This is a genomic window from Streptomyces sp. NPDC008121 (assembly GCF_042957155.1).
Taxonomy (GTDB): Bacteria; Actinomycetota; Actinomycetes; order Streptomycetales; family Streptomycetaceae; genus Streptomyces.
In genome coordinates this window covers 204,590-261,441 of record NZ_JBIBHT010000001.1, presented here as the reverse complement: position 1 = coordinate 261,441, position 56,852 = coordinate 204,590, and the positions used below count along the sequence as shown (strand labels likewise).

Genomic DNA, 56,852 nt, shown 5'->3' with positions numbered 1-56,852 from the left:
AGCGGATTGCCGCAGGGGAGGTAGAGCGCGCGGTGGAAGTCCCGGTTGGCCAGGGAGCGTTCGGCCGGGTCCTGGGCGGTGGCCGCCCTGCGCAGCGCGTCCGCGGCCGCGTCGAGCGGTGCGCTCGCGGCGACGGTGCGGCGCACCGCCTCGGGCTCCAGGAGCAGCCGGACGTCGTAGACCTCGCGGGCCATGTCGGCGTCGACCATCCGGACGGTCACGCCCTTGTACTGGCTCATCACGACGAGTCCGCTGCCGGCGAGCGTCTTCAGGGCCTCGCGCACGGGGGTCTTCGACACCCCGAAACGTGCGGCGAGTTCGGTCTCCACCAGGGCCTGGCCGGGGCTCAGGCCGCCGGTGAGGATGTCGTGTTTGATCGCCTCCAGGACGAACTGGGTGCGGGACGGGATGGGGCTGGGGGCGAAGGCCATGACGCACTCTCAGATCTCATGTATCGCGTCTCATATATGACGTACGAAGTGCAATGCGTTGAAGCTAGGGGGCCGGTGAGGGTACGTCAATGCTTCGCGCAGGATCTTTAGAAAGCGCTTGCTGTGCGGGTGCCGCCCACCCCCCCGGGTGGAGGGGAGGGGGAGGGAGGGAGTGCTGGAGGGCCGGCCGGGCAGCCGGCTCAGCCGGCGAGACGCGCGGCCGCGATCCGCTGGACCGCCTCGGTGAGCTGTTCCGTGCTGGCGCAAACCGTCAGGCGGACGAATCCCTCTCCGCCCGGCCCGAACGCCGTACCGGGGATGGTGGACACGCCCGCGCGGTGGAGCAGTTCCTCGGAGAACCACTCGCTCGACGCGCCCCCGGGTGTGCGGACCAGGGCGTACACCGCCGCGCGGGGGCGCAGCACCTCCAGGCCGGCCGCCTCGAGACCGTCGCAGAGCAGGTTCATCCGCGCGCGGTAGACGTCTCGCAGCCGGTCCGGATAGCCCGTGGTGTCGGTGAGCGCGGTGACCGCGGCGTGCTGGACGGTGCCGAGCCTGCCGGCCTCGGCGTGCTTCTTCACCGCCCGCAGGGCCCCGACGGCGTGCGGGTTGCCGGCCACGAATCCCACCCTGCGGCCCGGCATCCGGTAGGCCGGGGACAGCGAGTGGAACTCGATCCCGCACTCCATGGCCCCGGGGGAGCCCAGGAACGACGGCGGGGGCGCGGTGTCGTAGTAGATCTCGCTGTACGCCGCGTCGGAGGCCACCAGGATGTCGTGACGGAGCGCGAAGCGGGCCAGCTCGTCGAAGAACGCCCGGGGCGCCACCGCTCCCGTGGGGTTGTTGGGATAGCAGATCCAGAACAGCTTGGCCCGGCGCGCCGTGTCCGCGGGGATGGCGTCCAAATCCGGCAGGAAGCCGTGCCCTTCCCGCAACGGCACCCGCACCACCTCCGCCCCGCAGAACCTCGCCCAGGTGGCGTACACGGGATAGGCGGGATCCGGAACGAGGACCACGTCGTCCCAGTCCAGATAAGCGAGCGCCAGATGGGCCATGGCCTCCCGGCTGCCGAGGGTCACCTGCACCTCGCTGTCCGGGTCGGCGGCGACACCGAAGCGCCGGGACAGGAAACCGCTCGCCGCCTCCCGCAGCAGACGCGCGCCCCGGCACGGCGGCTGGCGGTGCCGCGCCGGGTCCCGGGCCGCCCTGCGCATCGCCTCGACGATGTGGGGAGGGGTCGGCAGATCGCAGTCGCCGACACCGAGGGGGACCGGCGGATGTCCGGTCCGCTCGGCCAGCTCCCTCTCGCGGTCGACGAACGAGAACAGATAGTCGTCCGTGGACGCCGGACGACGGGCGGGCTCGGGCGGCACGTCCACACTCCTCAAGATCGGGAACGCCGAGGACGAACGTATCGACTTCCCCGTGGTGGAACGGCGACTCCGTGCACCCGGTGACGAGTTCTCGCCATTGCCTCCCGCATCCGGCCCGCGGCCCACTAAGGTGCTGCGCAAAATGGCCTCCGGCCCAGCCGCATCACCAGCCCCCACACGCGGCCGGCCGGACGCCGAGCCCCCCGGGCGCCAGGCCCTCCCGTCCTCAGGGCGCGGGAGCCGGCGGGACCACCGCCACCGGACAGTGCGCGTGATGCAGCACCGCATGCGCCACCGACCCCATCAGCAGCGACTCCACCCGGTGACCGCGATGCCGCCCCACCACCACCAGACCCGCGCTCCGCGACCCCTCGACGAGCCGCCCCGCGGCGTCCGCCGGCACGACCGAAGGCACCACCTGCACCTCCGGATACCGCCCGGTGAACGGCGACAACCGCTCCCGCTGCCGCTCGACCGTCTCCCGCACCAACTCCGGTGTGTCGTCCACCGGAAGCGGCGGCGGCACCTGCAAGGCCGGGGCCGGCGGCCCGATCAGCATCACCGGAGACGGCGGCAGGCGGTACGCCGTCACCACCTCCAGCCCCACACCCCGCTGCCGGGCCGCCTCGAAGGCGAAACCGATCACCTCGTCCGAGGTCTCCTCCGGGTGCACACCCACCAGGATCCGCCCCGCCTCCGCGCCGCTCTCCAACGACAGCGCACGCGCCTCGTGCGGCACCACCACCACCGGACAGGCCGACGCCGACGCCAACGCCCGGCTGGTCGACCCGAGCAGCAGAGTCGCGAAGCCACCCCGCCCCCGCGAACCGACCACCAACAGACGCGCGCCACGCGCCTCGGCCAGCAGCGCGTCCGTCACCGAACCGTCGAGCGACACGTACCGCACGGGCACACCCCCGCCCCCCGGCTCCCCCACCTGCTTCCCACCCGCCGCCCGGCCGCCGCCGGCCCACTCCTCGTCCTCGACCACACCGCCCCGCTCCTCGATCCACGCGTGGACGCCGTCGGTGACCGCGTCGCGGATCTCGGGAGACTCGCCCAGCGACGCGATCCGGGCGGCACCGAGCTGCAACGCGTCCGAGCGCACATGGGCGACCACGAGCGGCGCGCCGAACCCCCGGGCCGCGCTCAGCGCCCACTCGAGGGCCCGCAGACTGTGCTCGGAACCGTCGAAGCCGACGATGACAGACTTCTCACTCATACCGGGATCATTTCCCGCGCGTCGGATGCGGCGCCGGACCGCCACGCCGAGGTCCGCCCACGGACCCCCGGGTCAGGAGCCGCCTGGACGTGGGATCAGGAGCCCTCGATCCGCTCGGCGTTCAGCGCGTCCACCGCGGCCCGCGCCTCGCCGATCGTCACGTAGTCGACGGCCACGAAGGTGACGGGTCTGCCGCGCGCGCGTTCGCACGCGTGCGCCCGGTCCAGGACGCTGTCGCGCGCGTTCACCCGCGCCGCGTCAAGGCGGCTGCCCCCGTCGATCGTGACGAAGTGGTTCAGCAGGAAGAGCCGCTTGTCCGTGCCCCCGCGGTGCGGCACGCAGGACATCTCCGCCGGGTCGCGGAAGGCGTACGGCGTCTCCATGGCGTAGTCGTAGAAGTTGCGGTACCAGGGCGCCGGGCCGTCGCCGCGCTCGGCGAACACGACGAGTCTGCGCCCGGAGTCGATCATGTCGCCGAGCGTCGGCCAGCGCCGGTCCGGGTCCCGGTCGGGCGTGTGGAGCAGATCCTCGAGACCCGCCTCGCGGAAGGCCGCCTCGGTGTCCGCGCCGCCGACGGAGTCCTGCACGACGAGGGTGACGACCTCGGTCGGATGCGCGCGCAGCCAGTCCCCGATCCGCCGCAGGGCGGGCACCAGCTCCACCGCCCCCGCCCGGCAGACGGAGTGGCACAGCCACAGGCCCGGCCGCGGCGGATTGAACCGCGTGACGGCGTCGACGATCCGCTGCCGGGTCTCCGGCGGGAAGTCCGACTCGGCCAGCCGGGCCGTCACCTCCTCGGGCCGCTCCCAGCGGTACGTGTCGAGCTGCAGCGCCCGTACGCCCGCGTTGAGCTGGCCGGTGACGTCAGGGTCCTGGAGCGGGCCGATGAACCGGTCCGCGGTCGTCGACATGGCGTTGTGCGAGGTGAGCTGGGCGACCTCGTCGTACCGCAGGTCGCACAGCCGCGCGTCCCCCTGGCAGACCCGTGACCCGCCCCCGGCGAAGGCGAGCGGGACCAGCGCCACACCGCTGAGCGCCACCGCCGTCACCCCGGCCGCCGACCAGACCGACGCCCGGCGCGCCACCTCCAGCACCGGGCGGCGCTGGACCGCCAGCCCCAGGGCCAGGACCGTGGCTCCGGCGGCCAGCGCGACCAGCGCGGCCGTCACCGCTCCGGAGAGGACCCGGTCGAGCGCGGTGCTCTGGATGTCGTCGACGAGCCGGGAGAGCGAATCCGGCCAGGACGGCGGGGGAGTGACGACCCGTCCGCCGGCGGCCAGGCTCAGGACGGCCACCGCGAGCGCGGTCAGGATGCCGCCCGCCGCAAGCGTCCACCCCAGGTGGCGCAGGCGCCGCGCCAGGGAGTCGGGTCCGGTGAACCAGAGCGCGGCGAGCGCCGCGGCGCCCAGCAGCGCCGCCAGCGGCTCCATCACCCCGAGGGTGAGGTGGGTGGCGCCGCGGATCCGGTGCACGGTGTCGAGGGAACCGTCCCCGCGTTCGAGGTCGGCCGTGATGTTCCAGCTTCCGTTGTCGGCGGCCGTACGCACCCGCTCGACGGCCTCGCGCGTCCGGTCGGAGAAGACCGCGGGCCCTACGGACGCCAGGGCCGTCGCCACGTCACCGTCGCGCAGGGCGAGCTCGACCTCGGGACGCAGGGCCTCGCGCCGCCCCTCGGGGACGAACCGGAGCAGGGCGTCGGAGGCGGTCGCCGCCTGAGCGGAGGTCAGCGACAGCTTCGGCAGCCCGGCCGGCGGCTCCCCGGCCGCCACCTGCGCGAGGGAGGCGTCGAGTTCGCGCAGGAAGGCGGGGAAGTCCGGAGCGGGCCTCTCCTGGAGGGAGGCGACGAGATCGCCGAAGTACGTCTGGGTGAGATGGCCGAGGTTGTCCACGACGGGCCTCAGATCGGCGGAGAGCGTCAGGGCGTCCCGGTCGCCCCGCAGATACTCGATCAGATGCGCGATCTGCTCGTCGGTCAGCGCCCGGAGGGTCTCGGGCGGCAGGACCGTCTTCAGGTTGGACGTCAGCACGGCCTCGTTGACCGGGAGCCGCCCCAGCAGCTCACGGGTGACGGGCGTCAGGTCGGGGTCGACGAGCACCTCGTCGTACAACCGGTCGTACGCCCGCTCCCTGGCCAGGACGTCCCGGTGGAAGCCCGCGTTCAGGACGGTGCCGCGGGCCGTCGCCGTGGCGGCGACGATCACCACGCACAACACCGCGCAGACGCAGGCCACACCGCGAAGGACCGGCATCCACGGAGGCGCACGCATCCCCTCATCCTGAGCCATTCGGGCCGCCGACGCGAGGGGGAGCGGGACCCGGGCGCGTCGGAGCAGGAGGGGGCGCGGCCCGGCGGCGCCCCTCGGCGGGTGCGCCTTCGCAATCGGCGGAGGTGGAGCGGGGCGGCGCGCGGCTCGGAATCGGTGGGCGTGTGACGGGGTGGGGTGCGGCTCGGCGATGCGGGGCCCGGGGGCCGGCGGCCGTCGAGCCGCCGGGCCCCGCCGTGTGGGCTCAGTAGCGCAGGACGCTCGCGATGCGCCCCGCCGCCGAGAGCGTGCCGTCGGGGACGAACCGCACCCGGGCGCCGGAGGCCAGCGCCCGCTCGACGATCTCGTCCACGATGTCCTCCCGGGCGTCCGCCTCGCCCACCGCGGCGGGTTCGAGATGGCCGGCGTGGTCCCGTACCGTCGCCCGGAAGGTGTCCTCCACGGCCAGCAGCCCCACCCGGCTCCCGGACACGCCCCGCCAGACCTCGTCGAGACCGCCCGCGAAGGTCTTCTGGCTGCGCCCCCGGTCCAGTTGGCCCAAAACCGACTCCACCTCGTGCCGCGACTGCTCCTCGACCGCCGGCGCGACCGCGTCGCGTACGGCGGCGGCCGGGCCCGCCGCGAGGCCGCCGTGCGTGACCGTGGCAAGCGCGTGCTTGGCGACGGTGCCGACCTCGGCGAGGAGCGAGAGGGCGGCGACGTCCCCGACCACGTACAGCGGCCGGGGGTCGGCGTCCAGCGCCATCACCGTCGCGGAATCCGCCTCGCGCAGGAACTGACGTGTCCGCTCGTCCTGGTAGGTGCCGGGGACGTCGCCGACGCGCTCCTCGCGCTGCACGTCCGCGTCGCCGGGGCTCCGGGTCGCGGGGAAGGTGTCGTCGGACCGCTCGGTGAGCCGCTCACCCGCACCGCTCCACAGGGACACCCGGTCGGCCGCGACCACCAGGACCCAGTACGGCCGGTCGAGTGTGCGCGCGGCGACGAGGTTGCGGGTCAGGAACGTGTCCGAGAGGACGACCCGCTCCGGCACGGCGCGCGGCAGGGTCCACACATGGTGCTCGCCGGGGGCGGCGAAGAGGACCAGGGCGTCCTCGGCGTGTGCGGGGTCGACCTCGGCGAGGGCCGCGTCCAGCTGCGCCTCCACGTCCAGGCGCCGTTCACGGGTGACGTCCGGGTCCGCGCGCAGGCGCTCCCGGGCCTCGGCGACGAGATTGCGCAGCCGGACCGGATCCTGGGCGGCGTCGGGCTCGCGGCGGTGCGTGGGCATGACGATCGACAGCGCCGGGTACGGTCGCGGCTCGCGCAGCCGGGCCAGGACGGGGGTACTGAGGTGGGGGTGCATCGAGTCCCTTCCGACATGAGGGGGCGGCCGCCTCGGGCTGCCCGCCCCGGGGTGTCCGGTGGGGCGGCGGCACGTCGCCGAAAAGCACCCTATGTCCGATTCTCGCGGAAGGCAGAACTTCCCCGTGCGCGCGGCGAACCCCGGCAGGGCTCGGCCGCCGGGCGCCATACTGGGCGGCGGCGGGAGCAGAGAGGCAGACGCATGTGATGCGACGGAACGCGGCGTACGACGTGCTCGTGGTCGGTGGCGGCGGCGTGGACACCCTCGTCCGTGTCGACTCCCTGCCGGTCCCCCTCGCCGACTCGGTCCACGTCGGACCGATCGAGGAGTGGGCCGGACACACGGGAGGGAACGTGGCCCTCGGTGCCCGGGCGCTCGGCCTGCGCGTGGCGATGCTCGACTGCGTCGGCGACGACTGGATCGGCACGCTGGTGCGGGAGCGACTGACCAAGGGCGGGGTGGAGTTCCATCCGCTGATCTCGCCCGCCGGAACCCGACGGGCCGTGAACCTGGTCGACGCGACGGGTCGCCGGATGTCGTTCTACGACGCGCGCGACCCCGACGACCTGCGGATGCCGAGGGACTTCTACCTCCCCCGGCTGCGCGGCACGCGCCACGTCCACCTCTCCATCATGAACTTCACACGGTTCCTCTACGACGACATCGAGGACCTCGGTGTCCCGGTCTCCACGGACCTCCACGACTGGGACGGACTGGCCGAGCACCACCGGGAGTTCGCGCTGCGCTCCGATCTCGTCTTCCTCAGCGCGGCGGGGGCCGGCGACGGCGTCGACGCGCTGATGCGGGACATCCTCCGCGAGGGCCGGGCCGGGACGGTGATCGCCACGGCCGGCGCCGACGGCTCCCACGTCCTCACCCGGGACGGCGGCTCCACCCCCCCGTCACATCCCGGCGGTGGCACCGTCGGCGCCGGTGGTGGACTCCAACGGCGCGGGCGACGCGTTCGTCGCCGGCTTCCTCTACGGCAGGCTCGCCGGCCGCGACGTCCTGGACTGCGCCCGCCTGGGTGCGGTGGCGGGCGCCCACGCGTGCACCGGCCCGGGCTCCACGGCCCTCATCGACGAGGAGTCCCTGCTCGCGAGCGACCGGACGGGGGACGGCGCTCCGTAAGGGGCGCGAGGACGCCGGGCCTCCCGCGGCTCATCCGGCCGTGGCGCCTGGCGACGGCTGGCAGGAGACCGGTGCCGGCTCCGGCCGGTCGGGGCCTCGGACACGGCCCGGGAAGCCGAGACCCGTCGGCCCGCCCGGACCTGCTCAGGCGCCGGGCGCGTGTCGGAGGCACGCGCCCGGCGTCCGGGCCGCAGGATGTGCGGACCGGCCGTGTCGAGAGGGAACCGAGGAGGCCATGCCGTCATGGGCGATCTACTGCTGGTGCGCCACGGCGAGACCGAGTGGAGCGCCACCGGTCGTCACACCGGGCGCACGGACATCCCCCTCACCCCGAAGGGCGAACACCAGGCCACCACGCTCGCCCCGTACTTCGCCGGCCGCGCCGTCGCCGTCGTCCTGACCAGCACCCTGCGCCGGGCCGCGCACACGGCCGAACTCGCCGGGCTGACCCCGGCCGTCGCCGACCCCGACCTCTGCGAGTGGGACTACGGCGCCTACGAAGGGCTCACCACCCCCGACATCCGGCGGACCCGGCCGGAGTGGTCGCTGTGGACCGACGGCGTACCCGACGGCCCTCCCGACCACCCCGGCGAGAACGCCGCGCAGGTGGGCGCGCGCGCCGACCGCGTCCTGGCCCGGGCGGCCGCGGCGACCCACGCCTCGGGCGGCGACGCCGTGCTGGTCGCCCACGCCCACGTGCTGCGCGTCCTCACCGCCCGCTACCTTGGCCTGCCGCCCGAGGAAGGACGGCTGTTCCTCTTGGAGACCGGCACGGTCAGCCGCCTGTCCACCGAACACTCCCTCCCCGTCGTCGCCGGCTGGAACACCCGCCCCTGAAGCCTTTCCCTGCCCGGGCGGGGCGCCGGGCGTTGGGTCAGCGCTGAGGCGTGGCCCCGCCGCGCAGGTGCTGCCAGGCGAGCGGGCCGTCGACCAGCGGGAGGTGCCGAGGTGCCCGCACCTGTTCGCGCTGTGGCGACGCGGCGGCTCCGGCGGGCGTGGGCGGGGTCGCGAGGGCACCGTCGACGTACGCGTACAGCGCGTCGCCGACGGGGTCGGGCAACGGGCGGCCCTCGGCGTCGAAGCGCTGGTGCTTCATCAGGTTGTAGCCGATGGAGACCTGTCGGCGGCCGTCCTCCGTGGACAGGGCCCAGGTCCCGGCGCCGAAGACGCCGCCGTCGTGGCCCCAGAACCATCCGCCGTTCGGCAGCCGCATCGTGTAGATGCCCAGGCCGTAGCGCAGCAGGGCCTCCTGCCCCGGTTCCGGTTCGTAGCCGGGGACGGTCGTCTTCATCGCGCGCAGCTCGGCCGGGCCGAGCAGCTTGCCGCCGAGCAGCTTGCGGTAGAAGTCGTTCAGATCGCTCGTCGTCGAGACCATGGCGCCTGCGGCGCCGGCCCACGACATGTCGTACACGCTGTAGTCGCGGGCGGGTTCGATGAGGCCGAACATCGACTCGTACATCCTGGAGTGCGGCCCGCGGATGTACGGCGAGCGCGGGAAGTACGTGTGGCGCAGGCCCGCCTTGCGTATGACGTGGCGGGTGATGTACGCCTCGGGCTCCTGGCCCGTGACCCGCTTCAGGAGCAGTCCGGCCAGGATGTAGTTGGTGTTGGCGTACGCGTGCGTCCCCCGCTCCGCGACGGGCTGCGCCGCGAGCCCCAGGCGGGCGAGCTCCTCCGGGGCGACGTGCCGGAAGCGGTTCGCGTCGAGGGTCCTGCCCGGGTCCTCGAGGATGCCGGGGAAGGCCGGCAGGACGTAGTCGGCGATGCCGCTGGTGTGGTTCAGGAGCATCCGTACGGTGACCAGCCGTCCGCGCTCTCCCGGAACGACATCGGGGAGATAGCGGCCGATCGGGGCGTCCAGGTCGACGCGCCCGGCGGCGACCTGCTGGAGGACCGCGACGGCGGTGAAGGTCTTGGTGACGCTGCCGATCCGGTGCTCGTAACCGGGCCGCGTCGGCCGTCCGGTGGCCACGTCGGCGACACCGGTGGCGCCGTCCCACCGCGCGGATCCGTCACGGACCGACGAGTAGGCGCCGTACATCCCGGCCGTGTGGAACGCGTCCAACGACGCGCGCAGCGCCTTCCGGTCCAGCGCGGGACGCTGAGCGGAGGCGGCCGCGCCGAAGGCCGTGAGGCCCGGGGCGGTCGTGCCGACGGAGGCGCGGGCGTCCGCCGACGCGTGCGCGGGCAGCACACCCAGGGAGAGGGCCAGGGCGGCGAGGGGCGCCACGGTGGCCAGACGGGTGCGGGACCGGCGCGTTAAGGGCCGGGCGTGAGGGGTCGAGGTCATGAACGTTCCCCGTTCGGTCGGTGCGGTGTGGTCGATGCGGCGCACGAGCCTGTGCGCGCCGCTCACCATCCTCACGTCGGCGACGGACGCCCGGCCTCCTCCTTCGGCAGGATCTTGTGCGGGGAAACCACATGACATTTGTCAGTGCCGCGGGGCGGGCGCGCGGACGTCAGCTTCCGTGCGGGCAGGGCGTCTTGGGGCGGGGACGCGTGCGTCTGGGCGTCGCACCCCGCACCCCGCACCCCGGCCCTGGGTCAGCCGAGTGGAGGCGCGACCAATGTGTCGGACTGCCCGGCCCGACGGAGGGCGTCGGCCACGAAGCCGTCGCGCCGCAGCTCCTCCACCAGCTCCCGCAGGAACAGGACCGACTCCGGGCGGCGACCGGCGGTCGTGCCCACCGCCTGCCGGATCCGCATGAAACGCCCCTCGATCAGCCGCAGATCAGGACGCGCCGCGACGAACTCCGTCATCGGCTGCCGGATCCCGGCCGCGACTTCCAGGGGGTGTCTTGTCGATCTTGCCGGGGTCGCGGCGCCCGGCACCGTGCCTCGCCGCGTTGTCGTCGGTCGTCGATGCTCCGCATCGACTCCCTCCTCCGCCTTGCGATCCACGGCACCGGACACCGCTCCCTGATCCGGCCTGATCGACAAGACACCCCCTAGACCCTCGGCACGGAACGCGTCCACCCCGTCCTCCCCGCGGACGACGCTCGCGTGCCGCAGTGTACGGCTGAGATGGAGGTCGTAGGCGGACCCGCGCTTCACCCCGACGCGCACCCCGGGACGGTCGACGTCGTCGACCGTGACGAGGGGGGAGTCCTGGGGGACGGCGTACACGCCCTCGATCACGACGTACGGCGCGGTGAAGGCGACCTCGGCCTCCCGCGCCGGATCCACGGCGAGGAAGCAGAGGTCGGCGCGGCCCGACACCATCGCCTCGTACGACCGGCGGGCCGCGTCGAAGCAGAGAAGCTCTACCGGCACCCCCAGCCGGGCCGCGACCTCACGGGCGAGGTCCACCGTGACGCCGCCCGGCGCCTCGGGCGTGCCGTGGGCCAGCACGGGATTGCCCAGATTGATCGAGGCCCGCAGCACCCCGGTGGGCGCCAGGTCCTCGACGACGGTGGCGGACGCGATCTCCATGGGCGGGAGTCTAGGCCGAGGTCGCGAGCCGAGGGGCGGCGCCTCGCGCGCGGCCACGCGATCCGGGCGGCCGTGGTGTCGTGTGGGGGAAGGACGGGCAGGTGGGAGGCTGCCGATCGATGGCACACTGGCCGCCGATCGTTCCGAGGAGTCCACCGTGCCGCTCATCCGCAACCTCCGGCGTACCGTCCGTCGGGCCTACCGGCGGACCGTCGACCTGAGCCACCCCGCGCGCTCGCCGCTGGGCAGCGCCGTGGTCAACTGCGTGCTGTACGAGGACGGCGCGCGCCAGAAGGGTGCCTGCGCCGCCCCCGAGGCGGTGCGCCGCGTCCGCAGCTCGGGTGACGGATTCGTCTGGATCGGCCTGCACGAGCCGTCCGTGGAGGAACTCGCCGGCCTCGCAGAGCTGTTCGGACTGCATCCGCTCGCCGTCGAGGACGCCGTCCACGCCCACCAGCGGCCCAAACTCGAACGGTACGACGACACGCTGTTCGCCGTGTTCAAGACCGTCCGCTACGTCGAGCACGAGGAGCTGACCGCCACCAGCGAGGTCGTGGACACCGGCGAGCTGATGGTCTTCGCGGGCGCCGACTTCGTCATCACCGTCCGGCACGGCCGGCACGGCTCCCTCGGCCCGCTCCGGGAGGCGCTGGAAGCCGACCCCGAACAGCTCGCCAAGGGCCCCGCGGCGGTGCTGTACGCCATAGCCGACCACGTCGTGGACGACTATCTGGCGGTGGCCGACGCCGTGCAGGACGACATCGACGCCGTCGAGACCGCCGTCTTCAGCGAGCAGGCGTCCCGAGGCGACGCCGGCCGCGTCTACCAGCTCAAGCGCGAGCTCCTGGAGCTCAAGCGGGCCGTGACCCCGCTGGACCGCCCGCTGCAGATGCTGGCCGCCCGCCCGCTGCCGCTCGTGGGCCCGGACATCCAGCCGTACTTCCGCGACGTCGCCGACCACCTGTCCCGGATCACCGAGCAGATCACCTCCTTCGACGCGCTCCTCGACTCGATCCTCCAGGCCCACCTCGCGCAGGTGACCGTCGCGCAGAACGAGGACATGCGGAAGATCACGGCGTGGGCGGCCATCATCGCCGTACCCACCATGGTGTGCGGCGTGTACGGCATGAACTTCGATCACATGCCCGAACTGCGCTGGACCTACGGCTACCCCCTCGTCGTCGGGGCGATGGCCGTGGCGTGTTTCCTGCTCCACCGCAGCTTCCGGCGCAACGGCTGGCTCTGAGGGAGGTGGCCGCCGCGGGCCCCGGTCCGGCGGCGGGACGGCCGGGCGCGTTCGGACGCGCGGAGATGGCGGCCCGTCCGAGGCGGTGGAAGAGTCGCAGGGACTGTACGCCCACCGTGGCCACGGGCGGCCCACCCTCCGGTCCCGGCGGACGCCTGTGGCGCGACGAGACGAGGTGTCCATGCCGCCCTCCACGGAACCGCTGTTCGTCATGGACGACCGTGGCCTGGTGCTGCGCTGGAGCGCCGACGCCCGACGCCTGTTCGGGCACACGGCGGAACAGGCCCTCGGGACGGCCGGCGTGGAGGCGCTGGCCGGAGCCGCGCCGCCGCGGAGCTGGCGCGTCGCACCCCTTCCGGAGCGGTCCGGCGGCGCGCCGGAGTGGGGGGTCTGGGTCGCCGACGAAGGCGCGTCCGCGGTCGGGGACGGCGTGTCCGTCGGCGCGGGCGACCCGGTAGGCCGGGGCGACCTTCCCAGCGGGCTGGACGAGGCCGTCCTGGAAGCCGTCTTCACCCAGTCGTCGGTGGGGCTGCACGTCCTCGGCCCTGATCTGCGCATCCTGCGCGTGAACGCCGTGGCCGTCGGCATGCGCGGCATCCCCGAGGAGGAGATCCTGGGCCGCCCCGTCGGCGAGGCGTACGCGCCGTACCACTTCGACGTCCCCGAGGACACCCTCCGTGACGTGCTGGCCACCGGACGCCCGCGTCAGGAGGTGCTCATCCACGGCCACCCGCCCGCCGACCCGGACAGGCTCCACGTGTTCTCGACCTCCGCCTACCGGATCCACGACCGGTCGGGCCTGCCGCTCGGGGTGGTGGCGACCGCGGTCGACGTCACCCGCCGGGAGCGCGCCCAGGCGCGGCTGCGCCTCCTGCACTCCGTCCACGAGCGGATCGGGAACAGCCTGGACGTGCTGCGCACCGCACAGGAGCTGGTCGACGTGATGGTCCCGGGGTTCGCGGACTCGGCGATCGTCGCGCTCGCGGACCCCGTCCTGCGCGGCCAGGAACCGGAACTGCTGCCGGAGGAGGGCCTGCCGCTGCTGCGCTGTGCGGCGACGGCGGGGGAGCACGCCGACTGCGGGCCGCCGGCGGCCGGCGCGGTCCTGCTCCCCGGCCTCTTCGGCTCCCCGCTCCCGGACAGGTCGGTCCTGCTGGCCGACACCGGGACCGGCCCGGGGGCCGACACCGGGACCGGCCCGGAGAACGGCACCGGGGCGGGGACCGATGCCGGGACTGCGTCCGGGACCGGGTCGGACACCGATTCCGGAACCCGGCCCGGCCCGGAGGCCGAAGCCGTCACTCGGTCCGGCCCGGAGGCCGAAGCCGTCACTCGGTCCGGCCCGGAGGCCGAAGCCGTCACTCGGTCCGGCCCGGAGGCCGAAGCCGCGCCCGCCCCCGCCCCCGCGCCCGCCCCCGCCCCCGGCCCGTCCTGGGCCGCAGGGCGGCAGACGCTGGTGGCGCCGCTCACGGTACGCGGCCAGGTCTTCGGCGTCGCCGCCTTCGAACGGCCGGCCCGCGCCGAGGCGTTCGAGCGGGACGACCTGGCGCTCGTCGACCAGATCGCCGCCCACACCGCGACCTGCATGGAGAACGCCCTCCGCTTCACCCGGGAGCACGTCGTCATGACCGCTCTCCAGGGGTGGCCGCTGCGGCAGGAGAAGGCGACGCAGCGCGCCTTCGAGGTCGCCCAGCGGCACCGGCCGGGCGGCACCGGAGCCGGCTCCTGGTTCGACGTCATCCCCCTGCCGGGCGCGCGGGCGGGCCTCGTGGTGGGGCAGGTCGAACAGCCGGGCATGAGCGCCGTCGCGACGATGAGCCAGCTGAGGACCGCCGTCCACAGCCTCAGCACGCTCGACCTCGACCCCCACGAACTCCTCGCGCGGCTGCACGCCACCACGCTCCGTCTCGCCCGCGAACAGGGCAAGCTGCCCGGCGTCGAAGAGCCCACCGCGAGCTGCACCTTCGTGGTCCACGATCCGGTCAGCGGGCGGATCGAGGTCGCCCGGGCGGGCACGTCGCTCTTCGCCGTCGTCCGGCCGAACGGCACGGTCGACCCCGTCCCCCTGCCCAGCGGCCCCCTCCTCGGCGCCGACGGACCGCCCTTCGCCAACGCCGAGTTCACCCTCCCGGAGGGCAGCACGCTCTGTCTGGCCTCCGCCGACGCCGCGGCCGGGTCCGGCCCTTCCCTGGAGCTGTTGGTCCAGGCGCTCTCGCACCCGGACCGCGGCCCCGAGCGGATGGCCGACGAGGTCGAGAAGCTGCTCGCCCCCGACGCGGTCCTGCTCGTCGCCCGCACACGGCACCTGCCGGATGGGGAACTGGCGCGCTGGGACGTCCCGGCCGACGCCTCCGCGATCGGCCGCACCCGCCGGGACGTCGGGCGGCGCGTGCGCGAATGGGGGACGGACGTCGACCCGTACGCCGTGGAACTCGTGGTCAGCGAGCTGCTCACCAATGCCCTCCGTTACGGCGCCGAGCCCATCACCCTGCGTCTCATCAAGGGCGAGCACACGCTCACCTGCGAAGTCAGCGACGGCGCCCTCACCGCCCCGCACCTGCGCCACGCCAAGGCGAACGACGAGGGCGGACGCGGCCTGCACATCTCCGCCAGCCTGACCGACGGCTGGGGCGTCCGGTTCTCGGGGCGCGACAAGACGGTCTGGGCGGAGATCTCCGACGACGCCACCCTCTGACGGGGCTGCTGCTCAAGGGCGCGAGCGGAGTCGACCCCTGTGACGGACGGGCCCCAGCGGCTACGGTGGTCGGAAGATCGTTCCGGACGGAAGAGACGGGAACATGCGAGCCTTCGACGCCCACCGCCCGGTGGAGCCCCCGCGATGACGGCGACCGACGAGCCGCAGGTGCTGCTCCGCACCGAAGGCCGCGCCGCTTTCGTCACGCTGAACCGGCCGCGCGCCCTCAACGCCCTCACCCATCCCATGGTGCTCCGCATCGACGAGGCCCTGACCGCCTGGGAGGACGACCCGGCCGTCGAGACCGTCGTCATCGAAGGCGCGGGGGAGCGGGGGTTGTGCGCCGGCGGGGACATCCGGGCCATCCACGACGACGCCCGCCGGGGCGGCTCCGCGTCGGTCGGGTTCTGGCGCGACGAATACCGCCTCAACGCCCACATCGCAAGGTTCCGCAAGCCGTACGTGGCGTTCATGGACGGCATCGTGATGGGCGGCGGAGTCGGCGTCTCGGCGCACGGCTCCGTCCGCGTCGTCACCGAACGCTCCCGCGTGGCGATGCCGGAGACGGGCATCGGCTTCGTGCCCGACGTCGGCGGTACGTATCTCCTGAGCCGGGCGCCGGGCGAACTGGGCACCCACCTCGCGCTGACCGGCGCCCCGGTGGGCGCCGCGGACGCGCTGCTGACCGGTCTCGCGGACCATGTCGTACACTCCCGTGACCTGCCCCGACTCGCGGCCGAGCTCACCCGTACCCCCGTCTCCGAAGCGTTGGCGCCGTACACGGCAGCGGCGCGGGCACCGGAAGCGGCCGGCGCGGCCGAAGCCGGCGGACGGCTGGCGGCCCAGCGCCCCTGGATCGACGCCTGCTACGCCGCCGACACGGTGGAGGAGATCATCGACCGGCTCGTCGACAGCGGCGTGCCCGAGGCGAAGGAGACGGCGGCCACGCTGCTGGCCAAGTCGCCGACCGCGCTCAAGGTGACCCTCGCCGCCCTCCGCCGCGCGCGCCGCCTCGACTCCCTGGAAGCCGTGCTGGACATGGAGTTCAGGCTCTCCTGCGCGGCCCTCTCCTCGCCCGACCTCGTGGAGGGCATCCGGGCCCAGGTGATCGACAAGGACCGCGCGCCCCGATGGTCGCCGCCCGCGCTCTCCGCGGTCACCGACGAGGACGTGGCCCGCTCCTTCACCCCGCCGAGCGCCGGCGATCTCGGCCTGGCCGGCGCCCACGGCACCGAGGCGGGCCCAGGACGCCCTTGATCCGGCGGCCGGGCCGGTGCCCCGTGTACCTTCCGCCGTCCCGGGCAGGCGCCTGTCATGGAACCCCCAGGCGACCCCGAGCGACCGGACGTACCCCATGCGGGCATGTCCGACACGGACGCGGTCCAAGCGGACGCGGCGGATCTGGACCCCTTCACGGCGGTGCTCGACTATCCGATGTACGTGGTGACGGCGGCGGCCGCGGACGACGGGGAGCGCTCCGGCTGCCTCGTCGGATTCGCCTCGCAGTGCTCGATCGGCCCGGCACGCTTCATGGTCTGGCTGTCGCGGGAGAACCGTACGTACCGCGTCGCGTGCCGGGCCACCCATCTCGCGGTCCACGTCCTGCGCCGCGACCAGGAGGAGACGGCGCGCCTCTTCGGCGAAGAGACCGGGGACAGCGTCGACAAGTTCGCGCGCGTCCCCTGGGAGGCCGGGCCGGGCGGGGCGCCCGTGCTCTCCGAGGCGCCCGCCTGGTTCACCGGCCGGGTGGATGACCACTTCGCGGGCGGTGACCACGTCGGCTTCCTGCTCGCACCGGTCACGACGGGCCCCTCCGCCCCTCCCGGCCACTCGCGGCCGGCCCTCCTCCGTCTCGGCGACGTCACGCACTTCTCTCCGGGCCACCCCGCCTGACCGCGCGCGGCCCGTCGCCTGGTGGTGCCGACACCAGGATCACCACCCGCTCCCCAGCCGCGTGCCCCACCGGACAGGATCGGCGCCATGAACCGACGTACCGTCCTCATCACCGGAACCACCCAGGGCCTCGGCCGCGGGATCGCCCTCGACCTCGCCTCCCGTGGCCACACCGTCCTGCTGCACGGCCGCGACTCCACCCGTCTCGCCGCCGTCGCCGACGCGGTCCGGACCGCCCACCCGGACGCCACCGTCCGCACCTACCGCGCCGACCTCGCGGACCTGACCCAGGTCCGCGAGCTGGCCGACCGGGTCCGCGCCGGCGAGACCCGCCTCGACGCCCTCGTCCACAACGCCGTCGCGGGAGGCGGAGCCGACCCCCTGCGCCGGGAATGGAGCGCCCAGGGGTACGAGCTGCGGTTCGCCGTCAACCACCTCGCGCCGTACGCGCTGACCCGCGCCCTCCTCCCCCTCCTCACGGTCTCCGCCCCCGCCCGGGTGGTCAACATCGCCTCCCTCGGGCAGGAGCGCATCGACTTCGACGACGTCATGCTCGACGAGGGCTACGAAGGGCTCCGCGCCTACTGCCGCAGCAAGCTCGCGATGATCATGGCGACCTTCGAGCTGGCGACGGAGCTTAAGGGCACCGGCGTCACGGTGAACGCGCTCCACCCCGCGCACCTCATGGACACCGCCGGGGTGCGCGCGTACGGCCTCATGCCGCTGACCGGCGTCGAGGAAGGCGTACGCCCGACCGTGCGGCTGGTTCTCGACCCCGAACTCGCCGACACCACCGGACGCTACTTCGACCGGTTCACGGACGCCCGCGCCCACGAACAGGCGTACGATCCGGAGGCCCGCGAACGGCTGATGACCCTCACCCGCGCCCTCGTGGACGGCCCCTCGGCGTCCCGACCGGTCAGGGACTCGTGAGTTCGCCGCTGAGGCGGCCGTGGAGCACGGCGCTGCGGCCGTCGAGCCCGGTGATCTCGACGGTCTTGCCGCGGCGGCCGTAGGCGGTCTCGATAGCGTCGAGCGTCGCCACGGAGGAGGCGTCCCAGATCTGCGCGGCGCTCAAGTCGATGACGACCCTGTCGGGATCGTTCGCGTAGTCGAACTGCCCGACGAGGTCGTTGGAGGACGCGAAGAACAACTGTCCCGTGACCCGGTAGACCACCGTGGTGCCGTCGGCGTCCACGACCGAGGTGACCTCGGCGAAGTGGGCGACCCGACGGGCGAAGACGACCATCGCCGTCACGGAACCGACGACGACGCCGATGGCGAGGTTGTGCGTGCCGATGACGACCGCGACGGTCACGAACATGACGAGGAGCTCGCCCGCCGGCATCCGCCGGAGGGTCCGGGGCGCGATCGAGTGCCAGTCGAAGGTGGCGACCGACACCATGATCATGACGGCGACCAGGGCCGCCATCGGGATCTCGGAGACGACGGGGCCGAAGACGATGCACAGCACCAGCAGGAACACACCGGCCAGGAAGGTGGAGAGCCGGGTGCGGGCGCCGGAGACCTTCACGTTGATCATGGTCTGGCCGATCATGGCGCAGCCGCCCATGCCGCCGAAGAAGCCGGTGACGATGTTGGCGATGCCCTGGCCGACGGACTCACGGGTCTTGCTGGAGCGGGTGTCGGTGATCTCGTCGACCAGCTTGGCCGTCATCAACGACTCCATCAGACCGACGAGGGCCATGGCGAAGGCGTAGGGCGCGATCGTGGTCAGGGTGTCCAGGGTGAACGGCACATCGGGCAGACCGGGCACCGGCAGCGACGACGGCAGGGCGCCCCGGTCGCCGACGGTCGGCACCGCGATCCCGGCCGCGACGGTGATCGAGGTCAGGATGACGATGGAGACCAGCGGCGCCGGGACCACGGTGGTGATCCTCGGGAAGAACACCATCATCGCCAGCCCGCCCGCGACCAGCGGATAGACCGCCCAAGGGACGTCCCGCATCTCGGGGATCTGGGTGATGAACACCAGGATCGACAGGGAGTTGACGAACCCGACCATCACCGAGCGGGGAATGAACCGCATCAGCTTCGCCACACCCAGCGCCCCGAGGGCGATCTGGAAGATCCCGGCGAGTATCACGGCGGCGACGAGGTGGCCGAGGCCGTGCTCGCGGTTCAACGGGGCGATGACCAGCGCCACCGCTCCCGTGGCGGCGGAGATCATGGCCCGGCGGCCGCCGACGACGGAGATGACCACGGCCATTGTGAAGGAGGCGAAGAGGCCGATCGCGGGGTCGACACCGGCGATGATCGAGAAGGAGATCGCCTCCGGGATCAGCGCCAGCCCGACCACCAGGCCGGCCAGCACCTCGGTGCGCCACACCTTCGGATCGTTCAGCCACGGCGGGCGCAGGACGCGCGGTCGGCCGGCGGGGGGCGCGGGGGAGGGGGGCGGGGACGACGGAGCGGGCGGTGCGGCGGAGGACAACGGAGCGCAGGACCTGTCGGGCTCGGGTGCGTTCCGCTCCGGCGGGCGGGCGGTACGCAGGGGGAGGACGCGGGGGCCGGGCCGGACACCGCGAACGGCCCGCCGGGGCGGGCCGGACGTCACACCGGACGTCGCACGGGGACGGGGCGGAGGCGGTGCGGGAGCCTGAGGGGGCTCACGTCACGGCCGGGCCCGCGTCCGGGCGAGGGGTGTCACGGCGGACAGGCGGCGGTGCCGTGCGGCATGGGCTCGCGCACGCTCTCTCCCGCGGGGTTCGGATCACGGCCGGGGACGTCTTCGGGCCCGGCGTTCGACGGAGTTCTCGGGGCGGCGGCGGACCGTGTCGGGCCGCTCTCGCCCCGGCAACTCTACCGCGCCGCCCCGTCACGCCCCGCGCCCGCCGACGGCGGACGCGGTCGTTCGGGCGGGTGTCGCGAGGCGGGCGGGCGGGCGGCGCGGTCGTCCAGGCGGGGTGCCGCGAGGCGGGCGGGAGGCCTGGCGCTCGTCGGCCCCGCGTGGTGAGGCGCCGCCGTCGTCAGTGGCCCGCGCGGGCCACGACGAAGCGGCCGCGGTGCTCCGTGCCGTCCGGCAGGTGCCACCCGGCCGTGACGTCTCCGAGAGGCGACCCGTCCGCGGCGGACGAGTCGGACGGACGCAGGACGCGCGTCACCCGGAGGAGGAGCGGGGCGTCCGGCGCGCTCGGCGACGTGCCCGTGTCCCCGGTGAGCGGCACGAGGACGTCGGTCCCCTGAGGACCGTCCGTCACCGTCGAAGGACCGGCCACGTCCGCCCGCGCGGGCCCCGAGAAGGAGGGGACCACGGAGGGGTCCGGGGTGTCGGTCTCGCTCTGTGCCTGCGGCTCGGCGCGGCCCTGGAGGAGGGCCAGCACCTGGGCGACCGCGACCGGGTCGTGCGCGGCGTCGTACACGTACCGCAGTCCCAGCACGCCGTGCTCCAGCGTGCCGACGAGACCGTGCTCGGCATCCGCGGCGCCGTCGATCGGGGCCGCGCGGTAGGTGAGCGGTACGTGGTACGAGACCGGCTCGCTGCCGGACGTGTCCGTGACGACCATGAACTCCATGCCGACCTCGCCCTCGGGGTCGTCGAGCCGGAAGCCGCCCCCCTTGACGAGCCGCGGCTCGCCCTTCGCGTCGCCGACGTACCACGGCCGGTCGGGAAGCCAGGAGGTCAGCAGCTCCAGCTTGGTGGGCTTCAGGGTGGTGTGGTGGATGACAGCCATGATCCGAACCTACCGGGTGCGCGGCCGATCGCCTCCGCGGGGGTGCGGGCGGTGGGGCGTCCTCAGGCGGAGAACCGGCCACAGCGGCAGGGGAGTTGCCCGAGCGCCCGGAAGCCCACCCGGAGACGCACCGGGCGAGGCAGGCAAGGCAGACGAGGGGGATGGTCGGGCGCTCGGCGTCCCGCCCGTACCGCCGGGCGTGTCCCGGGGGCCCCGGGGTAGGCGGGCCTTCGCGGAGACGGAGCCGGAGACGGAGACGGAACCGGAGCCAGATACGGAGCCGGAGCCGGAGGCGGGAGCGTGCGGCACTCGGAGGATTCGAGCGGGTCGCGCCGGGAAGGGGCCCGTTATCCACTGTTATGTTCCCCCGCGGAGGTGTGTGCCGATGGAGCACCGTGACGACGCAGTACCGAACCCGGCCGACCGATACCCGCGGCCGGACTTCCCCGCCCAGGACCAGGAGCACCCCGGCTGGACCGGGCCGATGGACCCGCCGCCCGACCACGGCGAGACGACCTATCACGGCCACGCCCTGCTGTACGACCGCAAGGCCCTCATCACCGGCGCCGACTCGGGCATCGGCCGTGCCGTGGCCCTCGCCTTCGCGCGCGAGGGCGCCGACGTGGTCTTCACCCATCTCCCGGAGGAGGAGTCCGAGGCGGAGGAGACCAGGCGCCTGGTCCAGGACGCGGGCCGCAAGGCGGTGGCCGTGCCGTGCGACATCCGCGACGAGGAGCAGTGCGCCCGGCTCGTCGCCCGGGCCGTCGAGGAGCTGGGCCGGATCGACATCCTCGTCAACAACGCCGCCTATCAGATGTCCCAGCCCGCCGGCATCCAGGACATCACCACCGAACAGTTCGACCGCGTCATGCGGACGAACCTCTACGGCATGTTCTGGCTGACGAAGATGTCCCTGCCCCATATGCCCAAGGGCGGCGTCGTCATCAACTCCACGTCGGTGCAGGGGTACCAGCCGAGCCCGCACCTCCTGGACTACGCGATGACCAAGGGTGCGATCGTCACCTTCACCCAGGGGCTCGCGCAGATGCTCGCCTCCGACGGCATCCGCGTCAACGCGGTCGCTCCCGGGCCGGTCTGGACGCCGCTCATCCCGGCGACCCTGCCGGACACCGTGGAGTTCGGGAAGCAGTCGCCGCTGGGCCGCCCGGCGCAGCCCGCCGAGATGGCCCCCGCCTACGTCTTCCTCGCCTCCCCGCAGGCGAGTTACATCACCGGCGAGATCGTCAACGCGACCGGCGGCACCCCGCTGCCCTGACCCGCGCTCTGCCAGAGCTGCCTGCCCGCCGTCCCACGCGGTCTTCGCGTAGGGGGGTGTGAGGTGAGGGATCCGGGGAAGGCGCTCCTCGTCCCCCCACGGGCAGCGGCCGCGAGGCTCCGGGGGCGGCCCCGCCGATCCCCTTCCGGCGGGACCGCCCCCGGAGCCCGCGATCACCCCGCTCCGTACGGGCGGAACGTCACACGATCTGCGAGCCGCGCGCCAAGAGCAGTGCCACGTCCGCCGCAGCCACGGCCACCGCCCCCGCGAACGCCGCCTTGCGCCACCACCGTCCGAGCACCGGGCCCGCGCAGCCGACGGCCGCCGCCACCGCCCCGAGTGCGGCCGGGCACCCGCCGGGACCCCCGGCAGGCGGACCCAGCGCCAGGACGGCCGTCGCTGCCACGAGCGGGACCGGCAGCACGCGCCGGGTCCATGCGGACCCCAGCCGGTGCGGCAAGCCCCGCACACCGGCGGCCTCGTCGTCGGCGAGGTCCGGCAGCGCGTCCGCCAGATGGGCCGCGAGTCCGAGGAGGGCCCCGGCGGTCATCGCCCACCAGGCGGGCCAGGGGTGCCCCGGCAGGCTCAGCGTGACGACCGCCGGCAGACCGCCGAAACCGATGACGTACGGCAGCCAGGACAGCGCGGTCGCCTTCAGCCACACGTCGTACAGCCACGCCGCCGCGACCGCGGCGAGATGCACCGTACCCGCGAGGAGACCGCAGGCCAGGGAGAGCGGCACGCACAGCGCGAGGGCGGTGAACGCCGCTGCCCACACCGCGCGCCGGGACACCGTGCCGTCGGCCACCGGCTTGCCCCGCCGCCCGGCCCCGGCGTCGCGACGGGCGTCGAAGGCGTCGTTGCACCATCCGACCGAGAGCTGGCCGGCCAGGACGGCGCCGACGACCGCCAGGCCGTCGAAGACGCCCAGACCCGCCACGGCGCACAAGGCGGCCGTCAGGGTCACGACGGCGACCACCGGCCCCGGGTGGCAGGACAGCGCCAGACCCGCCACCCGCCCGCGCGGCCGCGCCGACGCGGCGCCCGCCCGCGGCTCCTTCACGGCCTGCGCCGCCTCCACGGTGTCCATCCGGCGATCGTAATGACGCCCACCCGCCGGAAACCGCGTGAAACGCGCACCAAAGCGGCGGACGCGCGGGAGCAATGTCACCTTCGCCCCGATTCCGCGTGCAGGATGACGCCATGACGCCTCCCCCTCAGGAGACCGGATGACCCGGATCGCGGCCGTGCACGGTGTCGTCCCTCCCCATCGCCACACCCAGCGCGACGTGACCGACATGGTGGCGCGCACCTGCCTCCCGCCGGGCGCCGACCGCCGGGTCCTCGACCGGATCCACCGCAACGCCCGGGTGGACACCCGGCACATGGTGCTGCCCCTGGAGCGGTACGGCGCCATCGAAGGCTTCGGGGCGGCCAACGACGTCTTCATCGACGCGGCCGTCGAGCTCGGCGGCCGGGCGGTCCGGGGCGCGCTGCGGACCGCGGGGCTGCGGCCCACCGACGTGGACCTGCTGATGTTCACCTCCGTCACCGGCGTCGCCGCCCCCTCCGTCGACGCCCGGCTCGTCGGACGCCTGGGGCTGCGAGCCGATGTGAAGCGCCTGCCCGTCTTCGGCCTGGGCTGTGTCGCCGGAGCCGCCGGAGTCGCCCGGCTCCACGACTATCTCGTCGGCCGGCCCGACCACGTGGCCGTCCTCCTCTCCGTCGAGCTCTGCACCCTCACCTTCCAGCGCCAGGACGCCGCTCCCGCCAACCTGGTGGCGACCGCGCTCTTCGGCGACGGCGCGGCGGCCGTGGTCGCCACCGGCGACCGTCACGAGTCCCGCGCCACCGCCGCCCCGCCCGGAACCGCGTCACCCGGGACCGGAACCCCGGACCCACGCGAGGCGGACATGCGCGAGCCGGGCGGGCGAGGGCCGGGAGGGCGGGGGCCCGAGGTCGTGGACACGCGGAGCCGGATGTACCCGGACAGCGAAGGCGTCATGGGCTGGGAGATCCGCGACTCCGGCTTCAAGGTCGTGCTCGACCCCGGGGTGCCCGACGTCGTACGCCGCTACCTCGCCGACGACGTCCGCGGCTTCCTGGAGGAACACGGCCTCAAGCCGAAGGACATCGCCCACTGGGTCTGCCATCCCGGCGGCCCCAAGGTCCTCGAAGCCGTCTCCGAGGTGCTCGAACTGCCCCGAGGGCGCCCTCGACATCACCTGGCGCTCCCTCGCCGAGGTGGGGAACCTCTCCTCCTCGTCGGTCCTGCACGTCCTCAGGGACACCCTGGAGCAGCGACGACCCGAGCCGGGAACGCCCGGCCTGCTCATGGCCATGGGACCGGGATTCTGCAGCGAACTGGTGCTCCTGCGCTGGTAGGACGGAGGACACGTGATCTGGTACACCGGCCTGGTGCTGGCCGTGGCGGTGGAACGCCTCGCCGAACTCGGCGTCGCCTTGCGCAACACCCGCTGGAGCAGGGCCAGGGGAGGCAGGGAGAGCGGCCGCGGCCACTATCCGGCGATGGTCGCCCTGCACACCGGCCTGCTGGCCGGCTGCCTCGCCGAAACCGCCCTGGCCGGGCGCCCCTTCGTACCGCGGCTCGGCTGGACCATGGCCGCCGGCGTCATCGCCGCGCAGGCGCTGCGCTGGTGGTGCGTCGCCACGCTCGGGCCACGATGGAACACCCGTGTCATCGTCGTACCGGGCCTCCCCCTCGTCACCGGGGGGCCGTACCGGTGGCTACGCCACCCCAACTACGTCGCCGTCGCCGTCGAAGGGCTCGCGCTGCCGCTCGTCCACGGCGCCTGGATCACGGCCCTCGTCTTCACCCTGCTCAACACCGTGCTCATGACCGTGCGCATCCGCTGCGAGGAGACGGCGCTCGGCGCCGCCGCCACCCCGAGCCCCGCGCGTACGGCGGGCGGAGCGGACGTCCGCGCGTGATCGACCTCCTGGTGGCCGGCGGGGGACCCGCAGGCCTGGCCGCCGCGATCCAGGCCGCGCGGGCGGGCCTGGAGACCGTCGTCGTCGAACCGCGCGCCCGGCCCGTCGACAAGGCCTGCGGCGAAGGAATCATGCCCAGCGGGGTGACGGCCCTGCGCCGGCTCGGCGTACAACCGGCCGGCCGGGACCTGCGCGGCATCCGCTACACCGACGGCGGCCGCGAGGTCGAAGCCGCCTTCCACGGCGGTACGGGCCTCGGCGTCCGGCGGACCACGCTGCACGAGGCCCTGCACCGACGGGCCGTGGAACTCGGCGTCCGGATCGTCCCCGGCAAGGTGGGGCACGTCCACCAGGACGACACCCGCGTCACGGCCGCCGGCACGACGGCCCGCTGGCTGATCGCCGCCGACGGCCTGCACTCCCCGCTCCGCCGCGAACTGGGCCTCGACCTGCCCGTCGGCGCCGTCCGGCGCTACGGCCTGCGCCGCCACTACCGGATCCCGCCCTGGACGGACCTGGTGGAGGTGCACTGGTCGTCCCGGGGCGAGGCGTACGTGACACCGGTCGGGGACCGTCTGGTGGGCGTGGCCCTCCTCGGCCACGACCGCCGCCCCTACGAGGAACGGCTGGCCGCCTTCCCCGGCCTCGCCGCCTCGCTCCGGGGCCTGGAGGCGGGTCCCGTGCGCGGCGCCGGACCGCTGCGCCGACGGGCACGGGACGTGCGGGCCGGGCGCGTGCTGCTCATCGGCGACGCCGCCGGCTACGTCGACGCCCTCACGGGGGAGGGCATCGCCCTCGCGGCGGCCACCGCCACGGCCGCCGTCGCCTGCCTCGCCGCCGGACGGCCCGAGGAGTACCCCGCGCGCTGGGCGCGGCTGACGCGGCGGCACCGCCTGCTGACCGAGGCCCTCCTGTGCGCCACCCGCCACCCCGCCGCCGCCCGCCTGGTCGTCCCCGCCGCGCGCCGCGCACCGGCGCTCTTCCGGGCGGCGGTGCGCGCCCTGCAGTGAGCCACGGCGCGCGGCCCTGCGGTGACCGGGGCCCGGGGGCGCAGCGCCCCGGAGCGTGACCCGTTCGGCGGCGACACCGGCCGCCGCCGACGCGCCGGGACACCCGCGCGGCTCCCCGACCGGGCCCCGAGGAGCCGGCCGCACGGTCTCCCGGCACATGCGCGGTTCCTGGCCCCGATCGGTATAAAGGGCGCATGGGAAGCGTCGAACGGTACGAGCTGACATTTCCGGTCTCGGGCGACTCCATCGTGGTCACCCGCACCGACCGCAAGGGCGCGGGCGGGCACCCCGTCTACGCCGACGACACGGGCATCGTCCAGGCCGAGATCAACGACGAGGGACAGGTGCGCATGGTGGCCAGCGGCGGACACCAGAGCCACGGCGGCCCGGTCCGCGCCGTCCCCCTGTCCTGATCCCGCCCCGGCGCCCTCCCCCGGCCTCCCCTGACCTGGCCTCTTCGCGCCTGAGATGATCTCCCGGCGTCCGGGCCCGCGTCGGGACCGGACCTCAGGGGAGGAACGACGTTGAAGAGAGTGACAACGGCAGCGCTGGGACTGGCCGTCGCCGGCGGCCTGCTGCTCGGCGCGCCGGTACAGGCGGCGCCCGCGGTCGAGACGGCGGCGGCAGCCCGGACGGCACAGGCGACCCCGCCGTACCCGGGGGAGACGCGGGTCGTCACCTGGAACATCTGCGGAGAGGCCGGCAGCCCCCGCGGCGTGGAGGGTTACTGCGCCTTCCGCAACGAGCCCGACCGCAAGGCGGAGCAGGTCGCCCAGCTGGTCACCGAGCACCAGGCGAACGTGGTGATGCTCCAGGAGGTCTGCGGCTACGACGAGGCCACGCCCGAGGCCGAGCGCCGTGCCAACTGGCGCAAGAGCCACATGGCGCTCCTGAAGGAACGTCTCGGCGACGGCTGGTCCTTCGCGCACGCGCCCGGCAACCGCGAGTCGGACCTGGACAGCCGCTGCCGCGGTGAGGCGCTCGGCGGCGACCTGGGCGTCCTGCTCGCCGTCAAGGGCACGTTCGACGGCCCCGTCGAGCGGGTCGAGACGGTGCCCGCCGACCTGTCCTCGCGCAAGCTGCCGATGCTGTGCGCCCGGGTCACCGGCCTGCCCGACACGTTCTGCAGCACGCACCTGATCCCCGGCGAGTCGGCCATCGCCAAGCGCCAGTCCGAGACCATCGCCGCCCACCTCGCGGACGACATCCCGGCCGGAGTGGTGATCGGCGGCGACTTCAACCGCAACGCCGCCTCCGCCGACCTGACCCCGATCACCTCGAAGCTGGACCGCTGCGTCGACGGCGACCACACCTACCAGTACTGGGCACCCACCGCGGCCGCGCCCAGCCGCCACTGGCTCGACCACCTGTTCACCACCCCGCGCGCCGCCGGCGCCCGCTTCGTGGCCTGCACCGTCGACCAGTCCCGCATGGACCGGACCCGGAACGCCGGCACCGAGGCGACCAACCCGCCCAACGGCTACTCCGACCACGCCCCCGTCATCGCCTACCTCCGCGACGCACCCGTCCCCGGCGACATGACCGGTGACGGCAAGCCGGACCTGCTGGCCGTCGACGACCTGGGCAAGCTGCGCCTCTACCACGGCAAGGGGACCGGCGGCGTGCCCGGCGCCCACGACATCGTCGGCACCGGCGGCTGGGGGAGCGCCTCCGTGACGCACCGCGGCGACTGGACCGGAGACGGCACGGAGGACGTCGTCGCCCGGGTGGGCGGCGACCTGCGCGTCTACGCCAACCGCGGCGACGGCTCACTGGCCGCCCCCGTCACGGTCGCCGGCGGTCTGCCCACGGACGCGAAGGTCGTCAGCCCCGGGGACGTCACCCGGGACGGCCACCCCGACGCGGTCCTCTCGTACGACGACAAGCTCTTCCTCTACGCGGGTGTGCGCGGCGCCGCCCCCGCCGTGGCCGCCCCCGTCCTCATCGGCAACGGCGGCTGGGACGCGATGACCCTCACCGCCCCCGGCGACGCCGACCGGGACGGCCGGCCCGACCTGCTGGCCCGCAACACCTCCACGGGCGACCTGTGGCTCTACCGGGGCCGCGACGGCGGAGGCTTCGACGACCGCACCCTCTACGGCCACGGCTACGGCCTCGTCAATCGCCCCCTCATCGCGGGTGCGGCCGACGCCGACGGCAACGGCGTCGCCGACCTGTGGACCACGACGAACGAGGGCACCGGCACCCTGATGTTCTACGCCGGCGAGACCGGTTCGGCCGGCCACCCGGTGGACGGCGAGCGCACGACGGTCGGTGCGAGCGGCTGGAACACCATCAGGTCCATCGGCTGACCCCGGCTCGGACCGCGCCGCGTCGGCGTGCGCGACCCGAAGGCCCGGGACCCGAACGGGTCCCGGGCCTTCGCGGTCAGGCGGCCAGGGCGACCGGCTCGCCGAGGTGGGCGGCCGCCGTGCGCCAGGCCGCCGTCACCGCCGCGCGGGCGTGCGCGGTCCGCTCCGGGCCCTCGCCCGTCAGTACCACGGGCGCACCGACGTGCACGTGCAGGCCCGGCCGGCGCAGCGGCGCCGTGACCAGCCCCGCGATCTGCTTCGTGAGGCTCCCCGAGGTGATGCGCCGGGCGCCCGCCTGACCGAGCGGCACGACGGGCGCTCCCGTGTGCGCGACGAGCCGGGACAGCCCGCTGCGGAACGCCTCCGGGGCCGCCTCGCCCGCGTCCGCGCGGCTCGGGATCCCGCCCTCGCCGTAGATCAGGACGATCCGGCCGTCCGCCAGGGCCCGCGCCGCGCCCGTCAGGGAGTCGGCGGCCCTGCGGTCGCCGCGGTGGACGGGAACGTACCCCTCACGGGCCAGCGCGCGCCCGAGCAGCGGGATCCGCCACAGGCCGGCGGTGGCCAGGACGACCGGCTCGACGCCCAGGCGCCGCAGCGCCGCCAGCACGACGGCGGGGTCGGCGAGCGAGGTGTGGTTGGCGGCGATGACGCTGCCGGGCGCGAACGCGGTGTCGGTGTCGGTGGTGACCGTCAGGCGGCCGACGGCGGGCACCAGGACGTCGGCGATGCGGCTGAGCATGGGCGGTTCTCCCGGACTCGGACTCGGCGGTGTCGTACCCCTCCATCGTCGGCGGCGGGCCGGCCGCCGACGTGAGTACCGGTACTCAACCGCCGCGTCCGCCCTACCCAGAGGGAGACGGGCACGTCCGGGCGCGGGACTACTCGAAGGGCGTGGTGTCTCCCGCTCCCCGGCGGACGATCTCCACGCCGTCGCCGGAGAAGTCGATCACGGTGGTCGGCTCGGTGCCGCAGTCGCCCGAGTCGAGGACGGCGTCCACCAGATGGTCCAGCCGTTCCTTGATCTCCCAGCCCTGCGTCAGCGGTTCGGCCTCGTCGGGCAGCAGCAGGGTGCTGGACAGCAGCGGTTCGCCCAGCTCGGCGAGGAGCGCCTGGACGACGGTGTGGTCGGGGATCCGGACGCCGACCGTCTTCTTCTTGGGGTGCAGCAGCTGGCGCGGCACCTCCTTCGTCGCGGGCAGGATGAAGGTGTAGCTGCCGGGCGTCGCCGCCTTGATCGCGCGGAAGACGTTGTTGTCGATGTGCACGTACTGCCCCAGCTGCGCGAAGCTCTCGCAGACGAGGGTGAAGTGGTGCCGGTCGTCGAGGTTCCGGATCGTCCGGATGCGGCTGATGCCGTCCCGGCTGCCCACCCGGCACCCCAGGGCGTAACAGGAGTCCGTCGGATAGGCGACGAGCGCGCCGGAACGGATGCTGTCGGCCACCGTGCCGATGGTGCGCGGCTGCGGGTTGTCGGGGTGGACGTCGAAGTACTTGGCCATCCGCCGAGTCTAGGGCCTCTCGTCCGGATCAGGCCGGGCTCGCGGCCCTGGTGACGCCGGCGCCGGGGCTCCGGCGAGGGCGTTCTGTGGCCGGCCCGGGGGCGGGGGTGCTGCCCGGGCCGGCCAGGTGGCCCGGGTGGCGAGGGTGCCGCCAGGGCCGGCGGACCGGCGGCGAGGGTGCCGTCGGGACGCCGCGGCCCACGGCGGCGAGGGTGCCGTCCTGGGCCGGTCGCGGGCCCAGGTGACAGGGGGATGTCGTACTGGTGTACCCGCTGCGGCCGGTACCGAGGACGCTACGCAATGGCGATTGTCGACACCGGCCGCGGTCTTACCCGTCCCGTCCGTGAAGAGGGGGGTGAGTTCCGTGGGTCAGAGTCTCGCGCCCCGGGGGCGGAGCTTTCCAGGGAGTACGGATGCAGATAATTGACGCGACAAGACCGACGCCGTCCCGTCGGCGAAGTCCGAGCGAGCGAAGGTGTGTCACGTGCGAGTCGCAAGTGTCCGCGGGCCGTTGAAGCAGCTCCTCCGGGAGCGCCGGGCCGCGATCGATCCCGTCTCGGCGGGATTCCCGCCCCGCATACCCGGGCCCGGCCGCCGGGCGGCCGGGCTGAGCCAGGAGCAGATGGACGAGCTGCTGAACCGCGCCCCCGGGACCTACAACCGGTTCGAGAACGGCCAGTTGGCCAACCCCGGCAACGAATTCCTCACCTCGGTGGCGAAGGTCCTCCGGCTGAACGAACAGGAGTGGACGTTCCTGTGGCGCCTGGCCCGCCGCGAGAACCCGCCGTTCACCCTGCACCGCGACTCGGGCATGTCCGTACCCGGCGTATGGCAGCGGGTCGTCGACCAGATCACCGGTGCCCTGGCCTACATCAACGACGCCGAGTGGAACGTCCTCGCCCACAACCTGGAGTACCGCCACCTCTTCCCCGGCGGCCGGCCGCCCGCCAACACCATGCGCTGGATGCTGCTCGACCCCGAGGCCCGCTCCGAGGTCCTCATCGACTGGGAGACCCGCTGGGCGCCCCTGGTCATGCCCCAGCTGCGCCACGCCGTGGAGATGCGGCCGCACAACCCGGCGCTCGCGCGGATGGAGGCCGAGGTGCTGAAGGACCCGGTCGCCGGCCCCCTCTACCGCGAGACCGCCACCTCCCCGGTCCCGTACCCCGACGGCTCCGAACGACCTGTCAACCACGCGGTCCACGGCCCCGGCTGGGTCACCACCTGCGTCGCCGAGCCCGTCACCTCGCCCGGCGCCCGCGTCATGCTCCTGCTCTACACCCCCGGGGCGTCGCTGACCGAACGCGACCCCGTCCTCACCGCCCCCCTGCGCTCCTGACGCCCGCCGTACGGGACATCGGGCGAGGCCTCCTCGCTTACCGTTCCCGTACGCCCGCCCGACCCACCCAGGGGAGTCAGCCTTGACGTATCTCGCCCGGCCCGCCATCGCCCTGCCCGAGCACGTCGTCACCACCGACGAGCTGTGCGAGGACATCCGGCGCGCCCATCCCGACCTGCCCCGGCTCGACGCGTTCCTGCGGATCGCCCGCGCGACGACGGTCGCGACCCGCCACTTCACCCGGCCCCTGTCCGCCCCCACCGTCTCCGGCGACGCCCCCGTCGAGGAACGCAACCGGGCCGCCTACGCGGACGCCCTGCGGCTGGCGGTCGAGGCCGGCCGGCAGGCCCTGACCCACGCCGGCCTGGAGCCCGAGGACGTCGACTGCGTCGTCACCAGCCACACCACCTCCTGGACCGTGCCGTCCCTCGACATCCACCTCGTCCACGAACTGGGCCTGAGACCCGACATACGCCGCATCCCCCTGGCCACCCTGGGCTGCGCGGGCGGCGCGCAGTCCCTGGTCTACGCCCACCGGGACATCGCCCTCCACCCCGGCGCCCACGTCCTCGTCGTGGTGGCCGAGTGCCTGTCCGCGGCCACGTACAACCACGCCGACACCAGCCGCGAATCGATGATCTACAAAGCGCTGTTCGGGGACGGGGCCGCCGCCGTCGTCGCCTCCGGCGCACCGGCACGGCCGGGCCCGCGCCTCCTGCTCGACGACACCTACGAGTACGTCCTGCCCGACAGCATCGAGCGCTATCGGGGCCGGCTGTCCGCGGCGGGCCTCGCCTTCGACTCCGCACCGACGGCCACCCGCGCCCTGAACGACTGCCTGCCCGCCCTCACGAAATGGCTCGGCGGACGCCCGCTCGACTTCGCGGTCGTCCACCCCGGCGGTCCCCGGATCCTCACCGACGCCGCCCACGGACTCGGCCTGGACCCCGACCCGGCCACCGGCGACCTGACACACTCGTGGGCCAGTCTCGCCGCCCGCGGCAACCTCGGCGGGGCGGCCGTCCTCGACGTCCTGGCCCGGACGTTCGACGCACCGCCCCCTCACGACGCCGAGGGCCTGCTCATCGGATTCGGCCCCGGTTTCACCCTCGCGGCCGCGCGGGGCCGTTTCCTGGATCCGGCCCGTCCGTGAGGTGGGGGAGGAGACGGTCCGGCGTCAGCGGCAGGTCCCGGAGCCGCACGCCCACCGCGTGGTGGACGGCGTTAGCGAGGGCGGCGGCGGTGCCGACGATGCCGATCTCGCCGATCCCCTTGCTCCCCATCGGGTTGAGGTGCGGATCGTCCTCCTCCAGCCAGTGCGCCTCGATCGCCGGCACGTCCGCGCAGGACGGGACGTGGTACGACGCCAGATCGCGCTCGGTGAAGCCGCCGAAGGCCGCGTCGAGGGAGCTGGTCTCCGTCAGGGCCATCCCGATGCCCATCGTCATCCCGCCGATGAACTGGGAGCGGGCGGTACGGGGATTGAGCACGCGGCCCGCGGCGTAGACCCCGAGGAGCCGGCGCACCCGGACCTCGCCGGTCACGGTGTCGACCTGGACCTCCGCGAAGTGTGCCCCGAACGCGTGCCGCGCGTAAGGGGTCTCGCGCCCGGCCTCCTCCGCGGTGTCGGCCGTCGCGGACAGACCGTCAGGCGGCAGCGCCCCGGAGTGTCCGCGCAGCTTCCCGGCGAGCTCGGCGCACGCCTTGTGCACCGACCAGCCCCAGGACGCGGTGCCCGAGGAACCGCCCGCGAGCGAGGCGTCGGGCAGCCCGCTGCTGCCGATCTCGACGCGCACCGACTCCACGGGCGCGCCCAGGGCGTCGGCGGCGATCTGCGCGAGCACGGTCCGCGCGCCCGTACCGATGTCGGTGGCGTTGACGCGGACGGTGTACGTGCCGTCCGGCGCGGCGTGCGCGGCGGCCGTGGAGGGGCTGACCAGCACGGGATAGGTGGCGGCGGCCACTCCGGTGCCGAGCAGCAGGTCCCCTTCACGACGCACGCCGGGCCGCGGGTCGCGGCGGTCCCAGCCGAAGCGCCGGGCCCCCTCGCGGAGGCACTCGACGAGGTGCCGGCTGCTGAACGGCCGCCCGCTGTCCGGCTCGGTGTCCGGTTCGTTGCGCACGCGCAGTTCCACCGGGTCGATACCGGTGGCGACGGCGAGTTCGTCCATCGCCGACTCCAGGGCGTACATTCCCGAGGCCTCGCCCGGAGCGCGCATCCAGGAGGGCGTCGGCACGTCGAGGGCGACCACCCGGTGGACGGTGCGGCCGGCCGGCGAGGTGTACATCGTCCGGGCCGGGACGGCGGCCTGCTCGACGAACTCCTTGACCGTGGACGTGTGGGTGACGATCTCGTGAGCGAGCGCCGTGATGACGCCGTCGCCGCCCGCGCCGATCCGGACGCGCTGCACGGTCGGCGCCCGGTGGCCCACGACGGCGGCGAGGTGCGGGCGGGGGAGGGCCAGCTTCACCGGCAGACCCGTGTGCCGGGCGGCCATCGCCGCGAGCACCACATGGGGGCGGGGCGTGCCCTTGCTGCCGAAGCCGCCGCCGACGTGCTCGGACACGACGGTGATCGCCTCGGAGGGCAGGCCGAACAGGCCCGCCAGGGTGTCGCGTACCGTCGTCGACCCCTGACTCGAGTCGTGCACGGTCAGCCGGCCCTCGTCGTCCCACCAGGCGGTGGCGGCGTGCGGTTCCATCGGGTGGTTGTGCTGCGCCGTCATGGTGTACGTCGCGTCGACCCGGACGTCGGCGGCGTCGAAGGCCGCGTCGAAGTCGCCCCGTTCCCGCACGGCCGGGTGGCCGCCGTTGGCCTCCTCCGGGGTGTAGAGCCCCGGGTGGTCGGCCCGGAGCCGTACGTCGTGCTCCTCGGTCGCGTACTCCACGCCCAGCGCCTCGGCGGCGGCGCGGGCGTTCTCCGGGGTGTCGGCCACCACGACGGCGACGTACCACCCCCGGTGGGGGACCCGGTCGTCCTGCAGCACGGCGAGCGTCGGGTCGTCCGGGGTGCCCAGACGGGGCGCGTTCGTATGGCTGAGGACGGCCTGGACACCGGGGAGCGCCAGAGCGGCGTCGCTGTGGACGGCGGTGACCCGGCCGCGGGCGACGGTCGCCGGCACGGGCCAGGCGTACGCGCAGCCGGGGGGCGTGTGTTCGGCCGCGTACCGGGCCGCGCCCGTCACCTTCAGCCGGGCCTCGCGGCGCGGCACGTCGCTGCCGAGGGCGTCGGCGGGCTTCCGGCCGGCCGAGGTCCTCGGCTCCGCGGCGGATGCCGTGGCCCGCGGGGAGGCGGCGTCCTGCCGGTCGTCGTCGGCGAGGCGATCGGTGGGGGAGAGTCGGTCGTTCATGACGGGGTCCGGTCTCCTTCGGCGCCGCCCGCTCCGTCGGAGGAGGCGGCGAGGTGGCTGAGGACGTCGACGGCGAGGTTCCGCGCCAGCGTCACCTTGAAGCCGTTGTCGCGCAGCGGCTCGGCCGCGGCGAGTTCCGCGTCGGCCGCCCGGGCGAAGGTCTCGGGGGTGGCGGGAGCCCCGCGCAGCACGTCCTCGGCGGCCCGGGCGCGCCACGGCCGGTGCGCGAGCCCGCCGAAGGCGAGCGCCGCGTCCGCGACGACCCCGTCCTCCACGCGCACGACGGCGGCGACGGAGGCGAGGGCGAACGCGTACGAGGCGCGGTCCCGGGCCTTGCGGTAGGCGCTGCGCGTTCCCGCCGGGCGGGGCGGCAGGGTGATGCCCGTGACGAGTTCACCCGGGCGGATGACGGTGTCCCGCTCGGGGGAGTCGCCGGGCAGCCGGTGGAAGTCCGTCACGGGGACCGAGCGCGTCCCGTCCGCGCCGCGCAGCCGCACCACGGCGTCGAGGGCGGCCAGCGCGACGGCCATGTCCGAGGGATGGGTCGCCACGCAGTGGGCCGAGTGGCCGAGGACCGCGAGATCGCGGTGGGCCCCCTCCCGGGCGGGACAGCCCGTGCCCGGCTCCCGCTTGTTGCAGGGCTTCGACGGGTCCTGGAAGTACGGGCAACGGGTGCGCTGGAGCAGGTTCCCGCCGGTGGTGGCGGTGTTGCGCAACTGCCCGGAGGCACCGGACAGCAAGGCCTGCGAGAGAGCGGGGTACCGCCCCCGGACCGCCGGATGGGCGGCCAGGTCGCTGTTGCGGACGGTCGCCCCGATGTCGAGGCCCCCTTCGGGCGTCTCCTCGACCGTGTCCAGCGGCAGCCGGCTCACGTCGATGAGGAGTTCCGGGGCGGCGACCCCCAGCTTCATCAGGTCCACCAGATTGGTCCCGCCGCCGAGGAACTGGGCCTCGGGGTGGGAGCCGAACGCTTCGATGGCCTCGTCGGCCGTACCGGCGCGGAGATAGGCGAACGGCTTCATGGCGTCGCCACCTCCTCGATCGCGTCGACGATGTTCGGATAGGCGCCGCAGCGGCAGAGGTTGCCGCTCATGCGCTCCCGGATCTCCTCGGCGTCGAGCGCGGCTGGGCCGCCCTCGGACGGCCGGTCCGGGGGCGTCACCAGGGAGGGGTGCCCCTCGGCGGCCTCGCCGAGCATGCCGACGGCGGAACAGATCTGTCCGGGGGTGCAGTAGCCGCACTGCAGGGCGTCCCGGGCGACGAACGACTCCTGCACCGGGTGGAGCAGGCCGTCCGCGCCGAGGCCCTCCACCGTGGTGACCTCCGAGCCGTCGCACGCCACGGCGAGCAGCAGGCAGCTGTTGGCCCGCCGCCCGTCGACGAGGACCGTGCACGCCCCGCACTGCCCGTGGTCGCAGCCCTTCTTGGCGCCGACGAGGTCCAGGTGCTCCCGCAGCGCGTCCAGCAGGGTGGTGCGGTTGTCCAGACGCATCGTCCGCGGCGAGCCGTTCACGGTCAGCGAGACGTCACCGGTCCCGTCCGGTGCCGGGGCGGGGCTAGGCATCGGTGGCGCTGGGGACGGCGAGCGGGTCGCGCGGAGCCGACTCCTTGGCCTTCCGCATCTCGTCGCCGAGTTCGACCAGGCGGTTGCGCCCCAGGGCCTTGCGGACCTCGGGGAACCACTCCTGCTCCTCCTCCTCGACGTGGTGGCGGACGTTCTCCATCAGGACCGACATCTTCGCCTTGAAACGCTCGTCGGCGGGCTCCATGTCCTTGAGCTCGGAGAGCATCCACACCACCGCGTGGTGCTCCTCGACGCTCTCCAGGATGTGATCGGTCGTGTCGGGGGCGCCTTCGCGGGCCGCCGGATAGAAGATTTGCTCCTCGATCCAGGCGTGCACCGTCAGCTCCTCGATCACCTGGTCGACGATGCTCCGCCGCTCGGCGTGCGCGTCGTCGTCGGTCTTCTCGAACTGCTTGAACAGCTTCTCGACCGTCTTGTGGTCCTCGCGCAACAGCACGATCCCGTCCATGGAGGACTCGCCTTTCTGTCATGGTTTGTGGTGGTGAATACCCTGGGGGGCTTCCCTTCCCCCGATCCGTCGGTCGTATGTCAGTCGACCCGGATCGCCAGCAGGCACGCGTCGTCGTCGTGCCCCGAGCGGGCGTGGTCCTCGACCAGCCGGTCGATGGTCTGTTGCGGGGTGAGCCCCGCCGCGTCCCCCACCGTCCGCACGAGCCGGTCGATGCCCTCCGTGATGTCCTCGCCGCGCCGCTCCACCATGCCGTCCGTGTACATCAGCAGCAGGTCACCGCGTTGCAGCGGGTACGCCGACGTCTCGTACGCGTACCCCGGCAACGCCCCGAGCAGCGGCCCCCGCTGCTCGGTGGCGAGCGGGAAGGCGCGGCCCTCGCGGCGCACCACCGGCGCCGGGTGCCCCGCGTCGGCCCAGTGCAGGACCCGGTCGGCGTCGAGGTGGCCGGCGATCGCCGTGGCCGTCTGGCCCGACGGATCGCTGCACACCAGCTCGTTCAGCCAGGTCATGATCTCCCCGGCCGGGGCGCCGGTCTGCGCCAGACCCGCCAGCGCGTGACGCTGCTGCGCCATCCGGGCCACGGCCTCCAGCCCGTGTCCGCAGGCGTCGCCCATCGCGACCAGCACCCGCCCGTCGGGAAGGAGACGGCACTTGTACCAGTCGCCCCCGACGGCCGAGTCGACCTCGGAGGGCTGGTACGCCGCCGCCACCGTCAGACCGACGGCGGCCAGCTGCTCCGAGTGGGTGGGCAGCAGCGCCTCCCGGAGCATCCCGGCGACCTCGCGCTCCGCCTCCGCCTGCTGCCGCAGGCGTTCCGTCTCCCGCTCCGTCTCCACCAGCCGACGGCGGCTGCGCATCTGCGGCGTGAGGTCGCGGGCGACGAGGTGCACGGCCCACGGCCGCCCGTCCGTCCCGGCGACCGGCCGGCCCAGCAGGTCGAGGGTCCGCACCTCTCCGAGGACCAGGAAGCGGATCCGGGTCCACGCGGGCTCCTCCCCGGCGAGGACGGCCGTGATGAACTCGGCGAAGGCCGTGGTGTCCGCGGGGAGCAGCGCGTCGCAGAGCTCCTCCAGCGACCACGGCATGTTCAGGTCCGTACGGAAGATCCGGCTCAGCCCCTCGGACCACGTCACCTTGCCCGACAGCAGGTCCCAGTGGCCCCAGCCCATCGACGCGAGGTGCTGGGCGTCCACGGTCAGCAGCTCCGCCTGGCTGCGGACCGGGCGCCAGGTGGCGACCAGCTGGCCGCCGCAGGAGGCGGCGCAGTAGAGCAGCTGGGCGCGGTGGAGGCGGCCGAGCCGTTCCTCGGTGTAGTCCACGACCACGCTCTCCATGGGGAGCCCGGTGGTGAGGGTCTCGCTGAGCGCCGCGAGCAGACCGCTCGCGGCGGCGCCGGGCCGTGCCTCCATGAACCGCTGGCCCACCTGATGGGCCGGCGCCTCCAGCCACTCCGCCGACCGGATGTGGTTCCCGGCCCGGATGACGAAGTCCACGACGCCGCCGTCGTCGTCGCGCACCGGGGCGAGGAGCGCCGCCGACACGGGGATCGCGGGCAGGGTGGCGCAGATGCACGACCAGGGATCGTGCTCCTCGTCGTCCACGCCGACGGGCCTGCCGTCCTCCTGCTTGCCGCACACGCAGGACGGGGAGAGCGAGGCGTCGGCCCTCCGGGGAAGGACGGCCGTGCTCTGCAGCGGGGAGGCGCGGTCCTGGGCCAGCGGCGGAGGCTGGCGCGCCCCCGTCTTGCGCCGTACGTCGGCGCGCAGGGCGGCGATCTCGCGCCCGATGACCGCCTTGAGCTCGGTCACGTCGTCGGGCAGAGGAAAGTTCATGACTACCTCGGGGGTAGTGGGGGTGGGGGTGACGCCCGTCGGCCGGACGACCCCCAGAATCCCGTGCCGGACCGGTCCCGCCGTGGTGCCGCGCCGGGCGGGTGGGACGCGGGGGAGCGGGATCCCGCCCGGCCCTGCGGCCGGCGGCGGATCCCGCCCGCGGTGCCCCGTCAGCCGTGCCGCATGTCGTCCGGGTCGACCGGCAGGTCCGAGCCGGGCCCCGGCATAGGACGGCCGGGCCCGGGGTTCCCGGCGGCGGGCACGCCCATCGTCCCGGTCCCGCTGCTCGTACCGGTGGCGGGAACTCCGGTGCCCGTGGCGGCGTCTGCGGTGCCCGTGCCGGTGGCGGTCTGGCCGGGGGCGATGCGCCCACGCCAGCCACCGGTCTCCCGGCCCCGCTCCTCGATGAAGCCCTTGAACCGCTTCAGATCGCCCTTGACCCGCCGGTCGAGGACGCCCATGGCGTCACCGGCCTTCTCCGCCACGCCTTCCGGCTCGAAGTCCATGGCCAGACTCACCCGGGTGTGCGCATCGTCCAGCCGCTGGAAGGTCACCACACCCTTCTGCCGGCTGTCACCGCCCACCGTCCGCCACGAGATCCGCTCGTCCGGCAACTGGTCCACGATCTCCGTGTCGAACTCCCGCCGCACCCCCGCCACCTTCGTCTTCCAGTGACACAGCCGGTCGTCCACCTGCCGGACGTCCTCGACCCCCTCCATGAAGCTCGGGAACTCCTCGAACTGGGCCCACTGGTTGTACACGTGCCGTACCGGCACATCCACCTCGATGGACTCCTTCACCATGCTCACGGAAACTCCTCCTCGACTCACACGGAAAACGGCGGTGCGCCGGGCGCCAGGACCGCACTCACAGCCTGGCAAACCCGGGCAAAATGCGCCTTCCCGTGGATGAGGGGTTCAACCCCGCGGGGCCGTACGCCGTCCCGCCGTGCGGGTCTCCCGGCCGCCCGGTCACTCCTCCGGATCCCGCCGTTCCAGGGGCTTCAGGGCCGGTCCTTGCAGGACCTCTCCGTCGACGTCGAAACGGGAGCCGTGGCACGGGCACTCCCAGGTCCGTTCGGCGTCGTTGAAGGCCACCAGGCACCCCAGGTGCGTACAGACCGCCGACACGGCGTGCACGGTCCCGCCGTCCTCCCGGAACACCGCGCACGGGTGGCCTCCGAGCCGCAGCACCTCGCCCGAGCCGGGAGCCACGTCGGCCACCGTGCGCCCCGCACCGGAGCCGAGCGTGTCCAGCCGGTCCTTGACGAAGTGCTTGCCCGCGTCCCACTGGGCCTTGAGCACGGATGGCGCCGAGCGCGCCACGGTGGCGGGCCGGCGCGGGTCGTACAGCTCGACCCACTCCGGCTCCGCCGGGGCGTCCCCCAACAGAGAGCCGAGCAGCAGGCCGGCGAGCACGCCGCCGGCCATGCCCCAGCCGCCGAAGCCCGTCACCACGTACACATGGCCGTCGCCGTGGTGCAGCGGGCCGATGAGCGGCACGGTGTCGGTCGCGGCGTTGTCCTGGGCCGCCCAGCGGTGACTGATCTCCACGCCGGGGAACCGCTCGCGCGTCCACCCCTCCAGCCGGCGGTAGCGCTCCTCGGTGTCCGGTTCCGTGCCCGGCGTGAAGGCCTCACCGGTCACGATCAGGAGCCTGCCGTCGCCGTACGGGGCCGTGCGGACGGAACGTTTCCCCTGTTCGCGGGTGATGTACATGCCGGCGGGATCCTGGCCCGCGGGAAGCGGCCCCGCCACCACCAGATCCCGGTGCTGGGTGAGACGGGTGGTGAGCATCCCCCGGTCGAAAACCGGGTGGTGGGTGGCGACGACCACGTCCCGCGCGGTGACCGTGGCACCGGACTCCGTCGTCAGCCGGCAGGGCTCGCCCCGGTGCAGGCCCACGACGCGGGTCTCCTCGTGGATCCGCCCGCCACGCGCCGTCAGGTCGTCGGCCAGCCCCCGGAGGTACTTCCGTACGTGGAACTGGGCCTGACCCTCGACGCGCACCGCCCCCGCGACGGGGTACGGCAGACCCGTCTCGGTCGTGAAGGAGGCGTCGAGGCCCGCCTCCCGGGCGGCCTCGGCCTCGGCGCGCAGCTCCTCGACGCCGTCCGGGTCCTCGCAGTAGGTCAGGGCTGGCCGCTCCTCCAGCTCGCAGTCGATCCCCAGCTCGGCGGCCACGTCGCCCACGTGGCGCAGGGCGGCCATCTGGGAGCCGGCGTACGCGCGGGCCGCCTCCGCGCCTCGCGACGCGCGCAGCTCGGCATAGACGAGGGTGTGCAGGGCGGACAGCTTGCCGGTGGTGTGACCGGTGACGCCGGCCGCGATCCGGTGCGCCTCCAGGACGACCACGGACAGGCCCGCGCGGCTGAGCTCCCAGGCCACGCTGAGCCCGGCGACGCCCGCCCCGATCACCGCCACATCGGCCTCGGTGTCGGCGGTCAGCGGCGGATACGCGGGGATCGCCGCCGTCCGCATCCAGTGGGAGCCATGGGGAGCGGAGAGTTCGTTCATGCGGCGCGCTTGCCCGGAAACGCCCGGAGAATGCGTGCCGGGCGGGCCGGGGCGCGGGCGCCCGGGGCGGGGTTCACTCCGGTGCCAGCGGGCTCTCCGCCAGCCGGGCGAGCAGCTCCGCGGGGTCCGCGTACACGGCGCCGGCCCCGGCGGCCCGCAGATCGTCGGCCGGGATGCCGCCGCACAGCAGCCCGACGCAGGAGACCCCCGCGCGGGTCCCCGCCTTCATGTCCCACACGGTGTCCCCGACCAGGACGGCCCGCTCCGGCTCTCCGCCGACCAGGTCCAGGGCGTGGCGTACGGGCTCGGGCGCCGGCTTGCCGTCCTCGACGTCGTCGGAGCTCGCCGTCCGCGCGATCACGTCGTCCGCGTCGACGGCCCGGCGCAGCGCCTCCAGCTCGCGTCCGCTCGCCGAGGTGACCAGGACGACCGTCCAGCCCTGCGCGGCCACCGTCCGCAGCAGCGTCCCCGCGGAGTCCATGGCCGGCAGCCGGTCGAAGTAGGTGGCGTACAGCGTCTTGTGCGCGGCGCTGATGGCGGAATCCTCCGCCGTGTCGCGGTCGTCGCCCAGCAGCCGGGCGATGAGGTCCTCGCCGCCGAGCCCGATGGACCGGTGGATGGCGTGCATGGGGACGTCGTGGCCCGCCTGGCGGAACGCCTCCCACCATGCCGTGACGTGCAGATGGTTGGTGTCGGTCAGGGTGCCGTCGACGTCGAACAGGGCTGCACGGGTCATCCTCGGTCGCCTCCTCCGCGTGGTGTCGCCTTCCGGCGCGGCTACCCCTTCACCAGGGGAGAAATCGTCGCCGATCCGTCAGGAGTGGAAACCCGCCGTGCGGGCACCTGCGGTTCATGCGCATGATCAAGCCTCCGGGCGTGTACGCCCCCCAGGGAGACACGGAACTGCTGCTGGAGGGCCTGGCCGGCGAGGAGGTGCCGTCGGGCACCCGTTCGCTGGACCTGTGCACCGGCACCGGCGTCCTCGCCATCGCCGCCGCCCGCCGCGGTACCGCCGCCACCGCCGTCGACGTCTCGCACAAGGCCGTCGCGACGGCCTGGGTCAACGCACGACTGCACGGCTGCCGGATCCGGCTGCGCCGGGGGGACCTGGGCGAGCCGGTGGCGGGGGAGCGGTTCGACCTGATCACCGCCAACCCGCCGTACGTACCGGCCGAGAACCCCGAGGTGCCCACGCGCGGCCTGGACCGCGCCTGGGACGCGGGCCACGACGGGCGCCTGCTCCTCGACCGCATCTGCCGGCAGGCACCCGTCCTCCTGTCCCCGACCGGGGTCCTGCTGCTCGTCCAGTCCTCGCTCTCGGGCGTCACGGCGACGCTGGACGCGCTGCGCCGCGCCGGCCTGGGCGCCGACGTCGTCCGCAGCCGCGCGCAGCCCTTCGGTCCGGTGATGTCGGCGCGGGCCCGGTGGTTCGAGGACCGGGGCCTGGTCGCCACCGGTCTGCGCACCGAGGAACTGGTCGTCATCCGGGCGACCCCGGCGCGCTGACGGCGGGCGGACCGGGCGGACCGGGCGGGACGACGACCTGGCACCGCACCGACGGCGGACCGGGCGGGACGACCACCTTGCACCGCACCGACGGAGGAGGGCGATGACCGGCGCGAAGAAGAGCATCCGGATCGGCGGGCACGCCGTCGAGTACAGCCGTCCCGAGAAGCCGCTGTTCCCCGACGACGGCCTCACCAAGGCCGACCTCGTCGCCTACTACCGCCGGATCGCCCCGCGGATGCTGCCGCATCTGCGCGGGCGGCCGCTGATGCTGGAGCGTCACCCCGACGGGATCGACGGCGGGGCGTTCATGCAGAAGGACCTGCCCGACCACTTCCCCGACTGGGTGCACCACGCCGAACTGCCCAAGTCCGACGGCTCGGTCACCTATGTGCTCTGCGACGACACCGCCACCCTGGTCTATCTCGCCGGGCAGGCGTGCATCACCCCGCACCGCTTCCTGTCCAAGGCCGACCGGCCGGACCACCCCGACCGGCTGGTCTTCGACCTCGACCCCTCCGGCGACGACTTCGCCCTCGTGCGGGAAGCGGCCCGGCAGCTGCACACCCTCCTGGAGGAGGTCGACCTGCCGTCCTCCGTCATGACGACGGGCTCGCGGGGCCTGCACGTCATCGTGCCGCTGGACCGCCGCGCCCCCTTCGACGACGTCCGCGCGTTCGCCCGCGACCTCACCGGACTCCTCGCGGCCCGACACCCCGACACCCTCACCACGGAGGCCCGGAAGAAGGCACGCGGGGACCGGTTGTACCTCGACATCCAGCGCAACGCGTACGCCCAGACCGCCGTGGCGCCCTATGCCGTACGCGCCCGCCCCGGCGCTCCCGTCGCCGCCCCCGTCACCTGGGACGACGTCGAATCCGCGGAACTCACCGCGGACCACCGCCGGCTGGCCGACATCGAGGAGCTGCTCGCGGAGGACCCCTGGCGGGACGCCCCGCGCCGCGGCCGCTCCCTCGCTCCGGCCCGCCGACGCCTCGCGGCCCTCCGCCGCTGAGGGCACACCGGAACCCGGGAGCGGGGCGAGCGGCCCGGGCCGTGGGGGAGTCCGAAGCGGAACTGGGAGCAGGAGACGAGGGGGAGGGGGATCCACCGAGTGAGGGAGAGGATTTCCGTGTCGATGAAGGTGTCCGACTACGTGCTGCGACGGCTGCGCGCCTGGGACGTGGAACAGGTCTTCGGCTACGCGGGCGACGGCATCAACGGCCTGCTCGCCGCCTGGGGCCGAGCCGACGACCGCCCCAGGTTCGTCCAGGCCCGGCACGAGGAGACGGCCGCGCTCCAGGCGGTGGGCTACGCCAAGTTCTCCGGCCGCACCGGCGTCTGCGTGGCGACCTCGGGCCCCGGCGCCATCCATCTGCTCAACGGCCTCTACGACGCCAAGCTCGACCACGTCCCGGTGGTGGCGATCGTGGGGCAGACCAACCGCAGCGCCATGGGCGGCTCCTACATGCAGGAGGTCGACCTCCACAGCCTCTTCAAGGACGTCGCCGCGGACTACTGCGAGACGGTCACCGTGCCGGAGCAGCTGCCGAACGTCATCGACCGCGCGATGCGGACGGCCACCGCCAAGCGGACCGTCACCGCCGTCATCATCCCCGCCGACGTGCAGGAACTCGACTACTCCCCGCCCGAGCACGCCTTCAAGATGGTGCCCTCCAGCCTCGGGGGCGCCTCCTACGCCCCGCTGCCCGGCGACGAGGACCTGGCCCGCGCGGCCGAGATCCTGAACGCGGGGGAACGGGTCGCCGTGCTCATCGGCCAGGGAGCGCGCGGGGCGCGGCCGGAGGTCGAGATGGTGGCCGAGACGCTCGGCGCCGGAGTGGCCAAGGCCCTGCTCGGCAAAGACGCGCTGCCCGACGACCTCCCGTACGTCACCGGGGCGATCGGCCTCCTCGGGACCAGGCCCAGCTATGAACTGATGCGGGACTGCGACACCCTCCTGGTGATCGGCTCCAGCTTCCCGTACACCCAGTTCCTGCCGGAGTTCGATCAGGCGCGGTCGGTACAGATCGACATCGATCCGTTCATGATCGGACTGCGCTATCCGTTCGAGGTCAATCTGGTGGGCGACGCCAAGGCGACCCTGACCCGGCTCCTGCCGCTGCTCCACCGCAAGAAGAGCCGGAAGTGGCGCGAGAAGACCGAGAAGAACATCGCCCACTGGGCGGAGGTCATGGAGCGCCGGGCAGCCGTGGAGGCCGACCCCGTCAACCCGGAGTACGTCGTCCACGCCCTCGACCCGCTGCTCCCCGACGACGCCATCGTGACCGCCGACTCCGGCTCCTCGGCCAACTGGTACGCCCGCCACCTGACGTTCCGCGGCACGATGCGGGGCTCGCTGTCGGGCACGCTCGCCACCATGGGGTGCGCCGTGCCGTACGCGCTCGGTGCCAAGTTCGCCCACCCCGGCCGGCCCGTCGTGGCGCTCGTCGGAGACGGCGCCATGCAGATGAACGGCATGGCCGAACTCGTCAGCGCCGCCAAATACTGGCAGGAGTGGGACGATCCGCGACTGGTCGTCGCCGTCCTCAACAACCGCGACCTCAACCAGGTCACCTGGGAGATGCGGGCGATGAGCGGCGCACCGCAGTTCCTGCCCTCCCAGGCGCTGCCCGACGTGCCGTACGCCGACTTCGCCCGGTCCATCGGGCTGGGCGGCCGGCGCGTGGAGAAGCCCGACGACGTGCGGGGCGCGTGGGAGTGGGCGCTGGCCCAGGACCGGCCCTGCGTCCTCGACTTCCTCACCGACCCCGCCGTACCGCCCATCCCGCCCCACGCCTCGCCCGACCAGATCGAGGCGGCCACCCAGGCCGTTCTCCAGGGGGACAGCGACCGGGCCGCGGTCGTCAAGCAGGGAGTGAAGGCGAAGGTCCAGGAGCTGCTGGCCTTCCGCAAGTCGCCGTCCGGAAAGAAGCGTTGACGACGGACGGCCCGAGCCCGGTCGCGGAGCCGGCGGAGCCGTCGCCGGACCCGCACGGCGATACGGCGGGAAGGGCCCACCCGGCGCTTCCCGCCGTATCGCCGGGGCTACGCTTCGCCGTCCTCGGCCTCGATACCGGTGTCCACGTGCATCGCGGCCTCCTCGGCCGCGGCGGCTCCGCCGTCGATGCCGACATCCCGGGCCAGTACGCCGACGCTCCGGCCGGGTGCCGGCTCGACCACCGGCACCAGGCGACCCGCGCGCGTGGCGCCGGACTCCCGGTCCACGGGCTCGCCCTCGCCGCCCGGGAGATCGCCGATCCCGTCACCCGCTGGGGGCTGGGTGTCGGGCAGTTCCTGGGCCAGACGCGCGTCCAGCGACTCGCCCTCGCTCTGCTCGCGGCCGGTCGTGCCGTGACGGGTGACGGCGTGCGGCCGGTCGGGCGGGGCGTAGCCCTGGTCGAGGGTGACGTCGAGTTCCTCGGCTCCGATGGCGTTCTGCAGATCGAGGTCGTCGGTGGGACGGTTGCCGACGTCGGAGTGGGTCGGCTGGTACACGTCGTCGCCGCGCCCCTCGATGTCAGGCGACGCCGGGTCGCCGTCGGTCCGGTCGGCTTCGTCGTGGGGCATCATCCGCTCCTTCCCGCGTGGCGCCGCCCCCGCGGGGCGGAGCTACCGTGCGCGGTTGTCGTCGTGGTCGTCCGGCGGCGGCTCCTGCCCGAACCGGGCGGCTCCACGGCGCAGGCGTACCGCGGCCTCTCCCATCTCCCGGAGCAGGCGGCTCGCCACCTCGTCCATGGAGTCTCCGGAGGGGTCGCTCTGTTTGCGCTCTTCCTCGTGATCCGGTGTCACGGGGCGCGGGTACCCGGAATCCATCCCTCCAGTCCCGTGCCCCCGTCTTCCCTCCCCGGCGCCGCCGCATCCCCGCGCCGAATCAAGATCGTCCCGGAGTGCATAGCGGCGTCGCGCGGGGGCACCAGCTCACCATGAAAGCCCTGATCACGGTGCACAGGCTCTCCCCGACGGGCGGACGGCGAGTGACGACGCACGGCACCATCCTCGGTATCGCCTATGACGACTGGGATCTCATCGAGCTCGCCCGCGGCGCCGGCATCGAGGACCCGGAGTCCCTCGTCGGCGACGACCGGCAGGTCGAATGGCGTGGCGGCCACCCGCACCAGTACGAGGCCGCGTAACGCGCGTCCCGAAGCCCGCCGGGCGGCGCCCCCACCCGGGCCCGCCCGCCGGCCGTGCTTTTCCTCCGGCCGCGGACCCTCCCGCGAGGGCTCCCGGCCCAGGCTTCTAGCCCAGGGAAGCCATGAGATCCGCGCAGGCCTGTTCGCACGAGCGGCACGCCTCGGCGCACACGCGGCAGTGCTCGTGGAGGTCGGCGTGGGACGCGCATTCGTCGCCGCAGGCCTTGCAGGCCACGGCGCACGCCTGGAGGATCGCGGCGGTGATGTGGGCGTCGTACCCCGTGTGACGGGAGAGGACGGAGGCCGTCGCCGTGCAGATGTCGGCGCAGTCCATGTCCGTACGGATGCACTTCGTCAGGTCGCCCACCATGCCCTCGGAGAGACAGGCGTCCGCGCAGGCGGTACACGCCTGGGCGCAGGCGACGCACTCCTCGATGCAGCGGGTGAGCTTGGCCTGGTCGATGCCGCCCAGGTCGGCCGGGTACGTGGCGATCATGTCCCTCACAGTGCTGGACATCAGGATCGGCCTCCTCGCCCCGGAGGGCCGGCGGAACCGGATCGGCCGCCCGTGAGCCCCCGGTACTCCCATCTCACCTCTCCCGGCCCGCGTCCGCGCGCCGAAGGCGACGTCGGGAGGGGACCCCGAGGGGGTGTCCGGGGTGACCGCCGTTCACCCGTCCGGTCTCTCGCCGGGTGTCGGCGGAGAAGCGTCGGGTAGGCGACGCTCATCACCTCGACCCCGTACAGGACGAGGGTCGACCGACCACGACGACCAGGTGGTGTCATGGGTACTCCTCCCACCGATCCCGTACCACCGAGCCCCACGCCCTCGCCGGGGCCGGGCCCAGGACCCGAGCCGGGTCCTGTCCCCGGACCGGTGCCCGGCCCCGGCGGGCCCGACCCGGTGCCTCCGACGCCGCCCCGGCCCGAGCCCGATCCCGAGCCGCCGCCGGCCCCACGCCCCGACCCGCACCCGAGGCCCGGCCCGCTGCCCGGGCCCGTGCCGGCCCCCGGACCCGCGACCTGAAGGCGGCGGCCGCGCGCGAGGCCGCCGTCGTCACCGGCGGAAAGCGCGGGCGGCTGTCCCGGCGGCCGCTTCCGTCACCCCTTCAGGGCGGAGGCGGCCCGGCCGTCTCCGCGGATACGCGAACGCCCGCCAGCCAGTCGTCCAGCAGCCGGACCTGCCGCTCCGGGGGCAGCTCCGCCGGCGCGAAGAGCGCCTGGACGACCAGGCCGAGGGCGAAACTCTGCGCGGCCGCCGCCAGATCCTCGGCCGAGGACCCGGCGGGGAGTTCGCCGAGCCGCTGGGCGTCCGCGACGTGCCCGGTGAGCCGGGTCCGGGAACGGCGGTAGCGCTCCGCGTGCTCGTAGGCGAGTTCGGGATCGGCGAGCGCGATGTCCCATGAGGCCACCCAGATCCGGTTGGCGGCGGCCGCCTCGGGCGTGAGCGGCAGGATGTCGAGCAGCGCCGCGCGCAGGGCGGCGAGGCCCTGGCCCGAGGCCGTGCGGCGCGGCCGCCGCTCGGACCGCTCGGCGAGCACCTCCAGGGCGGTCCGGAGCAGAGCCCGCTTGCTCGGGAAGTAGTGGGTGAGCAGCCCGGTCGTCGCGCCCATCTCGCCGGCCACCGCCCGCAGGGTCAGCCCGCCGAAGCCCCGGTCGGCGAGGACGCGCCAGACGGCCTCGGAGACATCGCGTCGACGGGCGTCATGGTCTCCACGAGCAGGGGGCATGCCGCCATCGTACATAGCAAGCGTTTGGTACGTCCCCGTCCCCGTCATCGGCAAGGGCCCCGGTCTCCGCCCGCCCCGCCCGGCCCGCCTGCGCGAAAACCCTTGGCGCGGCGGTGCGGCGCCCTCCTACAGTGATCACGTCCGGGTGCGACACCCAGCGGCACCCCGGACGCCACGACATCACGACAGCACGCACCTCCCGGTGCGCAGGCGGCGGCTCCTTCATTCCATGAACTCAGGCCGCAGCCACTTCTGATCTCGGGAGGCACAGCAGTCGACGAGGGTGCCCGGTGCGCAGGCAACGGATACTTCATGGGGAACCGCCGGTTGCGGGTTCAAGTCCCGCCGCGCCTCCGGGCGTGTAGCTCAATCGGTAGAGCAGCAGTTATATGGACCGTTGCCGACTCCTGATCTCGGGCACCCTCGCTCACTCCCGCCGCTGTGTCCCCGGGCCCGTCCGAATTCGGGGGAATTCGCCATGGCTCGTTTCAACACCCGCGCCACCAGGACGCGCACCGTCTCGCCCGTCGTCTCCACCGCCGTTCCGGCCCGCACCCACGAGGGCGGGGCGAGCGTCCTCCGGGACGCCCGGTCCGAGCTGTTCGTGCTCGCGGTCGCCAACTTCGTGTCGCAGTCGACCTTCTACGAGACCGGCGCGCGCCGTGACGACCGCTTCGGCGCGCTCGTCCGCGCGCTGGCCGTCGACGACCCGGAGTGGACCGCGGGGCTGCTCGCCTGGCTGCGGCGCGACGGCAACATGCGGACCGCGTCCCTCGTCGGCGCGGCCGAGTACGTCAAGGCACGCCTCGACGCGGGCGCCGAGGACGGCCCCGCCAACCGGCAGGTCGTCGCCTCCGTCCTGCTGCGCGCCGACGAGCCCGGCGAACTGCTCGGCTACTGGACCTCCACGTACGGACGCGCCGTCCCCAAGCCCGTCAAGCGCGGCATCGCCGACGCCGTGCGCCGGCTCTACACCGCCAGAACGCTGCTGAAGTACGACACCGCCTCCAAGGGCTACCGCTTCGGCGACGTCCTCAACCTGGTCCACGCCTCGCCCGACCCCGACAAGCCGGGCCAGGGCGAGCTGTTCCGCTACGCGCTGGACCGCCGGCACCACCCGGAGACCGCCGTGGCCCCGGCCTCCGCGAGCACCCTCGTCGCCCACCGGGCGCTGATGGAGCTGCCCGTCGAAGATCGGCGCGCGGTCGTCACGGCGCCCGACGGACCGCGCCGGCTCGCCGACGCGGGGATGACCTGGGAGGCCCTCGCGGGATGGCTGCAGGGTCCGATGGACGCCGCGGCCTGGGAGGCGGTCATCCCGTCGATGGGCGCCATGGCGCTCGTCCGCAACCTGCGCAACTTCGACCAGGCGGGAGTCGGCGACGAGGTCGCGGCCCGGGTCGCCGCGCGGATCTCCGACCCGGCCGTGGTGGCGGCCTCGCGTCAGTTCCCCTTCCGCTACCTCGCCGCCTACCAGCACGCGCCGTCGCTGCGCTGGGCCCACCCGCTGGAGAAGGCGCTCGGCCACTCCCTGGCGAACGTGCCGGAGCTGCCCGGCCGGACGCTGGTCCTGGTCGACCGCTCGGTCTCCATGTGGGACCGGCTCTCGGACCGCTCGCAGCTCAACCGGGCCGACGCGGCGGCCCTCTTCGGCACGGCGGTCGCCCTGCGGGCCGCCGAGGCGGACCTGGTGGAGTTCGGAACCGGCAGCGCCCGCGTGCGGTACGGCAAGGGCGAGTCGCTCCTGAAGGTCCTCGGCCGCTTCGGCAGCCTGGGCGGCACCGACACCACCGCGGCCGTCCGCGCGCACTACCGGGGCCACGACCGGGTCCTGATCGTCACCGACGAACAGGCGGCGTACAGCAGGTACGGCGACCCGACCCGGCAGGTCCCGGACCACGTCCCCGTCTACACCTGGAACCTCGCCGGCTACCGGGTGGGCCACGCCCCCTCGGGCAGCGGCAACCGGCACACCTTCGCGGGCCTGAGCGACGCGGCGTTCCGCATGGTCCCGCTGCTGGAAGCGGGCCGGAACGCCGACTGGCCCTGGAAGGGAACGGAGTCCGCCCGCTGACGGCGGGCCGCTCGCCGCACCGGACGGCACCCCGCCCCTGTCCGGCGGTGAGACCGCCGGACAGGCCCTGGGACCTGTTGCGAACGTCCCGTCCGGCTGGGGACGCCCGGGCGCGGTCCGCCCGCCAGAGGTGGGCGGACGCGCGCGAAATCCGCTCGACCGGTCGTCACCACGCCCCTACAGTGGCGCGGTGACGACCCGGATGATCATTCTCAACGGCGGTTCCAGCACGGGGAAGACCGGCATCGTCCGGTGCCTCCAGGCCGTCCTGCCGGACCCCTGGCTGGCCTTCGGCGTCGACGCGTTCGTCGACGCCCTGCCCGCCTCCCTCCGGAGCTCCGACGACGGAATCGCCTTCGCCCCCGGCGGCGAGGTGAGCGTCGGGCCGGAGTTCGCGGCGCTGGAGGCGGCCTGGCGGGAGGGGATCGCCGCGATGGCGCGGGCCGGTGCCCGGATCGTCGTCGACGACGTCTTCCTCGGCGGGGCGGCTTCCCAGGAGCGCTGGCTGCGGGCGCTCGGCGGGCTGCCGGCCTTGTGGGTCGGCGTCCGCTGCGACGCCGAGGTGGCCGCCGGCCGTGAGCTCGCCCGGGGCGACCGGACGGTCGGCATGGCCGCCCTCCAGTCGGAGGTGGTGCACCGGGGCGTGCGCTACGACCTGGAGGTGGACACCACCCGCGCCGAGTCGCTGGACTCCGCGCGGACCATCGCCGCCCACCTCCCCTGACCGGCCGTCAGCGGCGGCGTCCGCGCGGAACCGCACACGCGGGGGGTACGAGGCCGGTCGCCCGGCCCCGCACCCCCCGCACCCCCCGCCTCCCGTGCCGCTCCGAGTTTTCCGGCCCGCTCAGGCGGCCCGGTAGGCGGCGGTCAGGCGGGCGACGGCTCCCGTCAGGTCCCCGGTGAGCAGCCGGTGGTCCGCCTCGGCGAACGGCTTGGCCGTCGCCTCCGTGATGTCCTGGCCGATCTTCTGCTGGACGATCAGCCGCGCCCTGCCGACCAGCTCCCTGCCCTGCGCCGAGCCCCCGAGGCCCGTCGCCTGCAGCACCTTGGCGGCGACACCGATGGCCCGCAGCGCGGTCTCCCCGCCCGCCGGAGCCTTGCCGAGCGTGGTCAGCCCCCACCCGTACGGGAACTGCGGGTCGTAGGCGGTGTCACCGACGTTGATCGGCAGCTGGGCCTCGGACTTCGGCCAGGTGACGGGGAGCTGACCGGTGAACGGCCGCTTGCCGTACAGGACGTCGGCCACGCCGTCGCCCTCCGTGCCGGGCAGCCAGGACGCGACCAGCGTGTCGATCGCGCCCAGCCGGTCGCCGATGAGCTGCGGCCGGCCGGAGACGACCAGGACCGCGCACGTCATCGCGGCGCAGACCTTGTCGACCGCGGCCTTGTCGGCGGCGGACAGTTCGAGGTCGTGGCCGTTGCCGACGTCCCCGAAGCCCTCGGCGTAGGGCGTCTCGCCGACCACGACGACACCGACGTCGTAGCCGTCGGTCGGCTCCGACGCGTCCTTGGAGTACGAGATCCGGGCGCCGGGGGCGGCCTTCCTCATCCCTTCGAGGATCGTGGTGCCGGTGGTGGTCCGGCCCGACGAGCCCTGCCAGCTGATGGTCCAGCCACCGGCCTGATTGCCGAGGTCGTCGGCGTTCGATCCGGCGACGTACACCTTCTGCGACGTCTTCAGCGGCAGCGCGGCCCCGTCGTTCTTGAGCAGCACCTGGGACGCGGCGACCGCCTCCCGCGCCACGGCACGGTGTTCGGGCGAGCCGACCGCACCGAGGTGCGTGGTGTCGGCGTACGGCTGCTCGAAGAGGCCGAGCCTGAACTTCTGCGTCAGGATCCGCGAGACCGCGTCGTCGACACGGGCCCGGCTGACCCGCCCGGCCGTCACCTCCTCCCGCAGGATCCGGGTGAAGTCCTGGTAGTTGGTCGGCACCATGATCATGTCGAGCCCGGCGTTGACCGACGTGCGCACGTCGCTCGGGTAGTCACCGGGGATCTGGTCGATGGCCTGCCAGTCGCTGATGACGAAGCCCTCGAAGCCCATCCGGTCCTTGAGCACGCCGTTGATCATCTCGGCGTTGGCGTGCATCTTCACCGGGCCGCTGTCGTCGCCCAGGATGTCCAGCGAGGAGTACGACGGCATGACCGTGCCCGCGCCCCGCTCGACCGCCTCGGCGAACGGCGCGAGGTGCACCGCCTCCAGCTCCTCACGGGTGACCTTGGTGACGCCCTGGTCGATGGTGTACGAGCCGGTGGTCGAGGAGCCGAACGCGGTGCCGCCGTCACCGACGAAGTGCTTGGCGCTGGTGAGCACCTTGTCGTTCCGGTCGAGGTCCGTGCCGTTCCGGGCCCCCTGCATGCCGTTGATCACGGTCTCCATGGCCGTCACCAGGGCGGGGTCCTCGCCGAACGCCTCGTACGACCGGCCCCAGCGCTCGTCCCGGGTCACGCAGAGGCAGGGCGCGAAGTCCCAGGGGATGCCGGTGGCGCGCACCTCCTTCGCGGTGACGGCGCCCGTCCGCTCGGCGATCCGCGGGTCACGGCCGGCGCCGATGCCGATGTTGTGCGGCATGATCGTCGACCCGATGACGTTGTTGTGACCGTGCACGGCGTCGACGCCGTAGATCAGCGGGATCTGGAAGCGGGTCGCCTGGGCGCGCAGCTGGTAGGCGTCGACCATCTTCGCCCAGGCTTCGGGGGTGTTGGGCGTGGGCACGGAGCCACCGCCGGAGAGCAGCGAACCGAGGTCGTAGGAGGCGATGTCGCCCTGCGACTTCAGCGCGTTGCGCTCGGCCTGCGTCATCTGGCCGGCCTTCTCCGCGAGGGTCATCCGCCCCAGCAGGTCGGCGACCCGCTTCTTCACCGGCAGCCGCTTGTCGAGGTACGGCAGACCATGGGCGTTCACCACGACCAGTGGCGTCTCGGCCGGGGCCTTGGCTCCGGTGACGGTCAGCCTGAGCGGGATCGTCTCGGCGGCCTCGGCCGCACCGTCCTTCGTGGTCGCCACGGCGACCGTCCGGGAGGTGCCGGAGGGGGTGCCGGCCGGGAAGGTGACGCTGCCGGCGACCGGGGTGAAGTCCCGGCCCGCCTCGGCTCCCGCGCCCTCGCCCTCCGTCGTGTACGCGACGGTGACGGGCTCGTCGATCGGTCCGGAGCCCGTGGTGGCGACCGTCAGCTTCACCCGGGCGGTGCCGCCCTCGGCGACCGGGTACACGGCGGCGTCGGTGACGACCTTGGTGTTCAGGGCCGGTTCGGCCTTCCCGTACACCTCCACACCGTCGAGGGCGAAGGAGCCGGGGGAGCCGGGCGGCAGGGTCAGGGCGTACCCCCACATCTCGTTCAGGCCGAGGATCTGGTCGATTCCGCCGACGGGCTGGTAGTCCGCGCGGTACTGGAAGTCGGCGAACGGGATCTCGACGAGGTGCCAGCCCTCCCAGTCGTCGGTGAACGACGTGGTCCACAGCTCGGACGCCTCGCCGTTCGCGCCGCCGTCCTTGAGCTCGAAGTGGACGCGCTTGCCCGAGCCGGGCGGCAGCGGAGCCGTGTTCTGGCCGTACCACCAGAAGCGGATGCCCTTGAACGCCGTCCAGTCGTGCGGCGGCGCGTCGAAGGCGAAGTCGTGGCTGAGGCCGCCCCAGCCGCTGATGTCGTAGTCGCCCTCCAGGACCTTGTCGCCTTCGGGGGCGTCGGCACGCTCCGCGATCCGCAGCGTCGGCTGGTCGTCGGCATCGCTGCCCCAGGTGAAGATGCCCTCAGCGGGCGGGTTCGCGAAGGGAATCTCCCCCTCGAACCGGTCGACGGCCACCGGTACGGGTTCCTCGGCGCGCGCCCCGGTGCCGGCGGCCGCGCTCGGCAGGGCGCCGGCGAGGAGACCGCCGAGGACGGCGGTGGCCGCGACCAGCGCCGTACTCGTTCTGCTCCTGAAGCGGGATCGTGGCATTGCGGCTCCTTCTGCGGACGGACGGACTGACTGACTGACTGACGGACGGGTCGGTCGGAGGGACGGGGCGGCGGTCGGACGGGCGGCGGGCGGCCGAGGGCCTCGGCCGGCGGTGCGCTGTGGCCAGGGTGTGCGAGCCGGGTGGTCAGGGGGCAGGGGCGGAGCGGCGCACGACGAGTTCGGTGGGCAGGACGACGGGTTCGTCAGGGATCGTGCCCCCGGCGAGTCCGGCGAGCAGCATCCCGGCGGCGGTCTCGCCCATCCGCCGCATGGGCTGCCGGACGGTGGTCAGCGGCGGCTCGGTGTGACGGGCCATCGGGATGTCGTCGAACCCCACGACCGCGACGTCCTCCGGGACCCGCCGGCCCGCCTTCCGCAGGGCGCGCAGGGCGCCCGCGGCGATGAGGTCGTTGTGCGCGAAGACGCAGTCGAAGTCCCCGCCCCCGTCGAGGGCCCGCTCCACACCGGCCCGCCCGGTCTCCTCGGTGAACTCGCCCTCGACGACCAGGTCGGAGGGCAGGACGTCCAGGAACCCGGCCAGCCGGTCCCGGACGCACCCGAAGTCCCGGCGTCCGGTGATGACCAGGGGCCGGGTCCGGCCGGAGGCGGCCAGATGGGCTGCGGCGGACGAGCCGCCGGCGTGGTTGGTGGTGGTGACGGAGGGGAACTCCGGGTGGTGGCCACGGTCGTCGACGAGGACGACCGGCAGCCCCCGGCGGTGCATGGCGGTGATCGTGTCGAGGGTGTTCTCCGGCTCGACGACCAGCAGCCCGTCGAACGCCCGGGCGGAGACCTGCCCGGCGAAGTGGGTGACGGAGTCGGCGCCCCGGTTGCAGGTGAAGAGCAGCAGTCCGTAGCCCGCGGCTTCGACGGTGTCGGCGACCCCCTGGAGGACTTCGCCGACCCAGGGCCAGGTCAGCGACGGGATCAGCATGCCGATGGTCCGGCTGCTGCCGCGCGCCAGTCCGACCGCCCCGGAGCTGGGCACGTATCCCAGGACACCGATCACTTCACGAACGCGGGCGGCGGTCACGGCGTCCACCTCGGCGCCGGTGTTCAGGACCCGGGAGACGGTGGTCTTGCTGACACCCGCCTCACGTGCGACGTCGGCGATGGTGACACGCATCGGGGGAGCCTCCGCGGCGGGGGACGGGCAGGGCTGACATCGGTGTCGGAACCGGTTCCGGCACGGTGCGGTGAGTCAACCGCCCGCCCTCCGTGCCGTCAATACTTCACGTCGACATCGGCCGAATCCCAAGTGCCGCCTCTTGGGGGGCGGTTGCGTGTTCAAGTCATGAATACCGGGTCCCCCCCGGGGTCACGGGCCGTCTCAGGCCGCAATCTCCTGAGGGGCACGGCGGGTCCCGGCGGCGGCCAGCTCTGCCGCTCGCCCGACTACATCGGCGGAGGCGGCCAGCAGCGGCAGCCGGACGGCCGGGCTGGGGATACGGCCCTGGGCGTGCAGGACCCCCTTGATCACGGTCGGGTTCGGCTCGGCGAAGAGCGCGGCGGACAGCCGGGCCAGCTCGGCTCCCAGCCTGCGGGCCGGCCCGGTGGCGTCGCGCTGCCACAGCGAGATCAACTCGGCGTAATCAGCGGTGCGGACATTGGCCGACGCGAGGACGCCGCCGTGGGCGCCCGCCGCGAGCAGCGGCGAGATGACGGCGTCATCGCCGCCGAGCACCGCGAAGCCCGGGATCGACGACCCGAGCAGTTCCATCGCGGCAGCGTCGATCACCCCGGTCGCGTACTTGACCCCGACGACCTGCGGGAGTCGCCCGATCGCGTGCAGCGCGCCGGTGCCGAGGGGCTGAGCGGTGCGGTACGGGATGTCGTAGACGACCAGCGGCAGACCCCCGTGTGCGGCGAGCGCCGTGAAGTGCGCCAGCGTTCCCGCCTCGCCGGGCCGGGTGTAGGGCGGCGCGGGAACCAGCGCCGCGGCGGCGTCACCGCTCCGAGCGAGCTCCCGCAGGGTCGTGACGGCGGCGGCGGTGTCGTTCGTGCCGACGCCGACGATCAGCGGAGCTCCGTAGGCCCGGCAGGCGTCCGCGCAGATACGGACCACGGTCCGCTTCTCCTCGGGGGTCAGCGTGGCCGCCTCCGCGGTGGTGCCCAGGGCGACGAGTCCCCGGGCGCCGCCGGCCGACAACGCCTCGTCGGCGAGGCGGGCGAGCGTGTCCGGGGCGAGACGCAGATCGTCGGTGAACGGGGTCACCAGAGGGACGAACAGGCCGGTGAGATGCGCTTCGGGCTTCATGCGCCCAGCCTGACCGACATCGACCCGGTAGTTCCAGCTCATGTTTCTACGCCTATGCGTAAGCTCAGCTTATGCTCGATGTCCGACGTCTCCACCTGCTGCGCGAACTGGACCGACGCGGCACCATCGCGGCCGTCGCCGAGGCCCTGACCTTCACCGCCTCGGCCGTCTCCCAGCAACTGAGCGTGCTGGAACGCGAGGCGGGCGTACCCCTGCTGGAACGCAGCGGCAGACGGGTGGTGCTCACTCCCGCCGGCCGCACCCTCGTCACCCACGCCGATGCCGTCCTCGAACGCCTCGAACGGGCGGTCTCCGAGCTGGCCGGGGCACGCGAGGGCATCGGCGGGCCGCTGCGGATCGGGA

Annotated in this window: 46 protein-coding genes and 3 pseudogenes (2 of these 49 running past the window's edge); 22 read left to right on the top strand and 27 right to left on the bottom strand. The window is 73.9% G+C overall.

All coding sequences use genetic code 11. The features are described from left to right. The 5 genes from ACFZBD_RS01125 to ACFZBD_RS01105 form a co-directional block, all read right to left on the bottom strand. On the bottom strand, positions 1-431 hold the 5' portion of the coding sequence (locus ACFZBD_RS01125) for an FCD domain-containing protein (protein WP_391133288.1). The gene continues 211 nt to the left of window position 1, outside the view; 431 of the gene's 642 nt are visible here — the first part of the coding sequence; the start codon lies at positions 429-431; its stop codon lies off the left edge, out of view. Between the two features lie 200 nt (positions 432-631). Next, entirely contained in the window at positions 632-1,804 is a 1,173-nt protein-coding gene (locus tag ACFZBD_RS01120) for an aminotransferase class I/II-fold pyridoxal phosphate-dependent enzyme (RefSeq protein WP_391133285.1), read from the bottom strand. A gap of 226 nt (positions 1,805-2,030) precedes the next feature. Beyond that, positions 2,031-3,026 carry a universal stress protein gene (locus ACFZBD_RS01115; RefSeq protein WP_391133282.1) on the bottom strand — a complete coding sequence of 332 codons (996 nt, stop codon included), beginning with the start codon at positions 3,024-3,026 and terminating at the stop codon, positions 2,031-2,033. Between the two features lie 95 nt (positions 3,027-3,121). After that, the gene (locus ACFZBD_RS01110) at positions 3,122-5,293 is read right to left on the bottom strand and encodes a PI-PLC domain-containing protein (RefSeq protein WP_391133279.1); all 2,172 of its coding nucleotides are present in this window, start codon (positions 5,291-5,293) and stop codon (positions 3,122-3,124) included. A gap of 241 nt (positions 5,294-5,534) precedes the next feature. Next, on the bottom strand, positions 5,535-6,632 hold the full coding sequence (locus ACFZBD_RS01105; protein ID WP_391133276.1) for a chemotaxis protein: 1,098 nt from the start codon (positions 6,630-6,632) through the stop codon (positions 5,535-5,537). Positions 6,633-6,838: 206 nt separating this feature from the next. Between ACFZBD_RS01105 and ACFZBD_RS01100 the strand changes: the two are divergent. Then, positions 6,839-7,763, top strand: a pseudogene (locus ACFZBD_RS01100) (carbohydrate kinase family protein). A 243-nt stretch (positions 7,764-8,006) separates the two neighbouring features. Then, on the top strand, positions 8,007-8,600 hold the full coding sequence (locus ACFZBD_RS01095) for a histidine phosphatase family protein (RefSeq protein WP_391133273.1): 594 nt from the start codon (positions 8,007-8,009) through the stop codon (positions 8,598-8,600). A 37-nt stretch (positions 8,601-8,637) separates the two neighbouring features. On the opposite strand, the gene ACFZBD_RS01090 is transcribed toward ACFZBD_RS01095, so the two are convergent. Continuing rightward, complete coding sequence (locus ACFZBD_RS01090; RefSeq protein WP_391133270.1) at positions 8,638-10,053, bottom strand: serine hydrolase; 1,416 nt, start codon at positions 10,051-10,053, stop codon at positions 8,638-8,640. A 254-nt stretch (positions 10,054-10,307) separates the two neighbouring features. Beyond that, positions 10,308-11,195, bottom strand: a complete 888-nt coding sequence (locus ACFZBD_RS01085; protein WP_391133267.1) for a transporter substrate-binding domain-containing protein — start codon at positions 11,193-11,195, stop codon at positions 10,308-10,310. Positions 11,196-11,352: 157 nt separating this feature from the next. On the opposite strand from ACFZBD_RS01085, the gene corA reads away from it, so the two are divergent. The 5 genes from corA to ACFZBD_RS01060 all read left to right on the top strand — a co-directional run bounded on the left by corA (position 11,353) and on the right by ACFZBD_RS01060 (position 17,962). Further along, positions 11,353-12,441, top strand: coding sequence for a magnesium/cobalt transporter CorA (corA, locus tag ACFZBD_RS01080; protein ID WP_391133264.1), 1,089 nt, complete (start codon positions 11,353-11,355; stop codon positions 12,439-12,441). A gap of 181 nt (positions 12,442-12,622) precedes the next feature. Continuing rightward, positions 12,623-15,136, top strand: a complete 2,514-nt coding sequence (locus tag ACFZBD_RS01075) for a SpoIIE family protein phosphatase (RefSeq protein WP_391133261.1) — start codon at positions 12,623-12,625, stop codon at positions 15,134-15,136. Between the two features lie 144 nt (positions 15,137-15,280). Then, positions 15,281-16,393: a 3-hydroxyisobutyryl-CoA hydrolase gene (locus ACFZBD_RS01070; protein ID WP_391133258.1), complete on the top strand. Its 1,113-nt coding sequence runs from the start codon at positions 15,281-15,283 to the stop codon at positions 16,391-16,393. 105 nt (positions 16,394-16,498) lie between these two features. Beyond that, entirely contained in the window at positions 16,499-17,029 is a 531-nt protein-coding gene (locus ACFZBD_RS01065) for a flavin reductase (RefSeq protein WP_391133255.1), read from the top strand. 87 nt (positions 17,030-17,116) lie between these two features. Then, positions 17,117-17,962 carry an SDR family NAD(P)-dependent oxidoreductase gene (locus tag ACFZBD_RS01060; RefSeq protein ID WP_391133252.1) on the top strand — a complete coding sequence of 282 codons (846 nt, stop codon included), beginning with the start codon at positions 17,117-17,119 and terminating at the stop codon, positions 17,960-17,962. Here the strand turns inward: ACFZBD_RS01060 and ACFZBD_RS01055 are convergent. Together ACFZBD_RS01055 and ACFZBD_RS01050 are read right to left on the bottom strand one after the other, a co-directional pair. Beyond that, positions 17,949-19,484 (bottom strand): SulP family inorganic anion transporter, encoded by a 1,536-nt coding sequence (locus ACFZBD_RS01055; protein WP_391133249.1) that lies wholly within the window; start codon positions 19,482-19,484, stop codon positions 17,949-17,951. The genes ACFZBD_RS01060 and ACFZBD_RS01055 overlap by 14 nt on opposite strands. A 535-nt stretch (positions 19,485-20,019) precedes the next feature. Then, positions 20,020-20,724: a 1,4-alpha-glucan branching protein gene (locus tag ACFZBD_RS01050; RefSeq protein WP_391133245.1), complete on the bottom strand. Its 705-nt coding sequence runs from the start codon at positions 20,722-20,724 to the stop codon at positions 20,020-20,022. Between the two features lie 385 nt (positions 20,725-21,109). On the opposite strand from ACFZBD_RS01050, the gene ACFZBD_RS01045 reads away from it, so the two are divergent. Next, positions 21,110-22,000, top strand: a complete 891-nt coding sequence (locus ACFZBD_RS01045) for an SDR family oxidoreductase (protein WP_391133242.1) — start codon at positions 21,110-21,112, stop codon at positions 21,998-22,000. Positions 22,001-22,199: 199 nt separating this feature from the next. On the opposite strand, the gene ACFZBD_RS01040 is transcribed toward ACFZBD_RS01045, so the two are convergent. Beyond that, a complete protein-coding gene (locus ACFZBD_RS01040; protein WP_391133239.1) occupies positions 22,200-23,090 on the bottom strand; it encodes a UbiA family prenyltransferase in 891 nt (296 codons plus the stop codon). 139 nt (positions 23,091-23,229) lie between these two features. On the opposite strand from ACFZBD_RS01040, the pseudogene ACFZBD_RS01035 reads away from it, so the two are divergent. The 5 genes and pseudogenes from ACFZBD_RS01035 (at position 23,230) to ACFZBD_RS01015 (ending at position 28,274) form a co-directional block, all read left to right on the top strand. Then, positions 23,230-24,385 (top strand): annotated as a pseudogene (locus ACFZBD_RS01035) (type III polyketide synthase). A gap of 12 nt (positions 24,386-24,397) precedes the next feature. Further along, positions 24,398-24,952, top strand: coding sequence for an isoprenylcysteine carboxylmethyltransferase family protein (locus ACFZBD_RS01030; RefSeq protein ID WP_391133236.1), 555 nt, complete (start codon positions 24,398-24,400; stop codon positions 24,950-24,952). Next, on the top strand, positions 24,949-25,962 hold the full coding sequence (locus tag ACFZBD_RS01025) for an FAD-dependent monooxygenase (protein WP_391133234.1): 1,014 nt from the start codon (positions 24,949-24,951) through the stop codon (positions 25,960-25,962). The genes ACFZBD_RS01030 and ACFZBD_RS01025 overlap by 4 nt, the downstream gene beginning before the upstream one ends. A 194-nt stretch (positions 25,963-26,156) precedes the next feature. Beyond that, entirely contained in the window at positions 26,157-26,375 is a 219-nt protein-coding gene (locus ACFZBD_RS01020) for a DUF6296 family protein (RefSeq protein ID WP_391133230.1), read from the top strand. Positions 26,376-26,495: 120 nt separating this feature from the next. Further along, positions 26,496-28,274, top strand: coding sequence for an FG-GAP-like repeat-containing protein (locus ACFZBD_RS01015; protein ID WP_391133227.1), 1,779 nt, complete (start codon positions 26,496-26,498; stop codon positions 28,272-28,274). A gap of 76 nt (positions 28,275-28,350) precedes the next feature. On the opposite strand, the gene ACFZBD_RS01010 is transcribed toward ACFZBD_RS01015, so the two are convergent. Next, complete coding sequence (locus ACFZBD_RS01010; protein ID WP_391133223.1) at positions 28,351-29,013, bottom strand: 1-acyl-sn-glycerol-3-phosphate acyltransferase; 663 nt, start codon at positions 29,011-29,013, stop codon at positions 28,351-28,353. 139 nt (positions 29,014-29,152) lie between these two features. Continuing rightward, the gene (locus tag ACFZBD_RS01005; protein WP_391133220.1) at positions 29,153-29,773 is read right to left on the bottom strand and encodes an L-threonylcarbamoyladenylate synthase; all 621 of its coding nucleotides are present in this window, start codon (positions 29,771-29,773) and stop codon (positions 29,153-29,155) included. Between the two features lie 484 nt (positions 29,774-30,257). On the opposite strand from ACFZBD_RS01005, the gene ACFZBD_RS01000 reads away from it, so the two are divergent. Beyond that, positions 30,258-31,112, top strand: coding sequence for a helix-turn-helix domain-containing protein (locus ACFZBD_RS01000; protein ID WP_391133217.1), 855 nt, complete (start codon positions 30,258-30,260; stop codon positions 31,110-31,112). An 82-nt stretch (positions 31,113-31,194) separates the two neighbouring features. After that, entirely contained in the window at positions 31,195-32,265 is a 1,071-nt protein-coding gene (locus ACFZBD_RS00995; protein ID WP_391133214.1) for a PhlD, read from the top strand. On the opposite strand, the gene ACFZBD_RS00990 is transcribed toward ACFZBD_RS00995, so the two are convergent. The 8 genes and pseudogenes from ACFZBD_RS00990 to ACFZBD_RS00955 all read right to left on the bottom strand — a co-directional run bounded on the left by ACFZBD_RS00990 (position 32,216) and on the right by ACFZBD_RS00955 (position 41,582). Beyond that, the gene (locus ACFZBD_RS00990; RefSeq protein ID WP_391133211.1) at positions 32,216-34,462 is read right to left on the bottom strand and encodes a molybdopterin cofactor-binding domain-containing protein; all 2,247 of its coding nucleotides are present in this window, start codon (positions 34,460-34,462) and stop codon (positions 32,216-32,218) included. The genes ACFZBD_RS00995 and ACFZBD_RS00990 overlap by 50 nt on opposite strands. After that, positions 34,459-35,484 carry an FAD binding domain-containing protein gene (locus tag ACFZBD_RS00985; protein WP_391133209.1) on the bottom strand — a complete coding sequence of 342 codons (1,026 nt, stop codon included), beginning with the start codon at positions 35,482-35,484 and terminating at the stop codon, positions 34,459-34,461. Before ACFZBD_RS00985 ends, ACFZBD_RS00990 begins: the two co-directional genes overlap by 4 nt. Beyond that, positions 35,481-36,026: a 2Fe-2S iron-sulfur cluster-binding protein gene (locus ACFZBD_RS00980; protein ID WP_391133206.1), complete on the bottom strand. Its 546-nt coding sequence runs from the start codon at positions 36,024-36,026 to the stop codon at positions 35,481-35,483. Before ACFZBD_RS00980 ends, ACFZBD_RS00985 begins: the two co-directional genes overlap by 4 nt. Further along, entirely contained in the window at positions 36,019-36,495 is a 477-nt protein-coding gene (locus ACFZBD_RS00975) for a hemerythrin domain-containing protein (protein ID WP_391133203.1), read from the bottom strand. Before ACFZBD_RS00975 ends, ACFZBD_RS00980 begins: the two co-directional genes overlap by 8 nt. A gap of 80 nt (positions 36,496-36,575) precedes the next feature. After that, positions 36,576-38,330, bottom strand: a complete 1,755-nt coding sequence (locus ACFZBD_RS00970; protein ID WP_391133200.1) for a SpoIIE family protein phosphatase — start codon at positions 38,328-38,330, stop codon at positions 36,576-36,578. Positions 38,331-38,671: 341 nt separating this feature from the next. Then, positions 38,672-39,139: pseudogene (locus ACFZBD_RS00965) on the bottom strand (SRPBCC family protein); the annotation flags it as partial. Between the two features lie 162 nt (positions 39,140-39,301). Beyond that, on the bottom strand, positions 39,302-40,846 hold the full coding sequence (locus ACFZBD_RS00960; RefSeq protein WP_391133197.1) for an FAD-dependent oxidoreductase: 1,545 nt from the start codon (positions 40,844-40,846) through the stop codon (positions 39,302-39,304). Positions 40,847-40,919: 73 nt separating this feature from the next. Next, positions 40,920-41,582 carry an HAD-IA family hydrolase gene (locus ACFZBD_RS00955; RefSeq protein WP_391133194.1) on the bottom strand — a complete coding sequence of 221 codons (663 nt, stop codon included), beginning with the start codon at positions 41,580-41,582 and terminating at the stop codon, positions 40,920-40,922. A 122-nt stretch (positions 41,583-41,704) separates the two neighbouring features. Between ACFZBD_RS00955 and ACFZBD_RS00950 the strand changes: the two genes are divergently transcribed. The 3 genes from ACFZBD_RS00950 to ACFZBD_RS00940 all read left to right on the top strand — a co-directional run bounded on the left by ACFZBD_RS00950 (position 41,705) and on the right by ACFZBD_RS00940 (position 45,293). Then, positions 41,705-42,352: a HemK2/MTQ2 family protein methyltransferase gene (locus ACFZBD_RS00950; RefSeq protein ID WP_391133191.1), complete on the top strand. Its 648-nt coding sequence runs from the start codon at positions 41,705-41,707 to the stop codon at positions 42,350-42,352. 103 nt (positions 42,353-42,455) lie between these two features. Continuing rightward, on the top strand, positions 42,456-43,367 hold the full coding sequence (gene ligD / locus ACFZBD_RS00945; RefSeq protein ID WP_391133188.1) for a non-homologous end-joining DNA ligase: 912 nt from the start codon (positions 42,456-42,458) through the stop codon (positions 43,365-43,367). 123 nt (positions 43,368-43,490) lie between these two features. Next, positions 43,491-45,293, top strand: coding sequence for a thiamine pyrophosphate-requiring protein (locus ACFZBD_RS00940; RefSeq protein ID WP_391135846.1), 1,803 nt, complete (start codon positions 43,491-43,493; stop codon positions 45,291-45,293). 107 nt (positions 45,294-45,400) lie between these two features. On the opposite strand, the gene ACFZBD_RS00935 is transcribed toward ACFZBD_RS00940, so the two are convergent. Together ACFZBD_RS00935 and ACFZBD_RS00930 are read right to left on the bottom strand one after the other, a co-directional pair. Beyond that, positions 45,401-45,922 carry a DUF5709 domain-containing protein gene (locus ACFZBD_RS00935; RefSeq protein WP_391133185.1) on the bottom strand — a complete coding sequence of 174 codons (522 nt, stop codon included), beginning with the start codon at positions 45,920-45,922 and terminating at the stop codon, positions 45,401-45,403. Between the two features lie 42 nt (positions 45,923-45,964). Next, positions 45,965-46,144, bottom strand: a complete 180-nt coding sequence (locus ACFZBD_RS00930) for a hypothetical protein (protein WP_391133183.1) — start codon at positions 46,142-46,144, stop codon at positions 45,965-45,967. 134 nt (positions 46,145-46,278) lie between these two features. On the opposite strand from ACFZBD_RS00930, the gene ACFZBD_RS00925 reads away from it, so the two are divergent. Further along, positions 46,279-46,488 carry a hypothetical protein gene (locus tag ACFZBD_RS00925; RefSeq protein ID WP_391133180.1) on the top strand — a complete coding sequence of 70 codons (210 nt, stop codon included), beginning with the start codon at positions 46,279-46,281 and terminating at the stop codon, positions 46,486-46,488. Positions 46,489-46,594: 106 nt separating this feature from the next. Here ACFZBD_RS00925 and ACFZBD_RS00920 read toward each other — a convergent pair whose 3' ends face one another. Further along, a complete protein-coding gene (locus tag ACFZBD_RS00920; RefSeq protein ID WP_391133177.1) occupies positions 46,595-47,005 on the bottom strand; it encodes a four-helix bundle copper-binding protein in 411 nt (136 codons plus the stop codon). Positions 47,006-47,597: 592 nt separating this feature from the next. Then, positions 47,598-48,218, bottom strand: coding sequence for a TetR family transcriptional regulator C-terminal domain-containing protein (locus ACFZBD_RS00915; RefSeq protein WP_391133174.1), 621 nt, complete (start codon positions 48,216-48,218; stop codon positions 47,598-47,600). Between the two features lie 478 nt (positions 48,219-48,696). Between ACFZBD_RS00915 and ACFZBD_RS00910 the strand changes: the two genes are divergently transcribed. Both ACFZBD_RS00910 and cpt read left to right on the top strand, forming a co-directional pair. Beyond that, entirely contained in the window at positions 48,697-50,292 is a 1,596-nt protein-coding gene (locus ACFZBD_RS00910; RefSeq protein WP_391133171.1) for a TROVE domain-containing protein, read from the top strand. A gap of 202 nt (positions 50,293-50,494) precedes the next feature. Then, entirely contained in the window at positions 50,495-51,016 is a 522-nt protein-coding gene (gene cpt, locus ACFZBD_RS00905) for a chloramphenicol phosphotransferase CPT (protein ID WP_391135844.1), read from the top strand. Positions 51,017-51,136: 120 nt separating this feature from the next. Here cpt and ACFZBD_RS00900 read toward each other — a convergent pair whose 3' ends face one another. The 3 genes from ACFZBD_RS00900 to ACFZBD_RS00890 all read right to left on the bottom strand — a co-directional run bounded on the left by ACFZBD_RS00900 (position 51,137) and on the right by ACFZBD_RS00890 (position 56,489). After that, complete coding sequence (locus ACFZBD_RS00900) at positions 51,137-54,232, bottom strand: glycoside hydrolase family 3 N-terminal domain-containing protein (protein WP_391133168.1); 3,096 nt, start codon at positions 54,230-54,232, stop codon at positions 51,137-51,139. 145 nt (positions 54,233-54,377) lie between these two features. Next, positions 54,378-55,358 (bottom strand): substrate-binding domain-containing protein, encoded by a 981-nt coding sequence (locus ACFZBD_RS00895; protein ID WP_391133165.1) that lies wholly within the window; start codon positions 55,356-55,358, stop codon positions 54,378-54,380. 204 nt (positions 55,359-55,562) lie between these two features. Further along, positions 55,563-56,489, bottom strand: coding sequence for a dihydrodipicolinate synthase family protein (locus ACFZBD_RS00890; protein WP_391133162.1), 927 nt, complete (start codon positions 56,487-56,489; stop codon positions 55,563-55,565). A gap of 71 nt (positions 56,490-56,560) precedes the next feature. Between ACFZBD_RS00890 and ACFZBD_RS00885 the strand changes: the two genes are divergently transcribed. Further along, positions 56,561-56,852 carry the beginning of a LysR substrate-binding domain-containing protein gene (locus ACFZBD_RS00885; protein WP_391133158.1) on the top strand. The gene runs 632 nt beyond the window's last position, so only the first 292 of its 924 coding nucleotides appear in the window; its start codon is at positions 56,561-56,563; its stop codon lies off the right edge, out of view.

Bases quoted from the DNA above. Each gene is read 5' to 3' on its own strand.
- ACFZBD_RS00935 (WP_391133185.1), bottom strand. From the start codon at position 45,922: ATGCCCCACGACGAAGCCGACCGGACCGACGGCGACCCGGCGTCGCCT.
- ACFZBD_RS01115 (WP_391133282.1), bottom strand. From the start codon at position 3,026: ATGAGTGAGAAGTCTGTCATCGTCGGCTTCGACGGTTCCGAGCACAGT.
- ACFZBD_RS01060 (WP_391133252.1), top strand. From the start codon at position 17,117: ATGAACCGACGTACCGTCCTCATCACCGGAACCACCCAGGGCCTCGGC.
- ACFZBD_RS00920 (WP_391133177.1), bottom strand. From the start codon at position 47,005: ATGTCCAGCACTGTGAGGGACATGATCGCCACGTACCCGGCCGACCTG.
- ACFZBD_RS00990 (WP_391133211.1), bottom strand. From the start codon at position 34,462: ATGAACGACCGACTCTCCCCCACCGATCGCCTCGCCGACGACGACCGG.
- ACFZBD_RS00915 (WP_391133174.1), bottom strand. From the start codon at position 48,218: ATGCCCCCTGCTCGTGGAGACCATGACGCCCGTCGACGCGATGTCTCC.
- ACFZBD_RS00925 (WP_391133180.1), top strand. From the start codon at position 46,279: ATGAAAGCCCTGATCACGGTGCACAGGCTCTCCCCGACGGGCGGACGG.
- ACFZBD_RS01020 (WP_391133230.1), top strand. From the start codon at position 26,157: ATGGGAAGCGTCGAACGGTACGAGCTGACATTTCCGGTCTCGGGCGAC.
- ACFZBD_RS01010 (WP_391133223.1), bottom strand. From the start codon at position 29,013: ATGCTCAGCCGCATCGCCGACGTCCTGGTGCCCGCCGTCGGCCGCCTG.
- ACFZBD_RS00960 (WP_391133197.1), bottom strand. From the start codon at position 40,846: ATGAACGAACTCTCCGCTCCCCATGGCTCCCACTGGATGCGGACGGCG.
- ACFZBD_RS00980 (WP_391133206.1), bottom strand. From the start codon at position 36,026: ATGCCTAGCCCCGCCCCGGCACCGGACGGGACCGGTGACGTCTCGCTG.
- ligD (WP_391133188.1), top strand. From the start codon at position 42,456: ATGACCGGCGCGAAGAAGAGCATCCGGATCGGCGGGCACGCCGTCGAG.
- ACFZBD_RS00900 (WP_391133168.1), bottom strand. From the start codon at position 54,232: ATGCCACGATCCCGCTTCAGGAGCAGAACGAGTACGGCGCTGGTCGCG.
- ACFZBD_RS01040 (WP_391133239.1), bottom strand. From the start codon at position 23,090: ATGGACACCGTGGAGGCGGCGCAGGCCGTGAAGGAGCCGCGGGCGGGC.
- ACFZBD_RS01085 (WP_391133267.1), bottom strand. From the start codon at position 11,195: ATGGAGATCGCGTCCGCCACCGTCGTCGAGGACCTGGCGCCCACCGGG.
- ACFZBD_RS00910 (WP_391133171.1), top strand. From the start codon at position 48,697: ATGGCTCGTTTCAACACCCGCGCCACCAGGACGCGCACCGTCTCGCCC.
- ACFZBD_RS01090 (WP_391133270.1), bottom strand. From the start codon at position 10,053: ATGACCTCGACCCCTCACGCCCGGCCCTTAACGCGCCGGTCCCGCACC.
- ACFZBD_RS01095 (WP_391133273.1), top strand. From the start codon at position 8,007: ATGGGCGATCTACTGCTGGTGCGCCACGGCGAGACCGAGTGGAGCGCC.
- ACFZBD_RS01050 (WP_391133245.1), bottom strand. From the start codon at position 20,724: ATGGCTGTCATCCACCACACCACCCTGAAGCCCACCAAGCTGGAGCTG.
- ACFZBD_RS01005 (WP_391133220.1), bottom strand. From the start codon at position 29,773: ATGGCCAAGTACTTCGACGTCCACCCCGACAACCCGCAGCCGCGCACC.
- ACFZBD_RS00985 (WP_391133209.1), bottom strand. From the start codon at position 35,484: ATGAAGCCGTTCGCCTATCTCCGCGCCGGTACGGCCGACGAGGCCATC.
- ACFZBD_RS00970 (WP_391133200.1), bottom strand. From the start codon at position 38,330: ATGAACTTTCCTCTGCCCGACGACGTGACCGAGCTCAAGGCGGTCATC.
- ACFZBD_RS00950 (WP_391133191.1), top strand. From the start codon at position 41,705: ATGATCAAGCCTCCGGGCGTGTACGCCCCCCAGGGAGACACGGAACTG.
- ACFZBD_RS01075 (WP_391133261.1), top strand. From the start codon at position 12,623: ATGCCGCCCTCCACGGAACCGCTGTTCGTCATGGACGACCGTGGCCTG.
- ACFZBD_RS00955 (WP_391133194.1), bottom strand. From the start codon at position 41,582: ATGACCCGTGCAGCCCTGTTCGACGTCGACGGCACCCTGACCGACACC.
- ACFZBD_RS01110 (WP_391133279.1), bottom strand. From the start codon at position 5,293: ATGCGTGCGCCTCCGTGGATGCCGGTCCTTCGCGGTGTGGCCTGCGTC.
- ACFZBD_RS00940 (WP_391135846.1), top strand. From the start codon at position 43,491: ATGAAGGTGTCCGACTACGTGCTGCGACGGCTGCGCGCCTGGGACGTG.
- ACFZBD_RS00895 (WP_391133165.1), bottom strand. From the start codon at position 55,358: ATGCGTGTCACCATCGCCGACGTCGCACGTGAGGCGGGTGTCAGCAAG.
- ACFZBD_RS01045 (WP_391133242.1), top strand. From the start codon at position 21,110: ATGGAGCACCGTGACGACGCAGTACCGAACCCGGCCGACCGATACCCG.
- cpt (WP_391135844.1), top strand. From the start codon at position 50,495: ATGATCATTCTCAACGGCGGTTCCAGCACGGGGAAGACCGGCATCGTC.
- ACFZBD_RS01070 (WP_391133258.1), top strand. From the start codon at position 15,281: ATGACGGCGACCGACGAGCCGCAGGTGCTGCTCCGCACCGAAGGCCGC.
- ACFZBD_RS00975 (WP_391133203.1), bottom strand. From the start codon at position 36,495: ATGGACGGGATCGTGCTGTTGCGCGAGGACCACAAGACGGTCGAGAAG.
- ACFZBD_RS01105 (WP_391133276.1), bottom strand. From the start codon at position 6,632: ATGCACCCCCACCTCAGTACCCCCGTCCTGGCCCGGCTGCGCGAGCCG.
- ACFZBD_RS01065 (WP_391133255.1), top strand. From the start codon at position 16,499: ATGTCCGACACGGACGCGGTCCAAGCGGACGCGGCGGATCTGGACCCC.
- ACFZBD_RS00890 (WP_391133162.1), bottom strand. From the start codon at position 56,489: ATGAAGCCCGAAGCGCATCTCACCGGCCTGTTCGTCCCTCTGGTGACC.